Source organism: Synechococcus sp. RC10B2, assembly GCF_047502635.1.
Genome location: NZ_JANSHO010000077.1, coordinates 1 through 50,263 on the forward strand (window position 1 = coordinate 1; position 50,263 = coordinate 50,263).

The 50,263-nt window shown below is 61.3% G+C and carries 50 protein-coding genes, 1 tRNA gene and 1 pseudogene; 24 read left to right on the forward strand and 28 right to left on the reverse strand.

What is annotated here, in order from left to right; translation table 11 throughout:
* Positions 1-233: 233 nt before the first annotated feature.
* Positions 234-1,196 carry a Gfo/Idh/MocA family protein gene (locus NW855_RS11555; RefSeq protein WP_240527890.1) on the forward strand — a complete coding sequence of 321 codons (963 nt, stop codon included), beginning with the start codon at positions 234-236 and terminating at the stop codon, positions 1,194-1,196.
* 28 nt (positions 1,197-1,224) lie between these two features.
* On the opposite strand, the gene NW855_RS11560 is transcribed toward NW855_RS11555, so the two are convergent.
* From NW855_RS11560 to NW855_RS11570, 3 genes are all read right to left on the reverse strand, one after another.
* Positions 1,225-1,788, reverse strand: a complete 564-nt coding sequence (locus NW855_RS11560) for a (2Fe-2S) ferredoxin domain-containing protein (RefSeq protein WP_041438576.1) — start codon at positions 1,786-1,788, stop codon at positions 1,225-1,227.
* Positions 1,772-2,038 (reverse strand): Asr1405/Asl0597 family protein, encoded by a 267-nt coding sequence (locus NW855_RS11565; RefSeq protein WP_041438578.1) that lies wholly within the window; start codon positions 2,036-2,038, stop codon positions 1,772-1,774. Before NW855_RS11565 ends, NW855_RS11560 begins: the two co-directional genes overlap by 17 nt.
* A gap of 146 nt (positions 2,039-2,184) precedes the next feature.
* Entirely contained in the window at positions 2,185-2,736 is a 552-nt protein-coding gene (locus NW855_RS11570) for a Dps family protein (RefSeq protein ID WP_011431259.1), read from the reverse strand.
* A gap of 248 nt (positions 2,737-2,984) precedes the next feature.
* Between NW855_RS11570 and NW855_RS11575 the strand changes: the two genes are divergently transcribed.
* Positions 2,985-4,238 (forward strand): YcjF family protein, encoded by a 1,254-nt coding sequence (locus NW855_RS11575; protein WP_011431260.1) that lies wholly within the window; start codon positions 2,985-2,987, stop codon positions 4,236-4,238.
* A gap of 7 nt (positions 4,239-4,245) precedes the next feature.
* Here the strand turns inward: NW855_RS11575 and NW855_RS11580 are convergent, their stop codons facing one another.
* Together NW855_RS11580 and hslO are read right to left on the reverse strand one after the other, a co-directional pair.
* Entirely contained in the window at positions 4,246-5,268 is a 1,023-nt protein-coding gene (locus NW855_RS11580; RefSeq protein WP_011431261.1) for a glycosyltransferase family 2 protein, read from the reverse strand.
* Positions 5,269-5,317: 49 nt separating this feature from the next.
* Positions 5,318-6,280, reverse strand: a complete 963-nt coding sequence (hslO, locus tag NW855_RS11585; RefSeq protein WP_011431262.1) for an Hsp33 family molecular chaperone HslO — start codon at positions 6,278-6,280, stop codon at positions 5,318-5,320.
* A gap of 373 nt (positions 6,281-6,653) precedes the next feature.
* Here hslO and NW855_RS11590 point away from each other — a divergent pair, with 373 nt between their 5' ends.
* The 5 genes and pseudogenes from NW855_RS11590 to ribB all read left to right on the forward strand — a co-directional run.
* Complete coding sequence (locus tag NW855_RS11590) at positions 6,654-6,950, forward strand: DUF6464 family protein (protein WP_414402838.1); 297 nt, start codon at positions 6,654-6,656, stop codon at positions 6,948-6,950.
* A gap of 161 nt (positions 6,951-7,111) precedes the next feature.
* Complete coding sequence (locus tag NW855_RS11595; RefSeq protein ID WP_011433657.1) at positions 7,112-7,600, forward strand: M67 family metallopeptidase; 489 nt, start codon at positions 7,112-7,114, stop codon at positions 7,598-7,600.
* Between the two features lie 246 nt (positions 7,601-7,846).
* Complete coding sequence (locus NW855_RS11600; RefSeq protein WP_011431265.1) at positions 7,847-8,128, forward strand: MoaD/ThiS family protein; 282 nt, start codon at positions 7,847-7,849, stop codon at positions 8,126-8,128.
* 2 nt (positions 8,129-8,130) lie between these two features.
* On the forward strand, positions 8,131-9,294 hold the full coding sequence (gene moeB / locus NW855_RS11605) for a molybdopterin-synthase adenylyltransferase MoeB (protein ID WP_011431266.1): 1,164 nt from the start codon (positions 8,131-8,133) through the stop codon (positions 9,292-9,294).
* Positions 9,295-9,510: 216 nt separating this feature from the next.
* Positions 9,511-10,653, forward strand: a pseudogene (gene ribB / locus NW855_RS11610) (3,4-dihydroxy-2-butanone-4-phosphate synthase); the annotation flags it as partial.
* 54 nt (positions 10,654-10,707) lie between these two features.
* On the opposite strand, the gene NW855_RS11615 reads toward ribB, so the two are convergent.
* The 5 genes from NW855_RS11615 to NW855_RS11635 all read right to left on the reverse strand — a co-directional run bounded on the left by NW855_RS11615 (position 10,708) and on the right by NW855_RS11635 (position 13,263).
* Positions 10,708-11,133, reverse strand: a complete 426-nt coding sequence (locus NW855_RS11615; RefSeq protein WP_011431268.1) for a hypothetical protein — start codon at positions 11,131-11,133, stop codon at positions 10,708-10,710.
* Between the two features lie 136 nt (positions 11,134-11,269).
* Entirely contained in the window at positions 11,270-12,259 is a 990-nt protein-coding gene (locus NW855_RS11620) for a GntR family transcriptional regulator (RefSeq protein ID WP_041438581.1), read from the reverse strand.
* Positions 12,256-12,882: an RNA-guided endonuclease InsQ/TnpB family protein gene (locus NW855_RS11625; protein WP_414508804.1), complete on the reverse strand. Its 627-nt coding sequence runs from the start codon at positions 12,880-12,882 to the stop codon at positions 12,256-12,258. The genes NW855_RS11620 and NW855_RS11625 overlap by 4 nt, the downstream gene beginning before the upstream one ends.
* Before the next feature lie 8 nt (positions 12,883-12,890).
* Entirely contained in the window at positions 12,891-13,118 is a 228-nt protein-coding gene (locus NW855_RS11630) for a hypothetical protein (RefSeq protein WP_240531074.1), read from the reverse strand.
* Positions 13,018-13,263 (reverse strand): helix-turn-helix domain-containing protein, encoded by a 246-nt coding sequence (locus tag NW855_RS11635; RefSeq protein ID WP_228375326.1) that lies wholly within the window; start codon positions 13,261-13,263, stop codon positions 13,018-13,020. The genes NW855_RS11630 and NW855_RS11635 overlap by 101 nt, the downstream gene beginning before the upstream one ends.
* 430 nt (positions 13,264-13,693) lie before the next feature.
* Here NW855_RS11635 and NW855_RS11640 point away from each other — a divergent pair, with 430 nt between their 5' ends.
* Entirely contained in the window at positions 13,694-14,272 is a 579-nt protein-coding gene (locus tag NW855_RS11640; protein ID WP_414508805.1) for a DoxX family protein, read from the forward strand.
* 38 nt (positions 14,273-14,310) lie between these two features.
* Here the strand turns inward: NW855_RS11640 and NW855_RS11645 are convergent, their stop codons facing one another.
* Genes NW855_RS11645 through NW855_RS11655 form a run of 3 tightly spaced genes read right to left on the reverse strand, consistent with a single transcriptional unit; the run spans position 14,311 to position 18,360 of the window.
* A complete protein-coding gene (locus tag NW855_RS11645; protein ID WP_414508816.1) occupies positions 14,311-16,485 on the reverse strand; it encodes an RNA degradosome polyphosphate kinase in 2,175 nt (724 codons plus the stop codon).
* Positions 16,486-16,543: 58 nt separating this feature from the next.
* Positions 16,544-17,503 (reverse strand): branched-chain amino acid ABC transporter permease, encoded by a 960-nt coding sequence (locus tag NW855_RS11650; protein ID WP_011431272.1) that lies wholly within the window; start codon positions 17,501-17,503, stop codon positions 16,544-16,546.
* The gene (locus NW855_RS11655) at positions 17,503-18,360 is read right to left on the reverse strand and encodes a branched-chain amino acid ABC transporter permease (protein WP_011431273.1); all 858 of its coding nucleotides are present in this window, start codon (positions 18,358-18,360) and stop codon (positions 17,503-17,505) included. Before NW855_RS11655 ends, NW855_RS11650 begins: the two co-directional genes overlap by 1 nt.
* Positions 18,361-18,465: 105 nt before the next feature.
* Here NW855_RS11655 and lptC point away from each other — a divergent pair, with 105 nt between their 5' ends.
* Both lptC and NW855_RS11665 read left to right on the forward strand, forming a co-directional pair.
* Positions 18,466-19,467 (forward strand): LPS export ABC transporter periplasmic protein LptC, encoded by a 1,002-nt coding sequence (gene lptC / locus NW855_RS11660; protein WP_414508806.1) that lies wholly within the window; start codon positions 18,466-18,468, stop codon positions 19,465-19,467.
* Positions 19,468-19,549: 82 nt separating this feature from the next.
* A complete protein-coding gene (locus NW855_RS11665) occupies positions 19,550-21,214 on the forward strand; it encodes a sulfatase (protein WP_099835766.1) in 1,665 nt (554 codons plus the stop codon).
* A 3-nt stretch (positions 21,215-21,217) separates the two neighbouring features.
* Here NW855_RS11665 and NW855_RS11670 read toward each other — a convergent pair whose 3' ends face one another.
* Positions 21,218-21,706 (reverse strand): DUF3531 family protein, encoded by a 489-nt coding sequence (locus tag NW855_RS11670; protein WP_011431276.1) that lies wholly within the window; start codon positions 21,704-21,706, stop codon positions 21,218-21,220.
* Positions 21,707-22,137: 431 nt separating this feature from the next.
* Between NW855_RS11670 and fabG the strand changes: the two genes are divergently transcribed.
* On the forward strand, positions 22,138-22,881 hold the full coding sequence (gene fabG, locus NW855_RS11675) for a 3-oxoacyl-[acyl-carrier-protein] reductase (protein WP_228375524.1): 744 nt from the start codon (positions 22,138-22,140) through the stop codon (positions 22,879-22,881).
* On the opposite strand, the gene NW855_RS11680 is transcribed toward fabG, so the two are convergent.
* From NW855_RS11680 to secG, 3 genes are read right to left on the reverse strand one after another with little or no spacing between them, the layout of a single operon-like run.
* Positions 22,878-23,591 carry an HAD family hydrolase gene (locus NW855_RS11680; RefSeq protein WP_414346158.1) on the reverse strand — a complete coding sequence of 238 codons (714 nt, stop codon included), beginning with the start codon at positions 23,589-23,591 and terminating at the stop codon, positions 22,878-22,880. The two genes, fabG and NW855_RS11680, sit on opposite strands and share 4 nt — an antisense overlap.
* A 33-nt stretch (positions 23,592-23,624) precedes the next feature.
* The gene (locus tag NW855_RS11685) at positions 23,625-24,287 is read right to left on the reverse strand and encodes a YqiA/YcfP family alpha/beta fold hydrolase (RefSeq protein ID WP_414508807.1); all 663 of its coding nucleotides are present in this window, start codon (positions 24,285-24,287) and stop codon (positions 23,625-23,627) included.
* A gap of 14 nt (positions 24,288-24,301) precedes the next feature.
* Positions 24,302-24,541 carry a preprotein translocase subunit SecG gene (gene secG, locus NW855_RS11690; protein WP_011431281.1) on the reverse strand — a complete coding sequence of 80 codons (240 nt, stop codon included), beginning with the start codon at positions 24,539-24,541 and terminating at the stop codon, positions 24,302-24,304.
* Between the two features lie 518 nt (positions 24,542-25,059).
* On the opposite strand from secG, the gene NW855_RS11695 reads away from it, so the two are divergent.
* The gene (locus NW855_RS11695; RefSeq protein ID WP_414508808.1) at positions 25,060-25,335 is read left to right on the forward strand and encodes a hypothetical protein; all 276 of its coding nucleotides are present in this window, start codon (positions 25,060-25,062) and stop codon (positions 25,333-25,335) included.
* A gap of 41 nt (positions 25,336-25,376) precedes the next feature.
* On the opposite strand, the gene panB is transcribed toward NW855_RS11695, so the two are convergent.
* Complete coding sequence (gene panB / locus NW855_RS11700) at positions 25,377-26,162, reverse strand: 3-methyl-2-oxobutanoate hydroxymethyltransferase (RefSeq protein ID WP_011431283.1); 786 nt, start codon at positions 26,160-26,162, stop codon at positions 25,377-25,379.
* A gap of 166 nt (positions 26,163-26,328) precedes the next feature.
* Here panB and NW855_RS11705 point away from each other — a divergent pair.
* Both NW855_RS11705 and NW855_RS11710 read left to right on the forward strand, forming a co-directional pair.
* Positions 26,329-26,415: transfer RNA gene (locus NW855_RS11705), tRNA-Ser, on the forward strand.
* Between the two features lie 227 nt (positions 26,416-26,642).
* A complete protein-coding gene (locus tag NW855_RS11710) occupies positions 26,643-27,392 on the forward strand; it encodes a phycocyanobilin:ferredoxin oxidoreductase (RefSeq protein WP_099812816.1) in 750 nt (249 codons plus the stop codon).
* A 6-nt stretch (positions 27,393-27,398) separates the two neighbouring features.
* On the opposite strand, the gene NW855_RS11715 is transcribed toward NW855_RS11710, so the two are convergent.
* Positions 27,399-28,226: a hypothetical protein gene (locus NW855_RS11715; protein ID WP_206336831.1), complete on the reverse strand. Its 828-nt coding sequence runs from the start codon at positions 28,224-28,226 to the stop codon at positions 27,399-27,401.
* A 452-nt stretch (positions 28,227-28,678) separates the two neighbouring features.
* On the opposite strand from NW855_RS11715, the gene prmA reads away from it, so the two are divergent.
* From prmA to NW855_RS11735, 4 genes are all read left to right on the forward strand, one after another.
* Entirely contained in the window at positions 28,679-29,584 is a 906-nt protein-coding gene (prmA, locus tag NW855_RS11720) for a 50S ribosomal protein L11 methyltransferase (RefSeq protein WP_049749840.1), read from the forward strand.
* Positions 29,554-30,372 (forward strand): 16S rRNA (uracil(1498)-N(3))-methyltransferase, encoded by an 819-nt coding sequence (locus tag NW855_RS11725; protein ID WP_011431287.1) that lies wholly within the window; start codon positions 29,554-29,556, stop codon positions 30,370-30,372. Before prmA ends, NW855_RS11725 begins: the two co-directional genes overlap by 31 nt.
* An 80-nt stretch (positions 30,373-30,452) precedes the next feature.
* The gene (hisS, locus tag NW855_RS11730) at positions 30,453-31,712 is read left to right on the forward strand and encodes a histidine--tRNA ligase (protein ID WP_099812814.1); all 1,260 of its coding nucleotides are present in this window, start codon (positions 30,453-30,455) and stop codon (positions 31,710-31,712) included.
* Between the two features lie 7 nt (positions 31,713-31,719).
* Complete coding sequence (locus NW855_RS11735; protein ID WP_011431289.1) at positions 31,720-33,249, forward strand: hypothetical protein; 1,530 nt, start codon at positions 31,720-31,722, stop codon at positions 33,247-33,249.
* 14 nt (positions 33,250-33,263) lie between these two features.
* Here the strand turns inward: NW855_RS11735 and NW855_RS11740 are convergent, their stop codons facing one another.
* From NW855_RS11740 to NW855_RS11755, 4 genes are all read right to left on the reverse strand, one after another.
* Positions 33,264-34,100, reverse strand: a complete 837-nt coding sequence (locus NW855_RS11740; RefSeq protein ID WP_414508809.1) for a universal stress protein — start codon at positions 34,098-34,100, stop codon at positions 33,264-33,266.
* Between the two features lie 101 nt (positions 34,101-34,201).
* A complete protein-coding gene (locus tag NW855_RS11745; protein ID WP_414508810.1) occupies positions 34,202-35,056 on the reverse strand; it encodes a hypothetical protein in 855 nt (284 codons plus the stop codon).
* 98 nt (positions 35,057-35,154) lie between these two features.
* Positions 35,155-36,291: a hypothetical protein gene (locus tag NW855_RS11750; protein WP_414508811.1), complete on the reverse strand. Its 1,137-nt coding sequence runs from the start codon at positions 36,289-36,291 to the stop codon at positions 35,155-35,157.
* Complete coding sequence (locus NW855_RS11755; protein ID WP_414508812.1) at positions 36,288-37,913, reverse strand: hypothetical protein; 1,626 nt, start codon at positions 37,911-37,913, stop codon at positions 36,288-36,290. The genes NW855_RS11750 and NW855_RS11755 overlap by 4 nt, the downstream gene beginning before the upstream one ends.
* A 307-nt stretch (positions 37,914-38,220) precedes the next feature.
* Here NW855_RS11755 and NW855_RS11760 point away from each other — a divergent pair, with 307 nt between their 5' ends.
* The 3 genes from NW855_RS11760 (at position 38,221) to NW855_RS11770 (ending at position 43,036) form a co-directional block, all read left to right on the forward strand.
* On the forward strand, positions 38,221-38,601 hold the full coding sequence (locus NW855_RS11760) for a cupin domain-containing protein (protein ID WP_346426066.1): 381 nt from the start codon (positions 38,221-38,223) through the stop codon (positions 38,599-38,601).
* A gap of 137 nt (positions 38,602-38,738) precedes the next feature.
* Positions 38,739-40,682 carry a cellulose biosynthesis cyclic di-GMP-binding regulatory protein BcsB gene (locus NW855_RS11765; protein WP_414508813.1) on the forward strand — a complete coding sequence of 648 codons (1,944 nt, stop codon included), beginning with the start codon at positions 38,739-38,741 and terminating at the stop codon, positions 40,680-40,682.
* A 59-nt stretch (positions 40,683-40,741) separates the two neighbouring features.
* Positions 40,742-43,036, forward strand: coding sequence for a glycosyltransferase (locus NW855_RS11770; RefSeq protein WP_414403021.1), 2,295 nt, complete (start codon positions 40,742-40,744; stop codon positions 43,034-43,036).
* 57 nt (positions 43,037-43,093) lie between these two features.
* Here the strand turns inward: NW855_RS11770 and NW855_RS11775 are convergent, their stop codons facing one another.
* Both NW855_RS11775 and NW855_RS11780 read right to left on the reverse strand, forming a co-directional pair.
* Positions 43,094-43,459, reverse strand: coding sequence for a hypothetical protein (locus NW855_RS11775; RefSeq protein ID WP_414403029.1), 366 nt, complete (start codon positions 43,457-43,459; stop codon positions 43,094-43,096).
* A 241-nt stretch (positions 43,460-43,700) separates the two neighbouring features.
* Complete coding sequence (locus NW855_RS11780; protein WP_414403028.1) at positions 43,701-45,428, reverse strand: alkaline phosphatase D family protein; 1,728 nt, start codon at positions 45,426-45,428, stop codon at positions 43,701-43,703.
* Positions 45,429-45,692: 264 nt separating this feature from the next.
* On the opposite strand from NW855_RS11780, the gene clpS reads away from it, so the two are divergent.
* Together clpS and NW855_RS11790 are read left to right on the forward strand one after the other, a co-directional pair.
* A complete protein-coding gene (gene clpS / locus NW855_RS11785; protein ID WP_011431300.1) occupies positions 45,693-45,974 on the forward strand; it encodes an ATP-dependent Clp protease adapter ClpS in 282 nt (93 codons plus the stop codon).
* A gap of 15 nt (positions 45,975-45,989) precedes the next feature.
* On the forward strand, positions 45,990-46,784 hold the full coding sequence (locus NW855_RS11790) for a CPBP family intramembrane glutamic endopeptidase (protein WP_011431301.1): 795 nt from the start codon (positions 45,990-45,992) through the stop codon (positions 46,782-46,784).
* 60 nt (positions 46,785-46,844) lie between these two features.
* Here the strand turns inward: NW855_RS11790 and NW855_RS11795 are convergent, their stop codons facing one another.
* Both NW855_RS11795 and NW855_RS11800 read right to left on the reverse strand, forming a co-directional pair.
* Positions 46,845-48,332 carry a sodium:solute symporter family protein gene (locus NW855_RS11795; protein WP_414508814.1) on the reverse strand — a complete coding sequence of 496 codons (1,488 nt, stop codon included), beginning with the start codon at positions 48,330-48,332 and terminating at the stop codon, positions 46,845-46,847.
* Entirely contained in the window at positions 48,325-48,555 is a 231-nt protein-coding gene (locus tag NW855_RS11800; RefSeq protein ID WP_011431304.1) for a hypothetical protein, read from the reverse strand. Before NW855_RS11800 ends, NW855_RS11795 begins: the two co-directional genes overlap by 8 nt.
* Positions 48,556-48,695: 140 nt before the next feature.
* On the opposite strand from NW855_RS11800, the gene dprA reads away from it, so the two are divergent.
* Complete coding sequence (gene dprA / locus NW855_RS11805; protein ID WP_148203212.1) at positions 48,696-49,847, forward strand: DNA-processing protein DprA; 1,152 nt, start codon at positions 48,696-48,698, stop codon at positions 49,845-49,847.
* Here the strand turns inward: dprA and NW855_RS11810 are convergent.
* On the reverse strand, positions 49,786-50,263 hold a 478-nt coding region (locus NW855_RS11810; protein ID WP_414508815.1), incomplete at its 5' end, for an SOS response-associated peptidase family protein. The two genes, dprA and NW855_RS11810, sit on opposite strands and share 62 nt — an antisense overlap.

Below are 50,263 nucleotides of genomic sequence, written 5' to 3' on the forward strand. Positions count from 1 at the left end.
CTTTCTCTCCTTCCTCTTGAATACCTGTACCCTATTTTAAATTAAAAGGCTGTATTGCCGCGCGGGTTTTGCACCGCAGTAGGTCGTTTTCCTGGAGAAGCTCTGTACTAAAAGAAGCAACTAAAGTGGCTCAAGGGCTTTTCCGCCTCGCACCCAAGTACGGGGCTACCAAGCTATCCTTTTGTGTAATGCTACAGAAAGAGACAAGCAGGGGAAGGAAACAGGCCTTGCGGGTGGGGATCATTGGCACTGGCTATGCAGCTCGCTCACGGGCAGAAGCCTTGCGCAAAGATGGGCAGGTGCAGATTGTGGCAGTTGCTGGCCGAACCCCTGAGCGAAGTGCTGCTTTTGCCGCCGAGTTTGGGGCGGCGGCCTATTCCGACTGGTCTTCCCTGTTCTGCGAGCAGCCGCTGGATTTGGTGTTTGTTAGCACCATCAATCGGGATCATGCGGCCATCGCCCGTGCCGCCCTGGAGGCCGGGATCCACACCGTTGTGGAATATCCCCTGGCCCTGAGCGTTGCCGAAGCTCGCTCCCTGGTGCAATTGGCAGCGGAACGGCAGTTGCTGTTGCACGTAGAGCACATAGAGCTCCTCAGCGGCGTTCACCAGTTGCTGAGACGGGAGCTGGCAGGGCTGGGCAAGTTGTTTGCCGTTCGCTACATTACCCTCACTGCCGCCCACCCTGCCCCCGACCGCTGGACTTATCGGCCCGACCAGTTTGGCTTCCCCCTCACAGGGGCTGTCTCCCGCATCCACCGCCTGGTGGACTTGTTGGGAAAGGTAGAGCGGGTGAGCTGTCAACTGCGCTACGACGGTCCAGACTTGCCCCACCGCTACAGCAGTTGCTACTGCACAGCCCACCTAAGTTTTGCCAGTGGGCTGCTGGCGGTGTTGACCTATGGCAAAGGGGACTCCCTGTGGTGCTCCCAGCGCCTATTGGAGTTCCATGGCCAGCGGGGGGGCCTGCTGATCAACGGCGAAGAGGCGACCCTGTTGCGCCCTGGCAGCGCCCATCCCCTGGAGACCGGATCTCGCCACGGCCTGTTTGAGCAAGATACCCGCATGGTGCTGGCTCACCTGCGCTGCGGCAGCCCTCTCTACGTGGATCCGGAGAAGATGCTCCACGCCCTAGCTGTGGCCGAGGCCGCCGAGCGGTCTGCCCAAACCCAGCAGGTTGTCTGCGTCCAGGATTAGATCCCTTAGCAGCAGGCGACGTTGCCGCTCAAGGAGAAGGAACTGGGTCTGCCAGCGGAAAGTGCCGCTGCAACAAAGCCGGGATCCCTTGCGGAGAAACGCCGCTGTAGCGAGCCTTGTCGGGCAGGAACACCACGTTGGGCCCCCGTTTGCAATCTTTCATGCAGCCCACTCCCTGCACCCGGATGGTCTCCGGGTAGGCCGCCAAGTGGGCCTGCAGAGCCTGCATCACCGCCATCGCCCCCCGCCGACAGCAATCAGACTTCTGACAGACCAAGACAACGCCTTTCCTCCCTTCCTCCGCTCCGGGAGCGGCCTTGGGGGAAGCCTGGACAGGAACCACGCGGCAGAGCACCCATTTCTCTCGCCCCTTGAATGGATCCACCTCCCGCTCCCCGGCGATCTGAAGCCTATCTCCGGGTTTGAGGCTGCGGTAGAGCTCAGAACGCAGCGGCTTGGGGATCTTGCCAGCAAACACTTCTGCCCCGGCCTGCCAGCGCAAGTACTTGAGCTTGCCATCCTTATCGGGAAGAAATCCCAGGAACTGGCCCTCTGCCTCAAACGGGATCCTTTGCTTAGCCAACTTGCTCATCTTGTCCCCCAGCGTTGAGCTGCCAACATATCTCTAGGCTGTCCAATAACTCCCGCCGCCGCGCCGTGTATTGGCGGATCACGCTGCGCACCTGCACCAGAGCCAAAGGCGTGTCCACCTGCACCTGCAAATGACCCTCTCCCGTACAAACCGCTGGGATCCCCAACTCCACCAGCCGCCGCCCAATGCGCCAGCGCTCCCCCAAGGGGATCTGCAAACAATAGCCGCTCCCAGAAGATACAAAGTTCATGGCCAGAAGCAACGCCTCATCAATAAGAGTAGACCTGGAAAGCTACTAGGGAGAGTAATTCTCAATCAATGCTTACAAGAAAAACAAAAGCCAGCGCAGAGAGGGTAGCAGGCTCGCCGACCTGACGGGCCTGCCCTGGATCCCGACTAGGCTCTGCCGTCCATCAAGCCAAACACCAGGCTGTCGTTGGCCAGGAAGTGGCTGAGGTGGAAGGCCCGGTCTTCCGTCTTCAGCAAGATCTGCTCGTAGAGGTAGCGGGTGGCGCGATCCCCTAGGCTTTCCGCTTGAGCGGCCTGACGCCGCAGCAGATCAATGATGGCCTGCTCCGCGGCCAGATCGTTCTTCAGCATTTGCCGCGCCTCAAAAGCGCCATCCGGCTCAGGGGTAAAGCAGCAGAGGCGAGCCAAGGTGGCAAAGGTGGCTACCGGCACACCCCCTAGACCTTCAAGGCGTTCTCCCAGGTCGTGAACATGTTCCCTCACCTGCTCGTAGTGATCCTTGAATAACTGGTGCAGCGGGTAGAACTCGGTGCCCTCCACTACGAAGTGATGCTTCTGGTATTGCAAGTACAACCCTTGGAAGCTGGCCAGAAGGGCGTTCATCCCCTCGCAGATCGGCTGGGTCACCTCCAGGCCGAGGGAGACAGGGTTGTTGCGCACGCTGTTGAAGGCCTGGCGCAAGGTTGCGGTTTCAGACATAGGGCAAGGTTCTCCAAGGTAAAGAGGACACAGCTATCTACCCAGTCTACTTAATTGAGTCGATCCAGGAGATCTTGGGGCTGTCCCCACCCCAGCATAGTCCAACTCGGCGCTTCTTGTGAACAGCTCTCAATAAAGTGCTGGTTGTAGCAGAACCGGTGGGCCGGTCAGGGAGGAGTCGCATCCCTTCGCGATTTACACTAGACTGGGAGCGTTAGCCCAGTTGATCCCGTACTTGGGGATGGAGCATGTCTCAAACGGAGCCGGAAAGCCGCTCCTGGATAGAAAAACTGATTCGCCTAACCCATCAAACGGTTGCGCGAGCTCGGGGGCAACAGGGAGATCTAGAAGATTCGGCCGGCCACCTGTTCAAACGCCACCTGTTCAAACAGAGCCTGCTGGAAGCGGAGGCCGAAATGGGCCATTGCAACGTCCTGGTGATCGGCAAAAGCGGGGTGGGCAAGAGCACTTTGGTCAACGCGGTGTTTAAAGATGAGCTGGCCCGCACCGGCGTCGGCAGCCCCGTCACCCGCCACATTCGCCAATATTCCAAGCAAGGTTGCCCGATCACCATCTACGATACGCCTGGCATGGAGTTGGCCGGCGAGCAGAATACTCAGATCCGCCTCGAGGTGGCCCAACTAATCGACGAGCTGCGCCTCAAGGATCCTGAACATCACATTCACATTGTTTGGTATTGCATCCACCACGAGCTGAAGCGGCTGGAGGAAACCGAGCGCAGGTGGCTGAGGGAACTGGAACTCAAAGATGTGCCGGTCATCTTGGTTTTAACTCAATGCCTGGAATACCCCAATCCGGAAGAGAGCGAGTTTTTCCAGTATTTGCAGCGCCAAAATCTCCCTGTTCGCTACATTGTTCCTCTTTTGGCTAAGGACAAGGTCATTAACCGGCAACTCACCATCCCCGCCCACGGGCTGGAGCATCTGATCGGCTGCACCTTGGAGCTGCTGCCGGAAGTGGCTCGCCTTGCCTTTATCCGCCAGCAATTGCTGCGGGTAGATCTCAAAGCCGATGCTGCTTTTAAGTATGTATCGGGCTATGTGGCCAGCGCGGCCTTTATTGGGGCAACCCCCCTTCCTTTTGCCGATGCCCCTCTGTTGGTGGCTGCTCAGATTGGCATGATTGCCAATATCAGCTTTATCTTCGGCTACAAAGCTTCCCCTTCTTTTTATTACTCTTTGATGGCGGCTTTGGCAGGCGTTGGGGGCGCAGTGGTGACCGGGCGGGCCATTGTCTCGAACCTGCTGAAGCTGATCCCCGGCGTGGGATCCCTGGCAGGCGGCATCATCCAATCCACCACAGCCGCTACCCTGACCCTTTCCCTTGGCCTGGCCTATATTGAGCTGATGAAGGCCATCGCCCGCGCCGAAATCCAAGGAATCCAGCTTTCCCAGAAAGAGATGCAGGAGATCTTTGTGCGCGAGTACCAAGAATATGCCGGACGCAGAACCCAGAAAAATGAGGTGGGAATAAGAGCATAAGAGCTTTTCATCCCGGCTTTTGAGTGGGCAGCGAGCCCGAGCTGCAAACAGGATAGGATCCTGGAGAAGGCGAATGTCCTGAGGTCTCGAACCCAAAGGCGCCTTGGACTAGGTACAGTGGCCGGCCTTTCACCTCTTCAAAAACGCGGCCCAGATACTCTCCAATTACGCCCAGGCTGATCAACTGGATCCCGCCCAAAAACAAGGTCATCACCGCCAAAGAGGCGTAGCCGGGCACATCAGAGCCAAACAGCAAAGTGCGGATGATCAGAAAAAGGCCGTACAGCAAAGCCAGCACGGAAATCCCCAAGCCCAGATAGCTCCACACCCGCAACGGCCAAGAGCTAAAAGAGGTAATGCCTTCTATGGCCAGGTTCCACAACCGCCAGTAGTTCCACTGGCTTTTGCCGCGAAAACGGGGGGCGCGGTCGTAAAAAATGGCCACCTGACGATAGCCCACCCAGGCAAAGATCCCTTTCATAAAGCGGGTGCGCTCCCGCAGTTGCCTGATGGCGTCCACCACCTGCCGATCCAATAGCCGAAAGTCCCCGGTATTGCGCGGGATCCGCACCTGGCTGAGCTGGTCGATGACCCAATAAAACCCGTTGGCCGTCAAGCGCTTGAGCCAGCTCTCTCCCCGGCGGCTGCGGCGCACCGCATACACCACCTGATACCCCTGCCGCCACTGCTGCAGCATCTCCGGGATCAACTCCGGGGGATCCTGCAGGTCGGCGTCGATGGGCACAACGGCTCTGCCCGCAGCGTAGTCCAAGCCGGCGGTGAGGGCAATTTCCTTGCCAAAACCGCGGGAGAGGTTCACCACCTTGATGCGGGGATCCTGACGATGGAAAGCGATCAGCTTTTCCAGCGTGTCGTCCTCGCTGCCGTCGTTGACACAGATGATCTCGTAGGGGATCCCCAACGGATCCAAGGTTAGGCGCAGGCGCTCGAACAAATGTTCCAGGTTGTCCGCCTCATTTTTGCAGGGGATGACAACCGAGAGCTCAGGGGCAGCAGGCTCAGAGGACATAGGAGAGCAGGGATCCCGTACCTGGCGATTATTCTGCCATCACGGGGTGCTATGGGTTTGCCGACATCTCCGCCACAATCGAGCGCAGCTCATCCTCTGAGATGCGGTAGACCTCGTTGCAGAACTGGCAAACCGCCTCTGCTCCCTTATCGGTGCGGATCATGTCGATGAGCTCGTCCCGCCCCAACATGCGCAGTGCCCCCTTCACCCGGTCGGAATTGCACTGGCAATAGAAGCGGATGGTGCGCACCTCCGGCGCGATCTTGAGATCCAAGTCGCCCAGGCAAATTTGCAACAGCTCCCGCAAACCGCCGCCGTAGGCCAGCATTGGGCTGAATTCCTCTACTTTGGCCAAACGGGCCTCCATCTCCGGGATCAGACTGGCTGGCGCTCCCGGCATGAGCTGCATCAGCACTCCACCGGCGGCGCGCACCCGCTGGGAATCGAGGTTCACCCCCAAAAGAACTGCCGAAGGGATCTGCTCCGAGGAGGAGAGGTAGTAGCTGATATCATCTCCCACCTCTCCCGAAACCAGTTCCACAGCACTGGTGTAAGGCTGGCCGTAGCCCAAGTCCCGCAGCACATGGAGGTAGCCGTAACGCCCAACGGCCTGACCCACATCCAACTTGCTCTCAGGGGTGAGAGGAAGTTCAATGGCAGGGTTGCTCACATAGCCGCGTACCGTGCCGTCCATGCCGGCATCTACGTAGATGCCGCCCAAGGGGCCATTTCCCTTCAGTTGCAGGTTGATCCGCGCCTGGCGTCGCTTCAGGTTGGCCGCCAGCAACAGGGCTGCACTCATAGCCCGCCCCAGCGCCACTGTCGCCACATAGGAGAGCTTGTGCCGCTCCCGCGCTTCCTGGACTGCCTGGGTGGACACCAAGCCCACCACCCGAATCTTGCCCTCCGCCGCCGTAGCCCGGATCAGGTGATCCGGAAGAGATGAAGGCGGTGTACTCTCAGAAATATCCTTGGTTCGCTTCAATCGTTCTGACCCAGAGGCATCCGTCATCACAACCTCAACTCCTGCCTCGAAAGCAAGCCTGCAGGGATCCCCTGGCGACTTACTTCTTTCCCCGTAGGCTCGCTGCCACTTCGCTATAAGTCGGAGCCAGCCTCTACTATACCATCATAGGCGGCTTATCCCCCTGCCCACTAGCCAGCAGCTTGCTCCGCTAGTTTTTCGGCTCAAAGCCAATCACCTTGCCCATGCTGCCGCTCTGCCCTCCGGTTGGCAAAGCGGTTCTTCATCCCAAGTAAGATAGGGAGCGTTTGCAATTCTTCTGCAATTTTTCCCTCTCCTACCAGAGTGTGCCATCCTGAGGATCTAGGCTGATCCAACGCGACCCCCAGCCTGTTGGCCTTACTCTCTGGGTGACTGCTTCATGTTGGATAACCTCACTGCCTACGTCTCGGAACATGCGGCCAAGCGTCGCTGGCGGGAACGCGCCTACAGCCGATTTTTGCAAGATTGGCGACGGCAAGTGGTGCTGCTGCGCCGTCAACGGGCCGGCGAATTTGGCCCACCCCTGGGGGATCCCTCTTGTGTTTTCAGTGCCCACTCGGCCTGGTTGCGCTGTGCCGTCCATCCCCAAGGGCCGTGCCAGGGTTGCCCCCACTATGCCCCCGTCACCCCTCCAAAGCCAGAGCCACCTCTGGGTTCACTCGATGGACGGGTCTGACCGCGCCACACTGGTGGCCGAACATTTTCAGCAGCGGCGGCCTCTGCGGAACGGCCTGCCCGTTGCGCCCCAATGGCATCCGCTGTAGCTAAGTTGAGGGATCCCCGGCCAACTTGTGCCAGAATAAAAGAACGGTAACTCCATCGGCAAAGGCGAGATTCATGGCCCTCTACCTCTCGGCAGACCACCTTCACAGCATCCGCCAGCACGGCGAACAAGCCTTTCCCCACGAGAGCTGCGGCATTTTAATTGGGGAAATCCGGGGATCCGACAAGATCATCCACGAGCTTTGGTCGGTGACCAACACCTGGGATCAAGCGGAAAACCCTCTGGCAGACGGGGAATCCAGCCGCCGCCGCTTTTTGATCGATCCGGCGGATTTCAAGCGGGCCAACGACCACGCGGTGCGCAAAGGGCTGGGGATCCTGGGCACCTATCATTCCCACCCCAACCATGCGGCCATTCCCTCCGAGTTTGATCGGCAGCATGCTTTTCCTTGGGGCTTTTCCTGTGTGATCGTCAGCGTGCGCGAGGGCAAGGCAGAAGAGGTGGTGAGCTGGGTTTTGGATGAGCAGGAGCAGCCCCAACGGGAGCCGATGCAGATGCTGGAAGACATTCGCATCCCCCCGCTCCCGGCTTTGGCAAGCTAGAGTCGTTTGGGCTTTGCCGCTGTTTGAGGCTGAAGTTCACGGCTAAGTTCAGTTGGGATCCTTGAAAGCTGGGATGGGTACCACCGGAAAAAGCGGTAGTCTAGTGCTGAACCTTGTCTGTAACATAGCTGAATCCTCAAAGTCAGTAGACAGCCCCAACAAGATCGACAAACGGATAGGTCAGCCCAGATCCTCTGGATCCTCAAAAGTCTCCAGTAGATACCCAAGATCTCTCCCCGAACTCCCATGGCAACCAAAGTTCTGATCCCCTCTCCCCTGCGCCCCTACACCGACAACCTGGAAGCTGTCGAGATCGAGGGCAGCAATGTCGGCGAAGTGATGAGCAACCTGATCGCCCGCTATGGCGAGCTAAAGCGCCACCTCTACACAGAAGACGGCAAGTTGCGCAATTTCGTCAACGTTTACCTCAATGACGAGGACGTGCGCACGTTGGCCCAAGGCGACAACACGCCGGTGGGAGAACAAGCCGTCATCAGCATCGTTCCTGCTATTGCCGGAGGGCGTTGACCATGTTGAACCTGGACACCAGCCAAGTCAGCCTCTCCCGCGAGGAGATGGAGCGCTTTTCTCGCCACCTTATCCTGCCAGAGGTGGGCCTGGAAGGGCAGAAGCGGCTGAAAGCGGGCAAGGTGCTGTGCATTGGCACCGGCGGGCTGGGCTCGCCCCTGTTGCTGTATTTGGCGGCAGCCGGTGTGGGGCGGATCGGCATCGTCGATTTCGATGTGGTGGATGTGTCGAACCTGCAGCGGCAGGTGATCCACGGCACCTCCTGGGTGGGCAAGCCCAAGGTGGAATCGGCCAAAAACCGCATCCTGGAGATCAACCCCTATTGCCAGGTGGACGTTTACAACACCGCTCTGAAGGCCCACAATGCCCTGGAGCTGTTTGCCAACTACGACGTGATCGTGGATGGCACCGACAACTTCCCCACCCGCTACCTGGTCAACGATGCCTGTGTGCTGACGGGCAAGCCCAATGTCTACGGCTCGATCTTCCGCTTCGAGGGGCAGGCGACGGTTTTCAACTACGAGGATGGGCCCAACTACCGCGATCTCTACCCCGAGCCACCGCCACCGGGGCTGGTTCCCTCCTGTGCCGAGGGGGGCGTGCTGGGGATCCTGCCCGGCATCATCGGCCTGATCCAGGCCACCGAGACGGTGAAAATCCTGCTGGGCATCGGCACGACCCTGAGCGGGCGGCTGCTGCTTTACGATGCTCTAAAAATGAGCTTCCGCGAGCTGAAGCTGCGCAAAAACCCCGCCACTCCCCCCATCACCCAGCTCATCGACTACGAGCAGTTCTGTGGGATCCCGCAAGCCACAGAACAAGCCAGCCAAGCGGAGATCCCCGAGATCAGCGTGGCTGAGCTGAAGGCGCGGATGGATGCTGGCCAAGACTTTGTGTTGGTCGATGTGCGCAACCCCAACGAGTGGGAGATCGGCCGGATCCCTGGCGCTCACCTGATCCCGTTGCCGCAAATCGAAAACGGCGATGGGGTGGAGCAGGTGCGAAAACTCCTCAACGGCTCGGAGCTAATCGTCCACTGCAAGAGCGGGGTGCGCTCGGCCAAGGCCTTGAAGATTCTGCAAGCAGCCGGGATCCAAGGGAAAAACCTGCGCGGGGGGATCCTGGCCTGGGCTGAGGCTTACGATCCCTCCATTCCCAAGTACTAGTTCAAAGCCCTGGCTGTCCCTTGCCCTGCAGTTGAAGGCACAAGCGGCCTGCCGCTGCGCGGAAGCCAGCCCAGTAGCAGTGCGGTCAAGGGCGGCTGTCTGTTTCGGCTTCTCTCCTGCCCTTTGTCCTGCTCTAGCATAGATCGTCGAGGGTTCCTCTCCCTTTTTCGCCTCCCCTTTTCCATGAGTGCCACTTTGCCGGCAGAGACAGAAACCATCTTTCACTCCATCCCCGAAGCCCTGGAGGACCTCAAGTGTGGTCGCATGGTCATCGTGGTCGATGACGAAAACCGGGAAAATGAAGGGGATCTGATCTGTGCTGCCCAGTTTGCCACGCCAGAGGTGATCAACTTCATGGCCACCTATGGGCGGGGCCTTATCTGTCTGGCCATGCAGGGATCCCGCCTCGACGAGCTGAAGATCCCGCTGATGGTGGGGCAAAACACCGACAGCAACCAGACAGCTTTTACCGTCAGCATTGATGCCGGGCCAGAGTTAGGGGTTTCTACAGGCATTTCCGCTGCCGACCGCGCTCGCACCATCCAGGCGGCCATCCATCCCCATACCCGACCGGAAGATCTGCGCCGCCCTGGGCATGTCTTTCCGCTGCGGGCGCGGGAGGGCGGGGTGCTCAAACGGGCCGGCCACACGGAAGCGGCGGTGGATCTGGCCATGTTGGCCGGGCTGTACCCGGCAGGGGTGATCTGCGAGATCCAAAACCCGGATGGCTCGATGGCCCGCCTGCCCCAGTTGATCGAATTTGCCCGTCAGCACAATTTGAAAATTATCACCATCGCCCATCTGATCGAGTACCGCCTGCGCACCGAACGGCTGGTGCACCGGGGGGCTATCGCCACTTTGCCGACGGAGTTTGGCCAGTTTCAGGTCTACGGCTACCGCGACACCCTTAACCAGGTAGAACACCTGGCGCTGGTGAAGGGGGATCCGACCCAATTTGCCGCCAAGCCCGTCCTGGTGCGGGTGCATGTGGAATGCCCCCTGGGGGATGCGCTGGGATCCCTGCGCTGCGACTGTCGCCGCCAATTGACCGCCGCCCTGAAGATGATCGACCACCAGGGCCAGGGGGTGCTGGTGTACCTGCGCCGGCAAGAGCTCAGCCTTATCGAGCAAATCAAGTCCTATGCTCGCCAAGATCTGGGGCTAGCTGAAACTGCGCCGCCAGCAGCGATGGATCTGCGGGATTACGGCATTGGCGCCCAGATCCTACGCGATGTGGGGGTGCGGAAGATGCGCCTGATCAGCAATACCTCTCGCCACATCAGCGGCCTGAAGGGATTTGGCCTGGAAGTGGCCGAGCGGGTGCCCCTACTGCTGGAAGAGGAGGACGTGAATTTGCACTTGAAGCCCTCCTGCCCCCTCAGCGGGAAATCCGAGCCGCAACTCTACTCCGGCTTAGGCCTGTAGAGCGTTGTAAGGCCGAGCGCCCCGGTAGAAGAGGGATCGCGCTGAAGGCAGCTCGGCATCGACCCTAGAGACCTCAGCAGCTCGCTCCCAGAAGCGCCAGAAGACTCGCCTGCGGGGGGAGGGAGACGGTGCCGCTGGCTGAGAAGAACCCCCCTGCAACAGTTGCTTCGGCAAAACCGGCACTTCCGATCCCACCCGCGACCACACCTCAAACCTAGGAGGGCGCACCACCACAATGCTGATCAAGGAGCCGCGATCCATCTCGCGGCGGCAACTGGCGATAGCGTCCTGCAGCCGAGCAAAGCTGCGGTTAAAAGCGTAGAAATAATCCTGAAAGCGGATGGCCTCCCAAAACCCTTCCTTTGTCACCGCCACATGGTCGTGGTCGGCGGAGGCGTAGTCGAGGATCACCATACGTGTAAAGACTGATTAGTGATGAATCAAATCAGGATGGTTTTTTACCGTATTTCCACTTAAGCACGACATTGCACAGCCCGTCATCCGCGAAATGGCTTGCTTGCAACAAAAGGAGTTTTCTCGCCCTTGCTGCTCATGGGATCCCGCCCAATTCCTGTTGCAGCTTGGCCATGGCTGCTTCTCCGATGTGAGGGGAAGCACAGACCAGGTTGGGCGTGCGGATCAGGTCGGATCGGGCTTGGCGCACCAGAGCGCGCAGGGTAGAGTAGCTGGCCTCGTCGCAGATGAGGGTGTGGGCGCGGCGAATCAGGGATCCCACCCGTTCCGTATCGGAAATCACCGCTGTCAGCACCAGCAGGTCTGCTCGCAAGCTTTGGACGATCACCTCGGCAACTTCTAGTAGGGCAGTGCTGATGCTCACCAGCCCCAGACAAGCGTGGGAAGGCAATTGGCGGATCAGGGCAATTTCGCGGGCGTAATCCGACACCTCCACCGGGAGCACACGGGCCCCCCGCGGCTGGGCAATGGCCTCGACAGCGCTGAGAAAATAGTGCAGCGTCACCACAGTGCCGGAATGGATCTGATCCAGCACGGCGGCCAGGTCTTCCAACAGCACCAACTGGACCCGGATGCCCAAAGTCTGTTGGATTTGTTGAGCCATGAGTTGTCCTGTGCCCAAGTCTCGGCGGGGCACGCACACCAGCACCTGAGCACTGCAGCGCAGCCGCCAGTCGATCTCGGCCAGCAGCAGATCCCGCACCTGCTCCAGAGAAAAGCCTTGCTGCTGAAGCTGATCGATGCCCTGACGCACCTGCTCCAGCGCCTGTTTGGATCGATCCAGGTTCTTGCTGAGACCGCGAGAACGGTTAACCGCCTGGCGAGCAGTGCCGCTCACGTAAATGCCGGAGGCGGCGCGAGTTTCCACCAGGCCCATGGCCTCCAGTTGGTGGTAAACCTTGTGGATGGTGTTGCGATGCAGGCCCGTCTGCATGGCCAACTGACGGGTGCTGGGCAGGCGACAGCCGGGAGGAAATTGCCCGCAGGCAATGCCAAAACAGAGCAAGTTGAAGAGCTGGACTGAGCCAGGGATCCCGCTCTCCGGCTGAATAGAAATGCGCATCATGGCCTGCTTTTCTCCGTGACGTACTCCCGCACCCATGCTGACGCATAGAGTGCAGGCTTCCCAGTGACTCCTGCCCGATAGCAGGACATTTCCTGAGCTTGAAGAACGGGACGCCCCACCGCTCTGGATTTGATGACCCTCGCCGAGTTGTGATCCCTGCCAATCCTCAACCCACAGTGCGGACAATCGTGCCACCGCTCATGCAGCTTTTTGGGCACATCTCGACCACACCCCGAGCACCCTTGACTGCTGCCGCGGGGATCCCCTGCAATCGTCAACAGCCCAGCTCTTTCAGCCTTGGCTGCCAAAATTTGCAGGAACTCACCCCAACCGGCGTCATGGATAGATTTGGCCAACCTTGTCCTTGCCAGACCTTTGATGTTCAATGCCTCATGGGCTATGTGTCTCCCTTTTTGCAAAAGCTGATGAGCAACTTTGTGGTGGAAATCCCGGCGCTGGTTGGCTACTTTCTGATGTGCCTTGCTCAACCTCTTGACCGCTTTCTGGTAGCGGTTTGACCCCTTCTGCTTGCGCGATACAGACCGTTGCAGCCGCTTGAGGGGCTTTTGCGCTTTACGGTAATACTGAGGAACCTCGATAACCTCACCCTCATCGGTGACCAAGAAAGAGCTTAGCCCCAGGTTATCCCCATCGTGTTTTCCCACGTTGGCGGGTCAGGGCTCCATTCCGGGACAGACGGATCCTGCAGGCTCAAGGTGAAGTACCACCCATCCACCTTGCGGGTGATGGTGGCCGTTTTAATCACGAAGCCGTCCGGCAAAGGACGGTGTTGGATGAGCTTGACCGGCCCAATCTTGGGCAGATGGATAAACTTTCCCCGGATACAGTCCTGCTTCATCTGAGGGAAAGCGATTTTGCTCCCACCCGTTGAACCGTTCTGCCAAGCGATAGTTGTACTGCTTACGCAGCAGCTCCAGCCACTCACCCATCAGGGCGACTTGGCTAGCAGTAGGGCGCAAGCGGTACTGGTAAGCGGTTCTCATGATGAATGCATTGTACCTGTTGAACGCTCCCGCCTCTCATCCCGACTCTGACCGGCCCGCCCCCCTATATCCCCCCGTATACGGGGGGACTGGGGGGCTGGGGGACTGGGGGGCTGGGATATAGGGGGGTACAGAGCGGGGCTTCCAGGACTACGTCCCGCTAGCGCGAACGGCGGATTAGCTAAAGACAGGGATCGTCTGCCAGAAGAATTGCGCCAACACTTCACAAGGATAGGCACTCGAGAACGTCTCGGGCGCATCTTGTCCAAGCGACGCTGCGGGGGCAGGGATCCCCTCTGTTGCTGCGCCCACCCCCAACCCAATGGCCGACGATCCGGCCTCCGAAGGACAGGGGATCCCGCCCTGGTCTTGTTACAGAAATTTAGAATCGTTACAATAGTTAGCATCTTTGCATTGCAGGTTGCATCTCATGGCACTCACTCAGCAGTTTCCCGTGCTGCTCGTCTCGGTTTTGCGTCACGACAGCGTTCCTCCGCGGTGGTCCCAGTTGGGGTGGACCGTCTTGCGGGTGGTGGCGGGGCTATTCATGATTCACAACGGCCTCGACAAGCTGGCCGATATCGAAGGGTTTGCGGCGGCCTATGTGGAAGTGATCGGCTTGCCGTTCCCCATCTTTTTCTCCTATGTAGCCGCCTACACTGAACTGATCGCAGCTCCCCTGGTGGCCCTGGGCCTGTTCACGCGGCCCGCCGCATTGAGCCTGGTGGCCACGATGGCGGTGGCCATGTTTCACCACATCAAGGTGGCCGGCTTCAGCATTCCTTACCTGGAGCTATCGGCCATCTACGCGGCCATCTTCTTGGCCTTTGCCGTCAATGGCGGCGGTTGGTTCTCTCTGGATCAGCTCTTGGTGAACGGCATTGAGGCGGGGCTGAACCGCTCCAGCCGACAAAAGTTGGAGAGCTTGCAGTCTTCGCTGCAGGCCACCGAGCAGGTGCTCGCCCTGGGCGAGCAAGAGGCCGAAGCTGCCCAAACCCCTCGCTCCTAAGCCAACTTCCCAGAGGGAGAGGGGACCGGGGGTGAGGGCTAAAGGCGGCTGGCGGCCCGCTCCATCAGGCGTTGGTGGGTGGAGCGTACCGGCTCTCCCGGCTTGGGCTGTCGCTGTACGTAGGTGCCATCGGGACGCAATTCCCAAGCTTGCCGGTTATCCGTCAGACAGATCTCCAAGATCGCCTTCAGCTCTTGCTGCAACAGGGGATTCTCTACAGGGGTTACCACCTCGACGCGGCGATCCAGGTTGCGGGTCATGTAGTCGGCGCTGCCGATGAAGTACTCTTCCTGGCCGCCGTTGTAGAAGTAGAAGATGCGGGAGTGCTCCAAGAAGCGCCCGATGATGCTGATGACACGGATGCGCTCGCTCAGGCCCGGGATCCCTGGCTTCAGGCAGCACATGCCACGCACAATGAGGTCGATCTCCACCCCTGCCTGGCTGGCCTCGTAGAGCACTTGGATCATGCGCGGGTCGGTGAGGGAGTTGACCTTGACGATGATGCGTCCCCGCTGGCCGGCTTGGGCATGGCGCATCTCTCTCCGGATCAAGGCTTCCATCCCCTGGCGCAGGGTGCGAGGGGCCACCAGCAGCTTGCGGAAGTGCCGTTGCCGCGAATAGCCCGTCAGCAGGTTAAACAATTCTGTTACATCGTTACAGAGAGTCTCATCGCAGGTAAACAGGCCCAAGTCAGTGTAGATGCGGGCGGTCTTGGGGTTGTAGTTGCCGGTGCCGATGTGGACATAGCGGCGCAGGGATCCCCCCTCTTCCCGCACCACCAGCGCCAGTTTGCAGTGGATCTTCAGCCCCGGCAGGCCGTAGGCCACGTGCACCCCAGCTTTTTCCAGCTTCTTGGCCCAGAGGATGTTGTTTTCTTCGTCGAAACGGGCTTTGAGTTCCACCAGGGCGGCCACCTGCTTGCCGTTCTCGGCAGCCTGGATGAGGGATCCCACCACCGAGGAGTCGCCGGAGGTGCGGTAGAGGGTTTGCTTGATGGTGAGCACCTGGGGATCGTTGGCCGCCTCCTCCAAAAACCGTTCCACACTGGCAGCAAAGGAATCGTAGGGGTGGTGCACCAGCAGATCCCCTTCCCGGATGACGGAGAAGATATCCACCGGCTCATCGCTGACCGAGGCAGTACGCAAGCGGGGAGGGGTGACGGGCCCCCAAGGGGGATCTTTTAAATCAGGGCGGTTGAGGTTGAGAAACGCCATCAGCCCCCCCATGTTGAGGAGCCCATCCACCTCGTAAACGGAGTCGGCATCCAGATGCAGCTCTTCGCACAGCCGTTGGCGAATGGCAGAGGGCATCGACTTGGCGATCTCCATGCGCACCACCGAGCCAAAGCGCCGTTTGCGCAGCTCTTCTTGAATGGCTGCCAGCAGATCGTCGGCCTCGTCCTCTTGGATCTCCAGATCGGCGTCGCGAGTGATGCGGAAGGGGTAGTACTCCAGCACTTCCATGCCCACGAACAGGGCCTCCAGGTGATGGGCGATCACCTGATCCAGCGGCACGAAGCTCACCCCGTCCCGCAGCGGCACAAAGCGGGGCAGGGTGTTGGGCACCTTGACGCGGGCAAAGTGTTCCTTGCCGGTCTCCGGATCCCGCACCACCACCGCCAAGCTGAGGCTGAGGTTGGAGATATAGGGAAAAGGATGGCCCGGATCCACCGCCAAGGGGGTGAGCACGGGAAACAGGCGGCGGTCGAAATACTCCCGCAGCTCCTGCCGCTCCGGTTCGGCCAGCTCGGAAAAATCGCGGATGTGAATGCCCTGTTCCGCCAGCTTAGGCACCAGTTCCTGCCGAAAACACTCGTGTAACTTTTGAATCAGGGGGCGCAGGCGATTGGAGATCTGCCGCAACTGCTGCTGCGGTGTGAGGCCATCTGGAGTCAGCACCAACACACCCGTCTCCAACTGACGGCGAATCACCGCCACTCGCACCATGAAGAATTCGTCCAGGTTGCTCTCGAAGATGGCCAGAAACTTCAGCCGCTCCAACAGGGGAGTGCGCTCGTCCAGAGCCTCGTGCAACACTCGGGCGTTGAACTCGATCCAGCTCAGCTCGCGGTTGAAATACTGCTCCGGCAAGGCATAGCCCTCCTGGATGGGCGCAGTCGGGATCCCGGGCTGTCCGGCATCGGGATGGCAGCCTGTCGCGTCGGGGTTGTGGGGCGACAAGGGAGAGTCCGTTTCCTGGGGGCGCGGAGTCATGGTGGCAGAGGTCTGGGTTGTCTCAAACACGTCAACAACGGCTGCAGCCGACCCCATCCTATCCTGCTGGGTTCTGCTTAGACGAAACGGAAGTAGCCACAACAGGCTTGGGCGGACGTTCTGGCAACAGCCCTTGGGAGCGCGTGAGAAGAATCACCTGCAGCAAGATCCCGATCAACAAAATGCGCAAGGGGCCGGCCCGGGTGGCCCATTGGGGCGGCAGACGGTTGGTCAACCATTCGCTGCCCGACCACACGCCCCAAATCACCAGCGCCCCCAGCAGGGCGCCGCGGTTGTTGCCGCTGCCCCCGGCAATCAACATCACCCAGACGATGAAGGTGGCAAACTCCGGCTGGAAGGCTTCCGGGCTGATGAAGTTGACAAAATGGGCATAGAGCGCCCCCGCCAGCCCCATGAGCATGGATCCCAGGACAAATGCCTGCAAACGAAACTGGAGCACATCTTTGCCAGCGGCTAGGGCTGCCGGCTCGTCCTCGCGGATAGCCCGCAGCACCCGTCCCCAAGGAGAGCGATAGGCCCGCTCGCTCAGCCAGTAAACCACCGCCAAGACCAGCAGCACCAAGCCCAAGTACAGCAGCGTATCCTGTCCTGGGATCCAGCCGCGAAAGGGCCGCGGAATGCGGGTGATGCCACGCACGCCGTTGGTCAGCCAGCCCTCGTTTTTCAGGATTTGGCTGATGATCTCGGCAATGCCGATGGTGGCGATGGCCAAGTAGTCGGAGCGCAGCTTGAGGGTAATCAAGCCGATCAAGAAGGCGATCGCCCCGGCGGCGACCACCGCCATGGCAAAGCCCACCCAGAACGGCAGATCGAACCCGCCCAGGTGCTCAGGGGTGGGCGGCGTCGTGGCAATGGCGCTGGCGTAGGCCCCCACAGCAAAAAAGGCCCCCACCCCAATGTTGAACATGCCGGCGTAGCCCCACTGGATATTGAGGCCCAGCACCAGCACGCCGTAGATCCCCACCAAAACCAAAAAGAAAATGGCGTAGCTCAACATCAGGCCCGTCCTCCCAACAGCCCTGTGGGCCGCAAGATCAGCAACAGCACCAGAATGGCAAAGGCCACCCCCGTCTTGTAGGCTGGGCTGAGCACCAAAGTAGAAAACTCCTCCGCCAGGCCAATCACCAGCCCCCCGGCGATGGCCCCGTAAGGGCGACCAATGCCGCCGAGGATGGCTGCAGCGAAAACGGGCAACAGCAGCCGCCAGCCCATGGTGGGGTGCAGCCGCGTATCCAGGCCCAGGAAGATGCCCGCCACACAGGCCAAGGCGGCGCCAATGGCCCAAGTCCAGAGAATGATCCGCTCCGTATCGATGCCGGTCACCTTGGCCAAGTCAAAATTGTCGGCCATGGCCCGCATGGCTTTCCCCACCCGCGTGTGCTGCAAAAACAGGTGCAGCGCCACCACCAACAGCGCCGTTCCCACCAGAATCGCTACCCAATCCGGCTTGACGCGCAGCCCCCAAAACTGCCAGGGCAACTGGATGCCGCTGCGGTACACCTGGTTGTTGGGCCCCCAGAGAATCTGCACCAAGCTGCGCAAGATCAGGGCCGTGCCAAAAGAAGAGATCAGCAAAATCACCGGCGCTTCCCGGCGCAGGCGGCGATAGACCAGTTGGTCGATCCCCACCGCACACAGTGCTGTCGCCAAGGCCGCCGGGATCCAGCTCACCTCTAGCGGCCAACCCCAGCCGACAAACGTCAGGGCAAAGTAGGCCCCCAAGGTCATCAGATCCCCGTGGGCAAAGTTGGCAAAGCGCAAAATGCCAAACGTGAGAGACACCCCAATCGCCCCCAAAGCATAGATGCTGCCCAGGACGAGGCCGTAGATGAACAGTTGCAACAGTTGGGTCACACCTGCCCCCGCAATACCCTGCCCTGATGATGCCACAGCGGGATCCCATCCGGCCCAGCGGCAGGGTAAAGCTAGGGTAGGAGAAAGCGCGCAAGAGAGAGAGCCATGCAGCCCAGTTCTTCTCGGATCCTAGGTTGGCTAGTGGTTTTGGCCCTGCTGAGCGCTGCCTGTGGTGGGCCGGAGCCACCCCCGGCCAGGGATCCCGAGGCTCCTTCCGCACCCATCTCCACCCCCCAGTTGATCTACGAAGACATCACCCTCACCCAGGCCAAACCCGATGGTGGCCTGCTCTGGCGCCTCCAGGCTCGCCTGGCCGAATACGAGTCCCCCCCAGAAAATGGCACCACTCCCGTGCAGTTGGGATCCGCCCATTTGCAGTCTATCGAGGGAGAGTTTTTCGACGCAGAGGATCGCGCCATTCGCGTCCGGGCCGAGCGGGGATCCGCCTACCCCGGCGAGCGGCGGCTGGAACTGACGGGCCAGGTGGAGGTGGAATCGGAGCGGGACAACCTGCGCCTGCAGGCAGAGCGGCTGCAGTGGTTGCCGGAACAGCGCCTCCTCGAAGCCGAGGGCCAGGTGCAGGTGGAGCTGTTGGACGGCCGGGGATCTCTGGAGGGGGATCGCTTGCGCATCGACTTTGGCCAAGCCCAGATGCAACTGGAGAATCGGGATCCGAGCCAACCGGTGCGGGCCAAGTATCGGGATCCGGAGCTGGAGCTGGCCGCCCACCGTTTCTTGTGGGAATTTGGCGCCGGCGAGGTGCAGGCGCTGGGAGCAGTCGAGGTGGATGCCCCCCAGCAAAGGGTGCGCCTCAGCGGCGAGCAGTTGCGGGCTCCGCTGCCCCTAACCGAGCTGCGCCTGCTGGGCAACGTGAAAGCCAAAGCCGTTCGCGTTGGCGGGACGGAGTCCCTGCAAACCGGCCAAGAGTTGCAGGCCCAAGAGATCCGCTGGCGCATCGGCTCCACCCAACTGCAGGCCCTGGGCAATGTGCGCTACCGCCAGCCCGGACAAGCCCTGACCGTGAGCGGCGACAGCGGCATCCTAGACTGGCAGGCCAACACCGCCCGGATCCAGGGCAACAGCCAAACCCAGCTCACTTTGCCCTAGGAGCCGGCGACAAAGGGCCGACAGGAGCATGTCAAGATAGTTTAAGAACCGTGTTGGGTGGGTTGTGGTGAGGAGTTCAGCAATGGCAGAGGCCGCCTTGGGGGAACGCCCCAACATTCTGTTGATCGTGCTCGATACCCAACGGGCGGATCGCCTTTCCTGCTACTGGTCAGAGGAAGAGCGGGCCCGCCAGGTGCCCACCAGCCCCAACCTGGATCGGCTGGCGGCAGAATCCACCCTCTTCGAGCGGGCCATCGCCCCCGCCCAGTGGACGATCCCCTCCCACGCCTCCCTGTTTACGGGGGAATATCCCAGCACCCACCAGACTGTCCAGGCAGACCTGGAGCTGAGCCCCGCCCTGCCCACCCTGGCGGAGCTGTTGAAACTGGGCGGCTACACCACCGTGGGCTTTTGCAACAACCCCCTGGTCGGGATCCTGAAAAACGGGCTGCGGCGCGGCTTTGACACCTTCTACAACTACGGCGGGGCCCTGCCCACCCGCCCCCCCGAAGGCAATCCCTTGCCCACCCCCCTCAACCGCTGGCTGGCCGCCTACACCCAGTTTTGGCGCCGCCTCTCCTACCCGGTGCAAAACGCCTTTGCCCGCTCTGATACTCTCTTCCAACTGGCGCTGCACCCCTGGTTTGCCTCCCTCTGGACCCGGCTGATGAACTTCAAGGGCAACACGGCTGCCTCCATTGCTGACCTCAACGGTTACTTGCAGCAGATGGCCCGCCGCCAGTTGGATGGGCAAGCGCCGCCCTTCTTTTGCTTTGTCAACCTGATGGAGCCCCACCTGCCCTACTGGCCGCCGGAGCCCTTTGTGCAGAAATATGCTCCCTACTTCAAGACCAACCGCGAGGCGCGCGACTTTTTGCGGGAGTATAACGCCCAGCCCTACCGCTGGATGGCGCCCCTGCCCCAGCCGCTTTCCCCGCTGCAGGCCCAGGTGCTCAGGGACATCTACGATGCCGAGGTGGCCTACCAGGATCACCTGCTGGGATCCGTCTTCGAGACCCTGCGCCACACCGGCCTAGAGCAGAACACCCTGGTGGCCATCGTCGCCGATCACGGCGAAGGCTTAGGGGAACACGACTTTGTCGGCCACGCCTTTGTGGTTTACGAAGAGCTGATCCGCGTCCCCCTGATCCTGCACTACCCCGGCTACTTTCCAGCAGGAAAGCGCGTGGCCACCCCCGTTTCCACCCGCCGCCTCTTCCATACTCTCTTGGAAGCAGCCGGCTTCCGCCCCAGCCTTTCTCTAGCCAACGGCGCCCCCCGCGTCAGCCTCCAGCTTCGCCGCGAGATCGCCCGCCTCAGCCTGAGCCGCACCCTGGCCGGCGAGGATCCGGAGCAGGGAGTGGTGCTCAGCGAAGCCTTCCCGCCCCAGATTCTCCTGCGCGCCATGGAAAACCGCAACGACAACCTGCTGCAGGCGCGCGCCTGTTACGACACCCGCCGCGCTCTCTACGAAGGGGTGACCAAGCTGATCCAAACCGGAGATCGCCCCAGCCTCTACAACCTGGAGCAGGATCCGGCGGAACTGCAGGACTTGCTGGCGGCCGGGATCCCTTCTGAGCCGGGATCCCTTTCCCCCCAGGCTTGGCTAGACCGCCTGCGGCAAGGGCTGAGGCAGTGGTTGGAGTGGGCAGAATCGCGCCGGCCCAGCACCGCTCCTCGCCGAGTTGACATGGAAAGCAACACAGACTTGGTGCGGCGGATGCAAGAGCTGGGCTACCTGGAGTAGGAGCTATTCCAGCTCTCCCTCTTCCCCCCAATGATCCCGCAGGTAGCCGTTGAGATCATCATAGACATCGGTCTCCTCGGGATCCGGTGTTGGCCAGTCCTCGTTCTGCCCGCCGATGATGACGCGGCTGAGGTTAATGTACTCGAGGCTGAGGGTGCGCAGGGCGTTGATCAGCACATCCAGCGCCAAGGCATCGGCCGTGCCCAGGTCAAACCAGCAGCGGGCCCAGTTGCCCTTTTCTTCCAAGGATCCCATGTTGTGCATCAGGGAGGTCAAGGGAGCTGAGTCGCTGGGGTACTCCAAATAGCTCAGATCCACCTCCGCCTCTTGGGCCACCAGGCGCTCGGCGTTGAATCCCCCCAGCTTGCCCAGCACATACCAGGATTCCAGCACCTCCTTGAGGTACTCCAGCTCCGCTGGAACCGGCGGCTCCGCAAACTCAAACCAGATCCAGAGATTTCCCGGATCGCACTCGCGAAACTCCACTTGCATGGACGGTTCCTCGGCTAGGCCTAGCCATCGATCTTAATCTGGCCCAGCTTACTGGTTTCTCCCCAGAGGGCAAGGATCCTCCTGGCGTCAGCGCTTAGGGAACACCGTTCCGCTTGCGCGAGCAGCGACAGCACCTACCGTTGGGGCCTGCGGCCCGCTGACGCGAGGGGGTCTCCCCAGCCAGTTGCTCAAACGCTCCGCGCTGCTGATGCGACCAGCCGCGGCCCCTCTCCCAAGAGGAGCTAGCCCTCACCCCCAGCCCCTCTCCCAAGAGGAGAGGGGAGTTTGGGATCGAGGCGACAGGCGGTCTCATCGCTGTTGGAACGGCCATAGGGGGGAGTCTCCCCGCCCCAGACAAGGCCAAAGCATCCTATACTGTTGCGGCGGTAGAAATAAGCGGGAAGCTGCTGCCTATGTCTGAACTTCTCCCCTTGCCCTCGCTCCATAACCAGGTGGCGGTGGTCACCGGAGCCAGCCGGGGCATTGGCCGGGCCATTGCCCTTCACTTGGGGGCGATTGGCGCCAAGGTGGTCGTCAACTACGCTCGCTCCGCCGCCGAGGCCGAGTCGCTGCTGCAGGAGATCGCCGCCCTGGGGGGCGAAGGGATGGCTGTGGCCGCCGATGTCTCCCAGCCGCAGGCGGTGGAACAACTCTTCGAGCAGGTGATGGGGCGCTGGGGCCGGGTGGACGTGCTGGTGAACAATGCCGGCATGGCCCGCGACACCTTGCTGCTGCGCATGAAGCCGGAAGACTGGCAGGCGGTGCTGGATCTCAATCTCACCGGCGTCTTTCTGTGTCTGAAGGCGGCCGCCAAGATCATGGTCAAGCAGCGGCAGGGACGCATCATCAACATCACCTCGGTGGTGGGCCTGGTGGGCAATCCCGGCCAGGCCAACTACAGCGCCGCCAAAGCAGGGGTGGTGGGCCTGACCAAGACGGCAGCCCGCGAGCTGGCCAGCCGCAACATCACCGTCAACGCCGTCGCCCCCGGCTTTATCACCACCCAGATGACCGAGAAGCTGGATCCCGGCCCCATCCTGGCCCAGATCCCCCTGGGGCGACTGGGATCCCCGGCAGAGGTGGCGGGGCTGGTGCGCTTTTTGGCGGCCGACCCGGCGGCAGCCTACATCACCGGGCAGGTCTTCGCCATCGACGGCGGCATGGTGATGAGCTAGAGCTGTTTCCCCTTACCCCCCAGGTCTAGAAGTGCTGCCAGCTCGGCAAAGCTGTCCACCACGGCATCGGCCCCCGCCCGGCGCAGTTCCTCGGCGGTGAAAGCAGTGGTCAGGCCAACCGCCCAACAGCCGGCCCTCTTGGCGGCGCGGATCCCGTGGGTGGAGTCTTCGACCACCAAACACAGACTGGGATCCAAGCCCACCTTGGCAGCCGTTTTCAAGTAGGGCTCGGGGTCGGGCTTGGCCCGCCGGATATCTTCGGCAGTAACCACGGCGTCGAACCAGCGGCCCAGGTTAAAGCGCTGAAAGATCTGCTCTTGATCCCGACGGGTGGCTGAGGTGGTGAGGGCCAGGGCTGAGAAGCGGCGGCGGCTGGCCGCCAAAAACTCCAGCACCCCCGGCACCAGCGGCACCTCCCCCAGCAGCTCGCCAAAAGCCTTGGCCTTTTCCTCGATCAAACGCTGCACCAGCAGGGATCGTTCCGCAGGCGGGGTGTCCGTCAGGTGTTCCACAAGATACTCGAACATGTCCCGGTCGGTGCGCCCCTTAAACTGCAGGGAGATGGGGGCCAGATCCAGAGAGATCTGACAGCGCTGCAGGGCGATAGTCCCGGCGCGGGCGTGGATCGGCTCCGAATCCACGATCACCCCGTCCATATCCAAAAGCAGGCCGGCAGTCGCGTCAGCGGCGCGGAGCATTTTGGGCGGCATAGACCGTTGGGCAAGCGCGGGACAGGGATCCCCTCACCAGCAAGGCTGCTCTGTCGCCATCCCCCAGCCACAAAAGCGGCTGGCAACCTGCCAGATGGGATCCAACACATCCGTCAGGGCGTGGTCACTCTCCACCGCCACCAGTTGGGCCCAGGGGCGACGGGCCACATAGTCTCGGCTGGCTTGAATGGGGATGGTGTCGTCTTGGATCCCATGCACAATTAGGGTGGGCACAGGCCGGCGCAACGCCCCATCCGGGTAGCGTTGGGCATCGGTGACAAAACCGTACTCCAACGGCAGCGGACGGCCTTCTCCGTAGTGAAATACTGGCATTTGGCCGGTGCGTTGCCAGCTTTCCACCGCTTCCGTCCCCAGCCGCGGCAGCCAATGGCCCAGAAAGCCAAAGGCCGGTGCCAAGAGCACCAGACGCTGCACGCAGGGTTGCTGCTCGGCCACCCAGGCGGCCACCAGTCCCCCCAAGCTCGAACCAATAAGGGTAACGGGAGGATGGCCCATTTGCGCCAACTGCTCAGAAACCTGCCGGATCTGGCGGGTCAAGGTAAGCTGGGCAAAGTTGCCCTGGTTGAGATCGGGCACCTGCAGAGGGATCCCAAGCTGCTGCAGCCGCTGCCGGAAGAAAGTAGCCTTAGCCGATTGAGGCCCAGAGCCGAATCCGTGCAAGTAGATGACCGCCACGATGACAGGGATCCCTAGGGGCCTGTGGCTGCCGAGAGCCAGCCTGCCCCCAACACCACGCTGATGGAGAGGAAGAGGGTGGCCACCGTCCAGGTGATGCGGTTGAGGTTCTGCTCGGCACTTTTGGAGCTGGAGAACAATTGGGCCTGGCCGCCAATGCCCGCCAGCCCATCCCCTTTGGGGCTATGCAACAACACCAGTATCACCAGCAAAACGGCCGAGGCAGACCAAAGGAACTCGAAGAAGGCTTCCATCGCAGAGGATCCCACTAGGGCACGTTGCTGAAGCTATTATCGCCTGTATCTCCACCCTGGCACACCCTGCGCTCCCCTTCCAAAATCCATTAGATTGGAGTTTCAGCGTGGGATCTCTCACTGCCAACTTTTCCCTCTCTGGGGGACGTTATACAGCCGAGCCTGACCCCGTCTTGACACTTCCCCGACTAAGGGGGGGGATTCTTACGCAGTTCAAAAACGAACTTGTAAAGGCGTTGCCAAACCGCCTCTAGACAGTTCTTTCAGTCAAAGCCCCAAGGTTCTGCTTACTTGTCTGATCGCGTCAGCGGGACGGAGTCCTTGCAGGTTGGCCGAGAGGTTGGCATCTCGCAGACGCTTGCCACCGGTCGGGTTTTTCACCGTGATTAGAGGCTCGCCTGGGAACGGTACGCCTCGTCTACACTATTGGCAAGCAACTAAAGCTGCTTACGGGCTTTTCCGCTCCGCACTAAAGTACGGGGCTAGCAAGCTATCCTTCTGTATTGCTGGTGTCCTGTATGAGCTCTCTTCCGCCTCTTCTGAGCGGGGCCATCGCGTGGCTATTGCTACTCTTGCCGTTGTGGACGGTGGCCAGAGCAGTCGCGGACTTCTTGCATCAAGCTCAACAGATGCACCGCATCCCCTGCCACAAGTGCAGGTTTTACAGCGGCGATCCCCACCTCAAGTGCGCTGTCCATCCTCAGCAAGCTCTGACAGAGGCGGCAATCGGCTGCCCCGACTGGCTTCCAATTTCTGGAGATCCTCGCCAGGGGAGCGCAGTAACCAACAACTGAGCTGCCAGAAGGTGATACTTGCGAGTTTCCCAGGGGATCCCCTAAGTGGGGGGAAACAGTCTCTGATGAACATCGCCGACAAAGGCTTCCACCGCTTCTCGGATCACCTCTCGCAGGTTGGCGTAGGCTTTGGCGAAGGGCGGGATCCGCTCGCTGAGGCCGAGCAGGTCGTGGGTGACGAGAATTTGGCCGTCGCAGGCCGGGCCAGCCCCAATCCCCAGAGTCGGGATCCCGACTTGCTGGGTGATCTGGGCAGCCAATTCCGCCGGCATGTGTTCCAAAACCAGGGCAAAGGCTCCTGCTCGCTCTAGGCTCAGGGCTTCCTGGCGCAGCCGCTCCGCCTCCGAGGGGGTTTTCCCCTGCTGGCGATACCCCCCCAGTTGATGTTTGGCCTGTGGGGTGAGGCCGATGTGGCCCAAGACCGGGATCCCTCGCTGGACCAGAAAGGCCACTGTTTCCACCATGTCTGGGTAGCCCCCCTCCAGCTTCACCCCATTCACCCCTGCCTCCTTCATCAGACGTCCTGCCGAGAGGAGGGCCTGCTCTTTGCAGACTTGGTAGCTCAAGAAAGGCAAGTCGGCCACCAAAAAGGCTCGTTCTACGCCGCGGCGCACTGCCTGGGCGTGGTGGATCATCTGTTCCAGAGTCAGGGGCAAGGTGCTGCTGTGCCCCAAGCTGGTCATGGCCAGGCTGTCGCCTACTAAGATCAAGTCGATCCCGGCCCGATCCAAGATCTGCGCTGTGGCGTAGTCAGCAGCCGTGAGGGCCACCAACGGTTGACCCGCCTGTTTGGCCTGGCGAAAGTGGTGAATGGAAAGGGCAGCCATACCTCTATGATCTCATTTGCCCCGCCATTTCCGGCTGGTCGGGCCGTACCCCCCAAGGGCTTTGGCCCTGGGGTGCTTGGCCAGCTTGCATCTGCCCCATTCCACGAGAGGGGATCCGGGCAGGATAGCCCGTTTGCCGCTAAGATGGTAAAGCCCTATGCAGACTGGAAGGGTGACAGAGTGGTTGATTGTGACGCTCTCGAAAAGCGTTGTGGCCGCAAGGTCACCGTGGGTTCGAATCCCACCCCTTCCGTCCTCGATCAATCCAATGGCGCTCAACGCTGCCAACGCCCGCTAGGGTCAGCATCCGGCCCTCTCCACCTCCGCCAAAGCCCCCGGCAGCCCTGGACTGGCTGGGATCCCTCGCTTTATTAAGTCCCACCTCAGCTTCCTGAAACCTGGATCTCAGGAGGGCACCTTTGCGGATTGGCCCGGCAGGGCTTTCGAGGACTTGTCGCTTAACCGGTCTTCTTGGCTCCCATGTTCACCGCCCCTGCTCTGCAAGCGCAACTGCATCCCCTCATCCAGCGCCTTTCGGAGGCGATTCTGAGCATTTGGGGATCCCACCTCAGCCTGGCTCCCTATGCCCTGCCGGCGGAGCTGGGCTATGTGGAGGGCCGCCTGGAAGGCGAGAAACTGCAGATCGAAAACCGCTGCTACCAAGGGGATCCCTTTCGCAAGCTGCACCTGGAGCTGGCCCAGGCCGGGCAAAGCCTGGATATCCTCCACTGCGTCATGTTTCCGCAGCCGCAGTACCCGCTGCCGCTGTTTGGCTGTGACATTGTGGCCGGCCGCGGCCAGGTGAGCGCCGCCATCGTCGATCTCTCGCCGGTCACCCCCACTTTGCCGGATCCCTACATTCAAGAGCTGGAAGCCTTGGGAGCTCATCTCGCCCCTTTCCAAAACCGGCGCCAGTTGCCGCCGTGGGGGACGATTTTTTCTCCCTACTGCCTGTTCATCCGGCCCGGCGATGAGGCGGAAGCCGACCGCTTTTTGTATTTTGCCTGCCGTTACCTGGAAATCCACTGCCGGCTGGCGCAACAGATCCCCCCGCAGACAGATCCTGTCCAGATCCTGGCCCACTACCAAGGGCAGCAGCGCTACTGCAGCCAACAACAGCAAAACGACCGCACCCGCCGCGTTTTGGAAAAAGCTTTTGGCCCCGCCTGGGCCGAGCGCTACCTGAGCACCGTCCTTTTCGATTTGCCCCCCAGTCCTATGCAGATCTAGTGCCGATTAGACGGGATCCCCTTGCAGCCGCTGCTGGATGCTCAACGCCAATTTTTGCCCTAGGAACTCCGGCAGGGTTGGAGTTGCATCCGGCCCCAGCAAGTAGAAAATGAAGCGCGTCTGCTTGCGGCGGAGCATCAGATTGAGGTGAACAACGGTCAACTCCTCCTGCGCCAGAGCGGTCATCACCCGGTAAAACACGCCCGGCTGGTTGTCCACATCCACCAACAGCGTGGGCAGATGAAACACCGGGTCAAAATAAAAAGAAACCTGGGTGTCTTTCAAGCCGGCCTTGAGATCAAACTCCAGCGCCAAGGTTTCGTGAACGGGAAACACCCCCGCCAAGCACTCGTGAATAGCCCGTTCTAGGTTGAGCTTGGTCTGGGCAGAAAGGCTGTGGCCATCGCGCGAGACGGTGACGCGGATAAACACCAAGTGCGGTGAGTAGATCTGCCCGTAAAGGTGGATGCCGTGCACCGAGAGATTGAAAGCGGTGAGCACCCCAAACAGGTCGCTGAGCAGAGAAGGGCGGTTGCGATAGGCCAGACAAACCACCGTCTTGCTGCGCTCGTCCCGCATCTGTACCACGGCCTTGCGGGTTTGGTAGAGGGCATAGGCCAAGCGCAGATTTTGAGCCTGCACCTCGCTGCTGACGAACTGGCTATAAAAAGGCGGAAAGCTGCGGTTAAAGCGCTGCATGAGAGCCGTTCGCGCCAGCGGGACGGAGTGCTTGCGAGTGCTGACTGCGAGCGGCTGGGGATCCTCGTGGCCAGCCCTTTCCCCTCTGGCAAGAGGAGCCACCTTCGGCTGCTGCGCTGACTGCTCGGTTGACATCGACTTTGCCGCCTGCATTGCTTCCTCTCCATCGTTACTCAGCATGCCCCGGCCAAACCTCATCTATCAGTAAAATCACTGAGGCTGGAAAGCACGTCAACGCTGTACCCAATTCTTGTTCAATGCTTTTGGATTTAATCTATCTCACAAGGCCGAGCTGGGCATCCAAGGAACCGCTGAGGGCCATCCCCCAATTGGGGGGAAGTCCATCCCTGCGTCGCTGCCAAGCCGACGGGTGTGCGCCTTCAAATCCCAGACCAACCAGGAACAGTGGGGCAGGCTCTTAAAGCCTAAACTATGAATTGAGGGGAGAACTGCAATTTTTGATATAGAGTGCTGGATTAAGTGCTAGCCTGCTGGCAACTTGGAGCGCTATTCTGTTAGCCAAAACTTCGGTTTTCCTTAGGTTTGTTGAAGGGATCCCCGTGAGCACAACCGTTGCCGACCCCAGCCTGCTCTCGCCTGCCCAAGCGCCGGATCCCGGTGGGGCCTGGTGGGCTCTCAACATCATCGCTTCCCCTGCCCAGGAGGATCAGATCTTTTGGCGGCTGGAGAGCTTTGGCTGTCAGGGCATGGCCAGCCAGGCTCATGGCGAAGATCGAATCAGCATTCACGCCTATTTGCCCTGGTTCCGCGCCACCCTTTTGGATTTGGCCGCTCTGGCGCTGCGCCTGCGGCAAGACGCCCTTGTGGCTGGCCAGCCCATCCCCAAACTGCGCTGGGAACGCATAGAAGCGGAGGATTGGAGCAACAGTTGGAAGCAGCACTGGCAGCCCGAGCCAGTTGGGGACAAGCTGCTCATCTGTCCGGCCTGGCTGGATCCCCCCCCCCATCCCGGTCGTCTCCTGTTGCGGCTGGATCCGGGCATGGCCTTTGGCACGGGCACGCACCCCACCACCCAGCTCTGCCTGGAGGCTTTGGAGATGCGCCTGGGGGCGGGCACAGAGGGGGTAACAGTGGCCGATGTGGGCTGTGGATCGGGCATTTTGTCGGTGGCGGCGGCTCTTTTGGGGGCAAAGCGGGTGTTTGCGGTGGACATCGACCCGCTGGCGGTGCAGGCCACGCTCCACAACCGCGACCTCAACGGCCTCACCGATCGCATTGTGGTGGCCCAGGGGAGCCTGGAGCACATTCCCGAGATGGTGGACGGGCTGGTGTGCAACATTCTGACGGACGTGATCCTGGATATGATCCCAGAGTTTGGCCTGGTGGTGAAAAAGGGGGGGTGGCTGATCCTCAGCGGTATCCTCCTCGAGCAGGCCAAGTTGGTGGCGGAGATGTTGGAGGCCAACGAATGGGCGGTGGCAGCCCTCTGGCGACGGGGAGAATGGTGCTGTCTGAACGCACGCATGACCTGAGTTCTCTGCCCCGCCTGGCCATCGACCCGGCTCAACGGGATGCCGGCGGTGTTCTCCGTTTAACCGGCCCGCAAGAGCACTACTTGCAGCGGGTGCGCCGCCTCAAGCCGGGGGATCCGTTCTTGGTTTTGGATGGCTCCGGCAAGCTGTGGCTGGCCCATTGGCAGCCGCAGGGATCCCAGGTTATGGGCGAGGTGGAGGCGCTGCCGCGGGAGCTGCCCGTTTATTTGCATCTGGGCTTGGCAGTGGTCAAGGGGCCGGGGTTTGACGAGGTGTTTCGCCAGGTCACCGAGCTGGGAGCGGCGCGCATTACCCCTCTGCTGACGGAGCGCACCGTGGTGGAGCCGGGATGGGGCCGGCGGGAACGCTGGCAGAAAATTGTGCAGGAGGCCGCCGAACAATGTGAGCGGCTGCGCTGGCCCCAGGTTGATCCCCCTACCCCTTGGACAAGTTGGCTGGCCGAGCTCAAAGCCGATTGGTGGGGCATTGCTGTGGCGCGGGAGAACGCTCCCCTCCTGCTGCAAGCCCTGCCGAAGCTGAGGCTCTCGGAGAGGGATCCCGTCTTGGCGGTGGCCATCGGCCCAGAAGGCGGCTGGACGGAGGCCGAGCGCCGTCAGGCGGAAGCCCATGGCGGAGTGCCGGTTTCCCTGGGCACCACCATTTTGCGCTCCACCACCGCCGCTGTGGCTGCCAGCAGCCAAGTGGCCGCCACCTACTCCTGTTGGGGTTTAGCTCAGGCTCAGCTTGCCCCGTCGGCAATGGGGAACGCGGCTGCCGATAGCCGATAATCGATAATTGAGTTGATAGGAAAAAACTGACGCCGACCATTGGCGCAGCAAGCCGTGGTTCTGGGCGGGGGAGAACAGGCATGGAGATGATCCAGGCGGTGCGCGGCACCCGAGATATCCTGCCGCAGGAGGTACGGCTTTGGCAGCAGGTGGAGGCCAGCGCCCGCGAGATCTTGGGGCGAGCCAACTACCAGGAGATCCGCACCCCGATTCTGGAGCTGACAGAACTCTTTGCCCGCAGCATTGGCAGCGCCACCGACGTGGTGGGCAAGGAGATGTACTCCTTTAGCACCCGCGGCGAGCAGGAGGTGAGCCTGCGCCCCGAGAACACCGCCGGCGTGGTGCGGGCCTACATCCAGCATGGGTTGCAGGTGGCCGGCGATGTGCAGCGCCTCTGGTACTGTGGGCCGATGTTTCGCTATGAGCGTCCCCAGGCGGGGCGGCAGCGCCAATTCCACCAGTTGGGGGTGGAGCTGCTGGGCAGCCGCGATCCCCGCGCCGATGCCGAGGTCATCGCCTTGGCCTGGGATCTGCTGCGGGCAGTGGGGGCGGAAAACCTCACCTTGCGGCTCAACTCCCTCGGGGATCCGCAGGATCGGCGGGCCTATCGCCAAGCCCTGGTGGACTACCTTACCCCTTTGAAGGAAGAGCTGGATCCGGACTCCCAGGAGCGCCTTGTCCGCAACCCGTTGCGCATCCTCGACAGCAAGGATCCCCATACCCGCACCATTGCTGAACAAGGGCCCAAGCTGCCCGATTACCTCAGTGCTGACTCGCGGGCCTTCTTCGAGCAAGTGCAGGCCCATCTCCAAGCCCTAGACATTCCCTATGAGCTGGATCCCTACCTGGTGCGCGGCCTGGACTACTACACCCACACCGCCTTTGAGATCGTCTCGCCGGAGCTGGGATCCCAGAGCACCGTCTGTGGGGGTGGCCGCTACGACGGTCTGGTGGAGGAGCTGGGCGGGCCTCCCACCCCGGCGGTGGGCTGGGCCATCGGCCTGGAGCGGCTGGTTTTGCTGCTGCAGAAGAAACAACAGGAGATTCCGCCAACATCGGTCGAGGTTTACGTGATCTCCCGCGGCGCCAAAGCGGAGGCCCAATCCCTTCAGATTGCCCAAGCTCTGCGCCAAGCCGGCTTCTGCACCGAGCTGGATCTGAGCGGCAGCGCTTTCAGCAAGCAGTTCAAGCGGGCCAGCCGCAGCGGTGCGACCTGGGCTGTCGCGCTGGGGGATGCGGAAGCTGCGGCCGGGGAGGTGCAGCTCAAGCACTTGCCCACGGGGCAGCAGCAAACCCTCTTGCAAGCTGACCTGGTGAAGTATTTGGTGTCCCAGAGGTGAGGGAGCGATGTTGAGTTTTTGGGTGCGGCGCAACGGCCGAGAAGACTGGCAGCCGGTACCAGCCGAGGGAGCCATTCTGGAAGAGGACACCTACACCATCGTTGCCCGTTCTCCCCAGCCCCACTTCACCATCACAGTGGAAGTCCGCCAGCGCCCTCTGCCGACCGAAAATAGCGGATCCCCAGCGGTAGCCAACCCCAAGACAGCCGCCTCGCTCATGCAAACCCGTTCTGTTCGCACCAACGAGGAGGGGATCGGCGTCATCCTGCCGGCCACCCACCTCGCCCCTGGTTTTTGGGAGTTGCACTGCCGAGATGCCGATTTGATCGCCGAGTTATTTGGCGAGGCGGAGCTGAACAATTGCCTGCGCTTCCAGGTTGTGCCCGCCCCGGTGCAGCGGAAACAGGCACTATCCCCGGCGGCCCAAGAAGTCGCGTCTGAACCTCCTGAGCTGGCTCAGAAAAAAGAGGTTGCCATCCCGCCAGAGCTGTTTTCCCTGATGCACAGCGAATTGGAGGGATCTCCGGGGGAAGTGCTGGTGGTGACGGGGCGGATTGGCTGTAGTGGCGAGCTGCGGGTACGAGTTTGGCAAGAAGATGAAGGGGAGCAGAGCCCGGTTTTCGAGGGGCAACGGCTGATTCAATTTCCGACTGAAGCCCGGACGGCAGTGTTCAGCATTCCCATCACCCTGCCGAGCCATACCTGGAGCCGTCCGCTGCGGGGGGAACTGCGCCTCACTCCCTCTTCCTGGTCGGATCCAGAGCCGCTGCGGATCTCCTTTTCCGTTCGCTGTCGCGGCCAGGGGGAAGTCCTCCCACCCTCCCCAGGGATCCCTGCCGGTCAGCAGCGGCAAGAAGAAACGCCAGCCGCAGCCGGCAGTTCTTCCCCGCCCTCACCCTTGCTGTCCCCCGAACGCACCCTGCAGAAGTTGTTGCGCATCTCGCAGCGCAGCGCCCCTGCGGAAAAAGAGGAGGCTGGAGAAGTTTTGGGCCCGCTTCAGCCAGAAGAGCTCCCAGCCTCCCTAGCAGACACCGCGCCCGAACCTGCCGCCCAACCTGAGGTTGGGCCAGTGCCCATCTCATCCTCTTCTCCACCACCCCAACCTGAGCCACCTCGCGAGGAGGCGGTTCCGCCGCCACCGCTCGCCGCCGCCAGTCCGGGAACCTCGCCTCTTTCCCCGCAGGTGCCGGGAGCTTGCCCGGCGCCGCAACTGGTGGTGCCTGAGCAACTGCGGGCAGGTGACAACTTCGATGTAGTGCTGCGTTTGCCGGCTTCCGTCAATTCTGCCAGTAGCTCCACCGCTCAGCCTCCTTTGTGGATTAAGTTTTGGGTCAAGCACGGTCACACCCGCTCTTTGGTGGATGGCCCCCGGTGGTTGTTGGACTTCTCCCGCGACGAGCAGGGGCGGTGGCAAGCCCTCACCCGCATGACCATCCCCCCTGGCGTCCCTGAGCTCATCTTCGAGGCTTGGGCCGTCAGCCCGGATCGCCAGCAGCAAAGCGACCGCGTGACGGAGCGCCGTTCTATCCTGCCTTAGGGAGTGACCAGTCTCTAGTCTTGAGCAGACCGCACCATCAGCACGGGGCAGCCGATGTGCACCCGCACATAGTCGGAGATGGAGCGCCCCAGCAGGCGATCCAAATCGGGGATGCTGCGGGCAATGCTGGGCCGGCGATCTGGGGATCCCATCACCAGCAGGTCGGCCTTGCTCTCTTCCGCCAGGCGCACGATCTCGGCGCCGGGATCGCCGACCGCCGTAAACACCCGGTGGGGGATTTGGCGGCTTTTGAGGGTGGCAATGGCCTTATCCAAAGCCTCGTCCCGGCCTTGGGCATCGGCATCCAGTTGCACCGAGGCCAAAAAGATCTGGGCCCCTGGGATGCCGGCAACCAGATCCAGGGCCGTGGCAAAGGCGGCCTGGGCGGCGGGGGAGTTGTTGAGGGCCACCATGACGTGGCTGGGGTATTTGACGTAGGCGTCGTCTTTGACCAGCAGCATGGGGCAGGAGGCGAGCTGGAACACGTATTGGCTGACCGAGTTCTGCAAAATGGCCATGAGGCGGTTGCGCCCCCGCGATCCCATCACGATCAGGGGATCGGGCAGGGACTCGGCCACCTGCAGCACCACCACCTTGGGATCCCCTTCCACCAGTTGCGTGCTGATCTTTAGCCCTGGGCGGGGGGGGAAAGTCTGCAGGGTTTGGGCCAGCAGTTCCTGCCCCTTTTGCCAGGCAGCCCGCATCTCCTCGGCAGAGGTCTGGGAAGGCACCGCATGCAGCAATGTCACGTGGCACTGGGCAAAGGCCGGCAGAGACAGAAGGGTATGCACCATTTGCTCGGTGGGGCCGCTGCCGTCGATAGCGGCAATGAGGTTCTCAAATCGAGGCATGGGATCCGTTCTCCGGGCCGTAGTTTGCCAAGACTCATCCTAGATCTGCCCCTGCGGATCCCTGTTACCGTAGGGGATATCCTGCAACATTTTGTTGGGTTTCAGTAACTTAGCCACACATAGCCGGTAAAGCCGCCGCCGGCATTGGTGTTGCGACCGGCCAGGAACTGAAACCCCCCCAAGCCCAGCGTTAACCCTCCCTCCAGCCGCCAGTTGAGCTGGCCAGAAAGCTTGAGGTTGTCGTAGTCGGGATCCTGAACCGCCAAATCCCCGAACAACAAAGGCGCGCCGTTGCCCAACGTAAAATCCCCATCCAAAGCCAGGATGGCCTGCAGCTCAGGAGTCAAATCGGCCCCAAGGGTTAAGTTGGCCTTGACCCGATCCCCGGGATAGCCCAAGTAATCTCGGAACGTGAGGCAGGAGTCGAAAAAGGCGGGCAGGGATCCCAGCTCGACATTAGCCGCCGCTCCCAAGCTGAAGTCGTAGCCGAAAACCCCATAGCCCAGGGGCAGGGAGGTGTTCTGGGTGGCATATCCCGGCGGGATCAGGGCCGTCAATTGCGCCGAGAAAAAGGGATCCCCCTCTCCCCAAGTATGGCGCAGGCCCAGCTCCAGATCCCGCAGGCCCTGGTTGCGCTGGGTTACAAGCTGGTCGCCGCTAGCAAAGCGATTTTCCAAAAAAACATAGCTGGTGTTGAGGTTGAGGGTGAGGCGATCGCTGAGGCCGGTTTCGGCAAACAGGTTGAGGCGGGTCTCGCCGTACTCTGAAGGGGCCTGCTGCAGGCGTCCCCCCTGGTCAAAGCGGGTGCGGGGTTGGTACACCTCGGGCTGGAGGGAAAAAAACGTCTGACCTGCCCCGCGCGGAAAGCCACAGCCCGCCCAGGCCGGCAGCTCCCACCCCCCCAGGGCAAGGCCCAGGGCCAGCAGCCAGCTTCTGGTAATTGCAAAAGGCTTCATCTAGGGATCCCTCTCTTCTTTTCCCGGCAACAGCAGCGCCGCCGAGGGGGATTGTATCGGCAGAAGGCCGCTTTGGGCCGTCGCCCACAGGGCTTTCCCTACACCCCCTGGGCCACAGCCGGCAAACCCACGCGGGCCCGAAATTGCCGCGCTGCCGTCAGCGCTCCATAGGGATCCCCTTTGTAGAGGCCGTAGTGCATCAGGGACAGGCGCCGCAGCCCCAGTTGCGACACCTCCTGCAGCCACTCCCGCCGGCTCATGATGGCAAAGTCCACCTGGACCGTGTCGGCCCGACCGCCGTTGGGGTGCTTGTCCTTAATCGATGGCTCGTAGTGGGCCAACATCAGGTTGGAGTGGATGGGGGCAAAGAGATGGCAACAGAGGCGGATCTGCTCAGGGTTGCCCGGATCCGGCCCGTTCAGCTCTGGGTTAAACTCCCCTGGCCGCCGCTGGCGCATGGACTGGAAGGCGATCCCGTCCATCCGGCTCATCGTCTCGGCAAAAGGCTCCACCATGCTGCGCCCCGACCCGCGCTGGGGATCGTCGAAGGTGGCAATCCACCCGCCCCAACAGAGGGCCACTTCGGCCTCTGGCAAACGCTCCTTGATGGCCTGGCGAGCTCTTAGGACGTTGCGCATGAGAGCCTGGTAGTAGGGGGCAGTGTCGGCGTTGTAGGTATCGGCAGGGATCCGCCAATAGGAAAACTCGGTGGCCAAGCTCCAGTAGGTAGGGCGGCCTTGGGGGTTGGCTTGGGCAATATACCCCGCCAGCTCGGCTACGTCTTGGATAAACTGCTGGGAGATGTGGTAGTCGCCGCAGGGGCGGTGGGTGTCGTCTTCCCAGGTGATGATGTGCAGGCTGTAGCCCCGCTCAAACCACTGCCGCAGAAGCCCGGCCTGGTGCCAGTTGCGCCAGAAGGAGAGATCCCCCTGGCGGTGGTCAAAGCTGTTGAGCCAGCCGCTCAAGAAATGGGGATCCCACCCCTGCGCCACTGCCGCCACCTGCGGATCCGACTCAATCTCCCAGAGAAAGCGACCGGGATCCTCGCCAATGCCCACCTGCCAGCGGGCCAGCAGCTCTGACAAGTTCATGCTTCCCGTCTCGGCATTTTCCGGGCTGCGACTCCCCTGCTGACTCAAAAACTCCTGGCCACAGCCGGCAACCCCATAGGCAGCCAGCAGCGCTCCGCCCGCTTGCAGCACCTGTCGCCGCTGCCAGGATCGTCTCCTTTTCATCTCCTCTCCTCCTGCGGTTCCTCTTGGTGTTGGCGAGCCCACAGCCGCACTTGGGGGGAGCTATAAACCTCCCTGAAGCCCGGCAGCCCCTCAAAATTGAGCTCAGGCCAAAATTGCAGGATGCGATCGGCGCTCCGCAAGGGATCCGCCAGCCCCGCTACCAAGAGGTAGTCCACCCTTTCCTGGGGATGCTGAAGGGCCAGGGCAAACTCGTACTGGTGAGGAGTAAGGAAAGAGCGGGGATCCCTTGCCCAAAAGATAGCCTCAAAGTGGATGTCGTCGTCCACCAGCACCCTCTCGCCGGGCAATAGGTGGCGACGGAGATATTGCCCCACCTGGCGCTTTTCCTGGCGCTGTCTTCGCCATGTTTCTAGAGCTTGCCCGCTAGGAGTTACTTCGTACAGGTCTTGGGCAGCTTCTAACTGGGGGCTTATGGGTGCTACCTCTGCCACCAGTCGCTCCCAGAGATCCCGCTCTTCGGCTACCAAGGGCGCCCAAAAACCCGACTCTTGGCTTAGCCCATAGCCGGCAGTCAAGCAGTTCAGCCCCAAGAGAGCAGTGATCAACAAGCACTTAGCCCAACGGGGACCAGCTCCACGAGCGAGGTAGGCGCTCATCCCAAGAGGCAAGGGTACCCAGAAAACAGCAAAACGGCATAGCTCTGGCAGAAACAGCCCTTGCCCTAGGGAAGCTAAGAGGATCACCAGCGGCGTCCCCCAGATCAAGATCCAGACGCAGCGGCCCGAACCGTGACCCAACAGGGATCCCATCCCCAACAGCAAATAGGCAGGAGCCAGCAGCGCCAGCCACTTTCCCGCTTCAAGCAGCCCCCGCCAGCCACCTACCTGCTGTAAGTCTTCCCGCAACTGGGGCAGCCGCAGGCCACTGCCCACCTGAAAGGTAAAGGCCCAGGGATCCCCCACCGACAGCCAGTTGACGTACAGCCAGCTCAGGATCAAGGCCAGACTGACAAAGCCTGCCACCAAAAGCGAAGCCCAGCGAAACCCCCAGGATTCGCGGCGAAAAGCCAATAGCAGCGCTATCGCCAGCCAGGGCAGCAGCCAGCTACTTTCCCAGCGCAGCACCATCAGGGGCCCCAAGGTCAGGCCAATGAGCAGCAGCCGCAGCGTAACGGTCAGCTCGTCCTTCTCCGCCGCTCGTCTCTCCTCGGCCAGAGGGAACAACAAAGCCATGTTCACCCCCAGCAAAAGCGAGGTAGCTGTCCAGGCGGGGCTACGCAGCAGCATCAGGATCAAAGCTGGCTGCAGCAGCAGCAACAAGCCCCACAGCCAGCGCCACCCCAGGCCGGCGGGCAGACGGCGCAACTGTTGCCCCATCCAGCCCAACAACAGGGCTCCCAAAATGGCCTGCAGCAACAGCGGCGATCGCCCCAAAATGGCCGTGGCCAGCACCAGGGAGGGGGGGAAAGTGGTGCCGACAATGGGCAGGCGCGGATCCGGCCCCAGGGCGGCTACGGATCCCTTGTAGCCAAGAAACTGCATCTCCAGGCTCACCCAGCCCCAGCCTTCCTTCAGCCCCCACAAGAGACCAGCCAGGAGCAGCAAGGGGATCCCTACCGGCGCAACGAGCCTCCAGAAGGCTTTAAGCTGAGTTGCAAACATAGATGCTTCACGAACAAACTTAGCTAAACTTCACAATTAGTTCTAGGAGACTTGAACACCTCATCGAATCCCAAGGAGTGACTTAATGCCAACAAGTTTCAGAAAAACTATTTGGGATCGATGGACGTGTTTTGGGATCCCTACAAAGCTAGACTAGTTTTCCCTTTTTTGAGGCGTTTTTTCTACGCATTTTGGCGTATTGGGTTCAGCAAGATGGTCGATGAACAGTGGCCGGGCTGCAGGTGAAGATAGGGAAGTCTTTGAACTGGAACAAGGTGTGACCTCAATGCTACAGTCTGTGCGGGACATGAACGACGCGGCAATTCCGGCGCTGGAGCTTTTGCCCTCCCAGGCTGAGACCCGCCCCTGGGGCTCCTTCTGCGTCTTGGATGAAGGCCCGATGTATAAGATCAAGCGCATCGAGGTCAAGCCCGGCCATCGCCTCAGCCTGCAGATGCACTACCACCGCAGCGAGCACTGGATCGTGGTTCGGGGTACGGCGCGCGTCACCCGGGGCGAGGAGGTAATGCTGCTCAACTCCAACGAATCCACCTACATTCCCCCCTGCACCAAGCACCGCCTGGAAAACCCCGGCACCATTCCCCTGGTGATCATCGAGGTGCAGAACGGAGAATACCTGGGCGAGGACGACATCGTGCGCTTCGAGGACGACTACGCCCGCGCCTAGGCCAGTTCCTGAGCGAGAGGGCTCTCCTGTGGCCAATTGATAACTATTGCGCCATATACTTCTAAAAGCTTGGCAGTTGCCCCTGCTTTGGGTCTAGGCTTTTTTTGTCGTCGGGGCAGGTTCTGGGGATCCAGCAAATGGCTGAGGTGAGGCAGGCAAGAAGGCGGTGGGGATGGCTGGTGGCCGGCTTGCTCTGCTGCGTGCCGACCCAGGCAGTGGGGGCGGAGCCTCTTTCTTTCCAGAGGCTGGGCTACGAGCGTTCGGTGCTGCTGCAGGGATCCAACCCGCGCCTGGATGTCACCGTCCCTGCGCCCATCAACGGCATCGACCCGGAAGCCAGCTTTGTCCAGTTGCGCCTGGATCCCTCGCCGGTGTTGAAACCTACGTCCACGGTGCGGGTGCTGATCAATGACGAGCTGGCGGGTATCTTCCTGGTGCAAGATCTGCGGCAGGAGCCAGTGGTGCGGGTGCCGATCCCGGCCCTGCCCCCAGGGGAGCGCTTCATCACGGTGTCGGTGCAGCCGTTTTTGAGCATCACCGACGACATCTGCGCCGACCTCAACACCGGCAACCTGCTGCTGAGGGTGGGGCGCGATAGCTTCTTTGAGCTGGTGCCCCGCGTGCCCGATGCTACTGTGGCCGGCTTTCTGCGCCTGATGTACCCCCAGCTCACCCTGGTGGTGCCCGCCAACCCCTCTCCTGAGGTGGCGGAAGCAGCTCTGGGCCTGTACAGCTTGCTGGCCCACCTTTTTCCCCAAACGCCCATCCTCTGGAGCAGCCGTCCAGCCAAAGGACCTCAGGTGATTCTGGAACCGGCCAACTTTACCCCCCACCTGCAGCATCAGATTACCCCAGAGGGATCCCGGCTGCGGGTGGCCGCCCGCCGCGAGGCCATTCTTGCCCTCTATGAAGAGTGGAAGCGGGCCGGGCTGGTCAGCCGTGGGATCCAGGTAGCGGCGGTGGCAGACTGGGAGAGGGCCCTCAGGGCCAACCGCCTCAGCTTGCGCGAGCTGGGGATTGTGGATCCCCTGCTGCGGGGGTTTGGCAGCCAGTCTTTGGTCTTCAACTTCAACTTGGCCCAGTTGGGGGGGCGCCCGCGGGATCTGGCAGCGCAACTGGATGTGATCATGAACCCGGTGGATGGCCGAGTGGGGGATCGACTGACGGGCTACGTGTTCTTGAATGGCGTTCTGTTGCGCACCTACAACCTAACCGGGCGCACCCAGCTCAACGAGACCGTTACCCTACCCACCCGCCTGCTGCGCCGCTTTAATCAACTGGAGCTCCGCTTTGACTATGGCGCCAGCCCCGGTAATTGCCAGGGATCCCTGACCCCGCTGACCTTGCAAGTGCGTTCCGATAGCTCTGGCCTTCTCTGGAGTGGCTACCAAGCCCCCAACGGCGAGCTGCAGGAGATCCCGGCGGTGCTGCAGGGATCTGGACGGGTTGGGCTGGGGGATCCCCAACTGCTGCCGGCTGCCGCCTACCTGGTCGGTGCCCTCAGCCGGCTGGCTGCCCGACCCCTGCTGCCCACCCTTGAGGTTTTGCCCAAAGAGGAAGCCAACCTGGAGACGGGGAACTTTGCCTGGCAGGTGATCGTGGCTGGGCCAGATCAGGTGGAGCTTAATAGCCCCATCCGGCTGGGATCCCAGTTTGAAATCATCAATCCCCTCAACCAGCAGGTGGCCTTGGCCGCTCAGCCCCAGGAAAGCCTCGGCCTGCTGCAGTACTTTTTGGTTCAGGGCAGGCCCACCTTGTGGCTGTCTTGGTGGGGATCCGATCCAGCTTTGGCAGAACGCCTCAGCCGCGGCCTTGCCGATCCGCGCAGTCGCCTAGCCAACCAACTGCAGGGAAATGTGCTCACTGCCTACGCTGCCACCCCCCAGCTCACCCAGGTACAGAGTTGGGATCTCACTCCTCAAGGCTATCGGGTGCGCTACCCAGGCCGCTTCAGTTGGCAGCTCCTGTTGTGGCAGTACCGCTACTGGCTGGTGCTGGTGCTGGCTCTCCTGCTGGCAGTAGGGGCCTGGAATACCTACCAACGCTTGGCCCGCCGCCCCGAATCCCCAATCCCCTCGTAGGGGGCTAGTCACGGACTTGCGCTTAAGCCAGACTGAAGCCGAACCCAAACTTCGAGGCCATGCTGCAGTCGATCAAGTCCTGGCTGGTGCAGACAGGCTACCTCACCCGGCAGCAACTGGCGGAAGCCGAGGAGTACCGGGAAGAGGTGGGCTGCTCCTTGCCCAGGGCTCTTTGGAGCCTGCGGGTCATGCACCCCGACAAGTTCGCCGACCTGTGTCGCCAGATTTTGGATCGGCCCAAGCTGCGGGACTGGCTGCTCAAGCACCCCCTGGATCTGGAGCTGCCTTGGCTAGTCGAGCCCGGCGATCTCATACCGGTGCGCTTTTTGCCCTGTGGCTGGCTCAACCCGCAAACCGTTGTCGTGGCCACTGAAGAGCCGGGCTACCCCGGCGTTTGGCGGGCTGTGAAACGCCTGTGCCCGGAAGCAGAAAAACTCTGGGAGATCCCGGCCACTGAAAAGCAGATCCTGACAGTTATCCTCGAACGCAAGCTTTCTGCCGAACTGCTGGGCAGTCGTCTCACTCTGGAGCAGTGGCAGCAGGCTTTGGACATCCGCCGCCGCACTGGATCCAACCTGGGGCAGGTGCTGACCCGTCTGAGCTATCTCTCGACTCCCGAGTATCTCAGCATCCTAGCCCATCTGCTGGGCTATCCTTCCGTCTCGGAGCTGATGGGGACAGGGCTGCTTTACCGCGACGAGAGCTTGAGCCGCCAGTTCGAGCCCGAGCTGATGATGCGCCACCTCTTCTACCCCTTGACCTGGACGGATGAGAACACCCTCACCGTGATGGTCAATGACCCCCTGGACTGGGCGGTGGATGAGCTGCTCTACAGCTGGCGGCCAGGGTTGCGAATTGAAAAAGTTCTGGGCACCGAGCAGGATATCACGCAACTGCTCAGCCAAGACCAGGGATCCCGCTTCAGCCAAGAGGCAGTCTACAAGCTGCTGACCCGTCTGCCGGAGGAATCGGCCTCGCGGGTGTTTACCCCCTCCCAAATTGCGGTCGGCTATGGCCTGCTGCTGCTGTTGCTGTGGGGGTTGGCCACTGCTCCCTGGACGACTCTAACGATCTTGGTGCTGCTGATCAATCTTTTTTACGTCGCTTCGATCCTGTTCAAACTGCTGCTCAGCCTAGTGGGATCCGCCGATCGCTTCCACCAGATCTCCGATGAGGAAGTGGCCGCTTTGGATGATCACGACTTGCCTATCTATACCATCCTGGTGCCGGTCTACAAAGAGCCAGAAGTGATGCCAATTCTCATCAACTCCCTCTCCAAGCTGGACTACCCCCATGAGCGCTTGGATGTGATCATCTTACTGGAGGAAAACGACCAGGCCACCATCGAAGCTGCTCGGGCCGCCAAGCCCCCCCGCTATGTGCGCCTGCTCATCGTGCCGGATAGCAAGCCCAAGACCAAGCCCAAAGCCTGCAACTATGGCCTAGCCTTTGCCCGCGGCGAATACCTCACCATCTACGACGCTGAGGATATCCCCGACCCCGACCAACTCAAAAAAGCAGTCATTGCCTTCCGAAAAGGGGATCCCAGCTTGGTCTGCGTCCAGGCTGCTCTCAATTACTTCAACCGCAACGAGAACTTCCTCACCCGCATGTTTACGCTGGAGTATTCCTACTGGTTTGACTACCTCCTGCCAGGCTTGGAAACTCTGAAAATGCCCATCCCCCTGGGAGGCACGAGCAACCATTTCCGCACCGACCGCCTGCGGGAATTGCAGGGATGGGATCCCTTTAACGTTACCGAAGACGCCGATCTAGGCATCCGCGCTAGCCAGCACGGCTACACGGTGGGGGTGATCAACTCCACCACCTACGAAGAGGCCAATTGCGCCCTCAAAAACTGGATCCGGCAGCGCTCCCGCTGGATCAAGGGCTACATGCAGACTTGGCTAGTCCACAACCGCCACCCCCTGCGCTCGTTGCGCAAACTGGGCCTTAAAAACTGGCTGGCCTACCAGTTTTTCATAGGGGGCAGCTTCTTGACCTTCCTCACCAGCCCCATTATGTGGCTGCTCTTTTTCTATTGGCTGCTCACCCGTGCTCATTGGCTGCAAAACATTTTCCCCAGTTGGCTGATCTACCTAGGCTTGTTCAACCTCCTGGTAGGAAATGCCATCGGGATCTACTTGAACTTGGTGGCTGTCTTCCGACGCGGCTACTACGATCTGGCCTTCTATGCCCTGCTCAACCCCATCTATTGGCAGCTCCACTCCATCGCAGCCTATATGGCCCTGTGGCAGCTTTTTACCAAGCCCTTCTACTGGGAGAAGACCGTCCACGGCATAAGCAAGTTTACCCACGCCAAAGTCCAGGAAGCCACCCAAAAAGCAGGCTAGGCTGCTGACTTGGCTTTCCAAGCCGTGGGGGCGAAGTTAAGGACAGCCGGCGCCCCTTTAGAAGCTGTAGTCCGAGTCTACGATCACAGCACAACCACTGGGGTGGAGACAGCTAGCCATGATCACCTTGACAGAAAAGTTGCCCTCGTAGGGCGCCTGCACGATGGGGAAATCGTCCAACAGTTCGTCTGCAGCCACCACCTGACCGCTGGCATCGTAAAGCACCAGATCCACATCGAAGCAATCCTGGTCGCACTGCGCCCAGATGTTTTCACCTTGGTAGAAGTAGCCTGTAACTACGGTCGATTGTCCATTAAGAAGCCACAAACTACGGCTCTGAGCCCAGGCGGCAGCACCCCCGACAACCGCGGCTGCCCCTATCAGGCTTGCCATCAACCAGCCCCGCACCGAAGCCATAGGCATGCCCTCCTTACTGAAGAACGGAGAAAGAATGGATTTGGCTACAGGGATCCACCTCAACACCCACACTCTAGCAGCCAACTCTGTTTCTCCCGAATGATCCAGATCACGTTAAGGATCCCATGTTGAAAATCGCAAAAAAGGGATCCCGACCAGAGCGGGGATCCCTTGATTTCGATCAGAGTAGGGTGGATAAAATCTGCCTAAAGCCCTCTATTTTTCTAGGCCGGAGCTGTCTAGCTCCTCACTGGGGCAGAATCAGTTCTCCGCGGCGTCCCAGGGGATCGGTCAGAACACTGCCGGTGGGGCCTTTGATTTGAATGGTGCAGCGGCTGCCGGACACTTCGATGACGTTGTAGTTAGGCACTGCCAGCTCCAAGAAGCGCAGGTTGCCCGTTGTTACGCCAGGGATCCCGCTCACCTCTGGATTGGCAGGGTTCACAGGGGCCAGAAAGCCATTCACAATCCGGTAGTAGAGGCGGCTGGCGTTGGGGATCCCTAGGCGATTCCCTTCTTCATCGATGCTTAAAGCGGTAACACTCCGTCCCGTGGGGCCAGTCCATACTTCCCAAATGGGGTTGCTGCTGCCGGGGTTGACCTGGCCGATGAAGCCAGCATGGTTGTTGCCGGTTAGGAACACCACGTTGCGGATGTTGTTCTGCTCGATAAAGTCGATCACCTCCTGCCGCTCCAGCCAATAGCCCTCCCACACGTCGTTGGAGCGGAAATAGGTCACTGTGATGGGAAACTCGCTGACGATGAACTTGTAGGTGGCAGTGGAGTTGCGCAGGCCGTTGAACAGCCACTGCTTCTGCGGCTCTCCCAAGAGGGTGCGCGGCGTGCGGCGCAGCAGGTTAAACAGGGCTTGCTCGGAGCCGGGTGGGCCGAAGAAAAGGGTTTCCTGTTCGGGCGTGAGGCGAATGCCGGCCAGCTCCAAAAAACGCTGCCGGGTCAGGCCGGGAGGCAAAATGGGCAAAATGGGGGTGACCGCCGCCAAATCCCGGTACTGGCGCAGATCCAGGATAAAGACTTCGGCATTGGCCCCGTAGCGGAAGCTGCGAAACAGCCGATCCCGGCTATCCACACCGGCCACATCTGTCAGGTTGGGGGTAATGGGGTTGTATTCAAAAAAGGCTTGGTAGCCGAGCACCTTGAGATCTTCCACATCGCGGGTTTGCCCGGTGGTGTCGTTGAGCTGGACGGCGCGGCCGCCGCGGGCCTTCTGGCCGCTGTAGTTGTCGATTACCTCGTGGTCATCCCAGTTGACGACAAAGGAGGTACGACTGAACAGTTGCGGGAACTCCGGCCCGGCATACTTGGGATCCCGCTGATCCCGATAGAGGCTGCGGTAAAACTCCAGGTTGCCGATGGGATCCAGCCCCAGCCAAAAGCGATCCGCGTAAACGGTGTCGCCGTTGAAGGAGATGAAATCGATATCGCCGCGGTTAACCTCGGCCAATAGGGCTGCCCCAATGGGAAAAGGAGGCTCATTGGCGCAGCTAATGTGCAAGAAGCGGATGGGCCGCCCATCGCCCGCAGCCGGCAGGGTGCGGAACTGGCCCACAGGGCTGGTAAGCCCCTCGCTGACAAAACGGTAGAAATAGCGCTGCGCCGGCCTCAGGCCGGTAACGACGGCCCGGGCAATGTAGTCGCCCGGCTCGGTGCGGTAGTTGCGACCGGCCACGCGGCGGGCAGTCAGCGAAACCTGCTGCAGAATGGGGCTGAACTCGGCATTTTCCGCCACCTGCAGCGTCACAGGCACCGTATCCACGCTGCTGGCCGGCACCACCCGCGTGGAAAGCACCGCCCCCTCAGCGGTGGGATCCCCGGCAAACACCCCTTGGGGAAATCCGGGCTCTCCCAGCGGCGGGATGGAAGAACTGGAGTTGCCCCCACAGGCGGCCAGGGCAGCTGCCCCACCGCCAAACATCAGCAACTGCAGGAAAAAGCGACGGGAACGCAGGGAACTCATACAGCTAACCTCGGCGACGCAGGCAAATGTAAAGGGATCCGCAACAACAGCCAACCGCCCTCAGTCAAGCATTTTTGCGCCCAAACTGAGGTTGTGGGCCGGTGAAAACTGGGTTAGCTTCTGTTTAAGAACGCCGACCTCCGTGCGCCGGCTTTTCACAACCCTTGCTGAGAAGGCTAAAATTCCATTAAGGTTTTTTGCTTTTTGGCTCTGTTTTCCGGTTTTGCGTTCTAGAACCTCTTGTTGACCCAAGGAGGGATCGTCGTGGCTACGGAGACTCTGGTTAAGCCTTCTGTAACCCCGAAGCACATGCCCATGTACCGGGTGTTGCTGCACAACGACGATGTCAACACCATGGAGTACGTGGTGCAGGTGCTGGTGAAGGTGATCCCATCGATGCTGCCGCCGCAAGCCACCGAAATCATGCTGGAAGCCCACAACAACGGCGTTGCTGTGGTCATCGTGGTGCCGCGGGAGCATGCGGAGTTTTACTGCGAGCAGTTGCGCCAGCACGGCCTCACCAGCTCGATCGAGCCGGAACGCTAACTAGGAGCGGGTTGGGTGGGCCTGCAGATTGCCAGACTAAAAGCTTTTCCATTTCCGCTGCGCCTGTTGCTGTTTTTGGGGATCCCCCTTTTGGCCTGGCTGCCGTGGGTCGGCCTAGGGGGGTTTTTCTTTGGGCGAGAGTACCTCTGGCTGCCGCTGTATGCCCTGCTGCTCCTTTGGCTGTGGCTGTGGGGATCCGGGTTTGCCGCCTATGGCTTAGACAAGAGTTGGGCCTGCCGGGCTGGGATCCTCTGGGGCCTGGGGATGGGTGTTGGCGGGCTTTTTCTGCTCTTTGGCCTAGAGGGTGCCCTGGGCTGGCTGAGCTGGCAGCCGGTGGCAGGGGGATCCCTGCTCGGCTATGGCTTGCTGGGGTTAGGGGTGGGCCTGGCGGTGGCGCTGGCGGAAGAGCTGTTGTTCCGCGGTTGGCTGCTGCAGGAGATGGCCTTGGACTACGGCTGGACAAGCGCTCTGTGGGGATCCAGCCTTCTCTTTGCTTTGGCCCATTTCTTAAAGCCGCTGGCGGAGATTCTCGCCACCTGGCCCCAGTTTCCGGGGCTATGGCTGATGGGCTTGCTGCTGGCCCAGGCCAAGGTGTGGAACCAAAACAAGCTAGGACTCAGCCTGGGGCTGCACGCCGGCTGGGTGTGGGGCATCACCTGGGTCAACAACTTGGCTTGGATCGAATACACCGGCAAAGCGCCAGAGTGGCTCACCGGCATCGGCGGCAACCCGCTGGCCGGCTTGATGGGCCTGTTCTTCCTAGTCGGCACCTTCCTGGTTCTCAAGAGGTTGGCTGCCGGCAGAAGCTGAGCAGCGCCGCAGCATCTCCCCTCTCCCTGAGGGAGAGGGGCTGGGGGTGAGGGCCGCCATCTAGGTCGAGACAACTGAAGATTCCGGGATCCCTTCCTCCGCCCAAGGGCCGTTCTCATAGTAGGCGGCCACCCTCTCCCGGTCGGGCTGGGTTAGCAGGCTGACCACCACCAGCACGGCTGTGCCGGCGACCACCGCCGGGATGACCGGCAGCCAGCCGCCCGTCCAGCCTTTGGGCAACAGGCCCGACAGCCAGCCCAAGGTGAGGCCGCTGGAGACCAAAGCTCCGGCCACGGCCCCGGCGCGAGTCGCCCGCTTCCAGTACAGGCCGGCGATCAAGACGGGAAAGAGCATGGCGTTGCCCTGGAAGCTCCAGGTGGCAATCTGGGCAATCAGCCCCGGCGGCCTGACGGCAATGGCAAAGGAGACCAGCCCAATCCCCAGCACCACCCAGCGGCCCAACAGCTCCTCCTGGTGCGGGGAAAGCGGGCGCTTGAGGAAGGTGACCACCAGATCCCGCGTCACTAGGGAGCTGGCCGTGAGCAGTTGCGAGTCCGCCGTGGACATCAAAGCCGCCAGCGCGGCTGTAATCACCACTGCCGCCACGCCGCTGGGCAAGCTCTGCAACATCAGCGGCATGATCTGGTCCGGCTGCTGCAGGTTAGGAAAAGCCAGCCGGCCCCAGACGCCAATGAGGGCTGCCGGGAAAAACACCAGCAGAATGAGCAGCGGCCAGACCACCATCAGAGTCTGGAAGGGACGGGCACTTTTGGCCATGTAGAAGCGCTGGAAAAATTGGGGAAAAAGGGGCGTGGCCATAAAAAACAGCAGTTGGTTGCCCAGCAGGGTCTGCCAGCTCCAACGCCCCTGCGGGCCCGGCAAGCTCAGCCAGGGATCCAACTGCCCAGCCGTTTCCGGGGGCAAGCTCAGGGCCACCGCCACAAAGGCCACCCCCATCCCCAAAACCAGGATGATCCCCTGCACCACGTCCGTCCAGACCACCGCCTGGGAGCCGCCGAAGAGGACATAGCCCAAGATCACCAAGGCCACCACCACCGCCAGGGGCCAATAGGGGATCCCTTCTCCCAAAACAGCGGCCAGGGTGCGGGCTCCGCCAATGATCTGGATGCTGATGTAGGGGGCGGTAAACGTCAGGGCGCTCAGGCAATAGAGCAGGGCCAGGAGAGGGCTGTTGAAGCGGTGGCCAAAAAACTCGGAAGGGGTAATAAAGCCGAAGTGCCGAGCTGCCAGCCACACGCGGTAGCCTATCCAAAAAAACAGCCCCGAAATCAAGGCGGTGGTGACCCCCACCCCCAGAAAGATCCCCAGGCCGTGGGTGTAGGCATCTGCCGGCACGCCGAGGAAAGTAAAGGCGCTCAGCAGCGTCGCCAGCGTGGTCAAGGTCAAGGCCAGGGATCCCAGCCCCCGCCCCGCCAAGAAATAGCTCACGGGATCCTGGCCGCTGTGGCGGTAGCTCCACCAGCCAATGGCCGCCAACAGCAGCAGGTACACCCCAACCACACCCAAACTCAAAACCGTGTCACCCATCTCTAGGCCAGCAAACGCGCACAATGTAGAGGTTCAAGGGCACCAGCAGCAACATGGCCAACCCCGCCCCCCAGTACCAAGCCGGGATCCCCAATAGCTGCGGCTGGGCGGAGCGCACGCCCACCCAGGTCAATAGCCACAGCAGGGGATAGATCCCCCACACCCAAGCTTGCCGCAGCCGCCCAAAGCGCAAAAGGCCAGCGGCGGGATCCTGTTCGAGCATCCTCCGACCTCCTGCTGTGCAGGTGCATCTTCAGCGGGACTTCATTTTAAAGCAGGATGGCTCGATTAACCTGGTATTAGCCCCGCGGCAGGGTCGAGGCAGCCAGCCGCCGAGATTCCCCTTTTCGATGATCCAGAGACTTGAGATTGCTTTTTCCTTCCTCCCCCGCTGACAACGCCGGCAGGCCGGGATCCTGCCGCGGCGAACAAGAGCGGCCCTACTGGCTGGCTTGGGCGCAGATTAAGGGCATCGGCCCGCACCGGCTCAAACGGCTGGCGGAGTTTTTTGGATCCCTGAAGCAGGCCTGGCAGGCGGACGCCCTGGACCTGCAGCAGGTAGAAGGCATCGGCCCTACCTTGGCCCAGGCAATTGTCTCTGCCCGGCCTGGCCTCGATCCTGAGGAGATCCTGGAGCAGACCCAAAAGCCTGGGATCCCTTTCCTAACCCCGGCGGATCCCGGCTATCCGCCGCTGCTGTGGGAGCTGCCGGATCCGCCGCCCCTTCTCTATGTCTTAGGGGAATGCCCCGATTGGCAGCAGCCGGCCATTGCTGTTGTCGGCACCCGCGCCCCCACCTCCTACGGTCGGCTCTGGACTCAGAAAGTTAGTGCCGCCCTGGCAGAAGCCGGCTGTGTGGTGGTCTCGGGGCTGGCCACCGGGATCGACGGCATTGCCCACCAGGCCTGCCTAGAGGCAGGCGGCAAGACAGTGGCCGTGGTGGGAACGGGGGTGGATCAGGTTTACCCCGCCCACCATCGCTCCCTCTACCGGCGCATCTTGGAGCAAGGAGCCGTCCTCAGCGAATATCCTCCCGGCACGCCGCCGGCCAAGGAGCACTTTCCCCAGCGCAACCGCATCATCGCCGGCCTCTGCCGCGCCACCTTGGTGATGGAGGCCCCAGAGCGCTCGGGGGCGCTGATTACCGCCCACCTGGCCAACCACTACGGTCGGGAAGTGTACGCCCTACCGGGGAATATCGACACAGCGGCGGCCCGCGGCTGTCTGCAGCTCATCCGCAACGGCGCCGGCATGATCCTGGGGATTGAGGAGCTGCTCCAAGAGCTGGATTTGGTTCAGGGATCCCCTCCCCCAGAACAGCCCCCCTCCTTCGGCCCCAGCGATCCCCAGCAGCAGCTTCTCTGGCAGCTCCTGGGCAACGAAATCCTCAGCCTCGACGCCCTGGTCCAGGCCACCCAGATGGACATTGCCACCCTCTCCAGCACCCTGCTGCTTATGGAACTGGAAGGCTGGCTGGTGCAACTGCCGGGGATGCGCTACCAGCGGGCTCGCTGAGGTTGGATCCCTGCCCAGCTTCTCCGATGGGAGCACGACACGTGGGATCCTCGTGGCGCGGGTTGTTCACATGGGTGCTGACGGGGTAGGCGGCCATGGCCTCTGCCGGGTAGGGGCGGAGCAGGGGCAACAGCAGCTTGGGATCCCGCACCCGTGGATCCAGCCAGAGGTCGTAGTCGTTTTCCGTCAAAATGGCCGGCATCCGCTCGTGGAAAGGCTCCATCATGGCCGGCGTGTTGAGGATGGCGCAAGTTTCTATCTCCACCCCTTGTGGGCTGCGCCAGCGCTCCCAAATACCGGCAAAGGCAAACACAAGAGGATAGCTTGCTAGCCCCGCACTTGAGTGCGCGCCGGAAAAGCGCGCTAGCCACTTTAGTCGCTTACCCATGATGGGGGTCGTTGATATAGTTTCATAG

Bases quoted from the DNA above. Each gene is read 5' to 3' on its own strand.
- NW855_RS11560 (WP_041438576.1), bottom strand. From the start codon at position 1,788: ATGAGCAAGTTGGCTAAGCAAAGGATCCCGTTTGAGGCAGAGGGCCAG.
- NW855_RS11565 (WP_041438578.1), bottom strand. From the start codon at position 2,038: ATGAACTTTGTATCTTCTGGGAGCGGCTATTGTTTGCAGATCCCCTTG.
- NW855_RS11570 (WP_011431259.1), bottom strand. From the start codon at position 2,736: ATGTCTGAAACCGCAACCTTGCGCCAGGCCTTCAACAGCGTGCGCAAC.
- NW855_RS11575 (WP_011431260.1), top strand. From the start codon at position 2,985: ATGTCTCAAACGGAGCCGGAAAGCCGCTCCTGGATAGAAAAACTGATT.
- NW855_RS11580 (WP_011431261.1), bottom strand. From the start codon at position 5,268: ATGTCCTCTGAGCCTGCTGCCCCTGAGCTCTCGGTTGTCATCCCCTGC.
- hslO (WP_011431262.1), bottom strand. From the start codon at position 6,280: ATGACGGATGCCTCTGGGTCAGAACGATTGAAGCGAACCAAGGATATT.
- NW855_RS11590 (WP_414402838.1), top strand. From the start codon at position 6,654: ATGTTGGATAACCTCACTGCCTACGTCTCGGAACATGCGGCCAAGCGT.
- NW855_RS11595 (WP_011433657.1), top strand. From the start codon at position 7,112: ATGGCCCTCTACCTCTCGGCAGACCACCTTCACAGCATCCGCCAGCAC.
- NW855_RS11600 (WP_011431265.1), top strand. From the start codon at position 7,847: ATGGCAACCAAAGTTCTGATCCCCTCTCCCCTGCGCCCCTACACCGAC.
- moeB (WP_011431266.1), top strand. From the start codon at position 8,131: ATGTTGAACCTGGACACCAGCCAAGTCAGCCTCTCCCGCGAGGAGATG.
- NW855_RS11615 (WP_011431268.1), bottom strand. From the start codon at position 11,133: ATGGTGATCCTCGACTACGCCTCCGCCGACCACGACCATGTGGCGGTG.
- NW855_RS11620 (WP_041438581.1), bottom strand. From the start codon at position 12,259: ATGATGCGCATTTCTATTCAGCCGGAGAGCGGGATCCCTGGCTCAGTC.
- NW855_RS11630 (WP_240531074.1), bottom strand. From the start codon at position 13,118: ATGAAGCAGGACTGTATCCGGGGAAAGTTTATCCATCTGCCCAAGATT.
- NW855_RS11635 (WP_228375326.1), bottom strand. From the start codon at position 13,263: ATGAGAACCGCTTACCAGTACCGCTTGCGCCCTACTGCTAGCCAAGTC.
- NW855_RS11640 (WP_414508805.1), top strand. From the start codon at position 13,694: ATGGCACTCACTCAGCAGTTTCCCGTGCTGCTCGTCTCGGTTTTGCGT.
- NW855_RS11645 (WP_414508816.1), bottom strand. From the start codon at position 16,485: ATGACTCCGCGCCCCCAGGAAACGGACTCTCCCTTGTCGCCCCACAAC.
- NW855_RS11650 (WP_011431272.1), bottom strand. From the start codon at position 17,503: ATGTTGAGCTACGCCATTTTCTTTTTGGTTTTGGTGGGGATCTACGGC.
- lptC (WP_414508806.1), top strand. From the start codon at position 18,466: ATGCAGCCCAGTTCTTCTCGGATCCTAGGTTGGCTAGTGGTTTTGGCC.
- NW855_RS11665 (WP_099835766.1), top strand. From the start codon at position 19,550: ATGGCAGAGGCCGCCTTGGGGGAACGCCCCAACATTCTGTTGATCGTG.
- NW855_RS11670 (WP_011431276.1), bottom strand. From the start codon at position 21,706: ATGCAAGTGGAGTTTCGCGAGTGCGATCCGGGAAATCTCTGGATCTGG.
- NW855_RS11680 (WP_414346158.1), bottom strand. From the start codon at position 23,591: ATGCCGCCCAAAATGCTCCGCGCCGCTGACGCGACTGCCGGCCTGCTT.
- secG (WP_011431281.1), bottom strand. From the start codon at position 24,541: ATGGAAGCCTTCTTCGAGTTCCTTTGGTCTGCCTCGGCCGTTTTGCTG.
- NW855_RS11695 (WP_414508808.1), top strand. From the start codon at position 25,060: ATGAGCTCTCTTCCGCCTCTTCTGAGCGGGGCCATCGCGTGGCTATTG.
- panB (WP_011431283.1), bottom strand. From the start codon at position 26,162: ATGGCTGCCCTTTCCATTCACCACTTTCGCCAGGCCAAACAGGCGGGT.
- NW855_RS11710 (WP_099812816.1), top strand. From the start codon at position 26,643: ATGTTCACCGCCCCTGCTCTGCAAGCGCAACTGCATCCCCTCATCCAG.
- NW855_RS11715 (WP_206336831.1), bottom strand. From the start codon at position 28,226: ATGTCAACCGAGCAGTCAGCGCAGCAGCCGAAGGTGGCTCCTCTTGCC.
- NW855_RS11725 (WP_011431287.1), top strand. From the start codon at position 29,554: ATGGTGCTGTCTGAACGCACGCATGACCTGAGTTCTCTGCCCCGCCTG.
- hisS (WP_099812814.1), top strand. From the start codon at position 30,453: ATGGAGATGATCCAGGCGGTGCGCGGCACCCGAGATATCCTGCCGCAG.
- NW855_RS11735 (WP_011431289.1), top strand. From the start codon at position 31,720: ATGTTGAGTTTTTGGGTGCGGCGCAACGGCCGAGAAGACTGGCAGCCG.
- NW855_RS11740 (WP_414508809.1), bottom strand. From the start codon at position 34,100: ATGCCTCGATTTGAGAACCTCATTGCCGCTATCGACGGCAGCGGCCCC.
- NW855_RS11745 (WP_414508810.1), bottom strand. From the start codon at position 35,056: ATGAAGCCTTTTGCAATTACCAGAAGCTGGCTGCTGGCCCTGGGCCTT.
- NW855_RS11750 (WP_414508811.1), bottom strand. From the start codon at position 36,291: ATGAAAAGGAGACGATCCTGGCAGCGGCGACAGGTGCTGCAAGCGGGC.
- NW855_RS11755 (WP_414508812.1), bottom strand. From the start codon at position 37,913: ATGTTTGCAACTCAGCTTAAAGCCTTCTGGAGGCTCGTTGCGCCGGTA.
- NW855_RS11760 (WP_346426066.1), top strand. From the start codon at position 38,221: ATGAACGACGCGGCAATTCCGGCGCTGGAGCTTTTGCCCTCCCAGGCT.
- NW855_RS11765 (WP_414508813.1), top strand. From the start codon at position 38,739: ATGGCTGAGGTGAGGCAGGCAAGAAGGCGGTGGGGATGGCTGGTGGCC.
- NW855_RS11770 (WP_414403021.1), top strand. From the start codon at position 40,742: ATGCTGCAGTCGATCAAGTCCTGGCTGGTGCAGACAGGCTACCTCACC.
- NW855_RS11775 (WP_414403029.1), bottom strand. From the start codon at position 43,459: ATGCCTATGGCTTCGGTGCGGGGCTGGTTGATGGCAAGCCTGATAGGG.
- NW855_RS11780 (WP_414403028.1), bottom strand. From the start codon at position 45,428: ATGAGTTCCCTGCGTTCCCGTCGCTTTTTCCTGCAGTTGCTGATGTTT.
- NW855_RS11795 (WP_414508814.1), bottom strand. From the start codon at position 48,332: ATGGGTGACACGGTTTTGAGTTTGGGTGTGGTTGGGGTGTACCTGCTG.
- NW855_RS11800 (WP_011431304.1), bottom strand. From the start codon at position 48,555: ATGCTCGAACAGGATCCCGCCGCTGGCCTTTTGCGCTTTGGGCGGCTG.